This is a genomic window from Pseudomonas sp. GW823-FHT06B06, assembly GCF_058795195.1.
In genome coordinates this window covers 1-48,504 of the sequence record NZ_JBXAHO010000046.1, presented here as the reverse complement: position 1 = coordinate 48,504, position 48,504 = coordinate 1, and the positions used below count along the sequence as shown (strand labels likewise).

The window sequence follows — 48,504 nt, the reverse complement described above, 5'->3', positions numbered from 1 at the left end:
CGTCAACAGTCAGAATCGAGCCTTGTCCCTCCTCCTCCCTTCAAGTCCTACCATACAAGCGAGCCTGCTCGCGAAGATGGCATGACAGGCACTACAAAAACTACAGGCAAACAAAAAGGCCCCGAGATCGCATCTCGGGGCCTTTTGTATTTCAGCGAAGGCTAATTACGCCGCTTTCGCTTCCGGCTGGCTCAGCGAGCGGTTCAGTGCGCTGAACAGGGCCTTGAAGCTGGCGGTGGTGATGTTTTCATCGATACCCACGCCGTGCACCGCACGCTCACCATTCACTCGCAGTTCAATGTAGGCCGCCGCCTTGGCATTGGTGCCCGCGCCGATGGCGTGTTCGTTGTAGTCCATGATTTCCACCGGGATCGGCAGGCCGGCCACCAGTGCTTCCAGGGCGCCGTTGCCCTTGCCGCGCCAGTGCAGGTTGGTTTCGCCCTGGCCTTTGCTGGCCACTTCCACTTCGACGGCGCTGTGGCCGTTTTCTTCCTGCAGGCGATGACTGACCAGCGCATACGGGGTGTTGGCCTGCAAGTACTCGCTGTGCAGCAGCGCGTGGATTTGCTGGGCGGTCATTTCCAGGCCCAGGCGATCGGTTTCGCGCTGCACGACCTGGCTGAATTCGATCTGCATGCGACGTGGCAGGCTGATGCCGTATTCCTGCTCCAACAGATAGGCGATGCCGCCCTTGCCCGACTGGCTGTTGACGCGGATGACCGCCTCGTAGCTGCGGCCGATGTCGGCCGGGTCGATCGGCAGGTACGGCACTTCCCACAGGGCGTCCGGTTTCTGCTGGGCGAAACCCTTGCGAATTGCGTCCTGGTGCGAGCCGGAGAATGCGGTGTGCACCAGGTCGCCAACGTACGGGTGACGCGGGTGAACCTGGATCTGGTTGCACTCTTCGACGACCTTGCGCACGCCGTCGATGTCGGAGAAGTCCAGCTCAGGGTTCAGGCCCTGGGTGTACATGTTCAGGGCCACGGTCACCAGGTCGACGTTACCGGTACGCTCGCCGTTGCCGAACAGGCAGCCTTCGACGCGGTCGGCGCCAGCCATCAGGCCCAGCTCGGTGGCGGCAACGCCAGTGCCACGGTCGTTGTGGGTGTGCAGGCTGATGATCACGCTGTCACGACGGTTGATGTGACGGCCGAACCATTCGATCTGGTCGGCATAGATGTTCGGGGTAGCGCATTCGACGGTGGCCGGCAGGTTGAGGATGATCTTGCGCTCGGGCGTCGGGTTCCAGACTTCGATCACCGCGTCGCAGACTTCCTTGGCGAACTCCAGTTCTGTGGCGCTGAAGGTTTCCGGGGAGTACTGGAAGGTCCACTCGGTTTCCGGCTGCTGGGCGGCATATTTGACGAACAGCTTGGCCGCGTTTACGGCGATTTCCTTGACCCCTTCCAAGTCCTGGTTGAAGACAATGCGGCGGAAAGAAGGAGACGTGGCGTTGTACAGGTGAACGATGGCTTTTTTCGCGCCACGCAGGGATTCGAAAGTACGCGCGATCAAATCTTCACGTGCCTGGGTCAATACCTGGATGGTGGTGTCGTCCGGGATATGACCGTCTTCGATCAGGGTGCGTACGAAGTCGAAATCGGTCTGCGAGGCGGACGGGAACGACGCTTCGATTTCCTTCACGCCGACCTGCACCAGGGTTTTCCAGAAGCGCAGCTTCTTGACGGCGTCCATCGGTTCGATCAGCGACTGGTTACCATCGCGCAGGTCGGAGCTGCACCAGATTGGCGCGGCGGTGATGGTCTTCGACGGCCAGGTGCGGTCCGGCAGATCGATGGTCGGGAACGCGCGGTATTTCGAAGACGGGTCTTTGAGCATGCTCATCGGGAAATCCTTATTGTGTTGGCCGAAAAAAGGCGGCCTGCCGGTGGATCAAAATGTTCTTGGAGTAACGCTTGGGACGAGGCGCCGCGATTCAGCCCGGCAGTCGTGCGCTGACAAGGCACAAACTGCGGTGCTGACGAAGCTGAATGAGGGTGTGAGAGGTTTTCATGCCTTCAACCCTAACCGCGGGGGGGAAGGATGGCAAGCGGTGGGAAAAAATTGAGAGGAATCCTCTTTAGGGCTTGTTTGGCGAGATTTTATTGCTCTGGAGTACGGTGATCTTCAGGTTGTTTGCGCAAGGTTTGAGCTGTGCGCAATCGATGATGCTGGCGTCTTATTCTGGTGGCGAAGCTATTCTTAAGTCTTGGAGGCCCAGCAGGAGTCGGTGATGAACGAGTCTGATTGGAAGCAATACTGCGTGTTGCGTCCGATAGCCCATGAGCGGATGTGTGAGCGGATTCTATCGGATGTCGAAAAGACGCTATTGGACAAGAGTATCGCGCCGTACGAGCGGATAGATCGCAGCGAGGAATTGCTCAAGGCTGGGCAAAAGGAGCTGTACTGGGCGTTTGGCGTGTTCAGGTTCTCGCGGCATGAAGCCCGTTCGCATTTGCTCGGGCTGTGTGCGCGGGAATTGATTACGGCGCAGGAGTTGAGCTGGTTTTCAGTGGAGACTCAGGAGTGGGTCAGGCATTGCCTGGCGGACCGGGAAGTCCATGGCATTGAGGATCTGGATGCGGAGTAGTGGCCTTGAAAGATCGCAGCCTGCGGCAGCTCCTACAGGGTTCAGCGATACGACACGAACCTTGTAGGAGCTGCCGCAGGCTGCGATCTTTTGATCTTGCTTAAGGTTGAAACGCCCCGATAAAGATAGCCGGATCCACCCGCGCATCATTCAGGCTGACATTCCAGTGCATATGCGGCCCGGTTGCCCGACCGGTCGCCCCGACTTTTCCGACCACACCGCCACGAGCCATCTGCTGGCCGACCTTCACGTCGATTTTCGACATGTGGCAGAACATGCTGATGAACCCCTGGCCATGGTCGACAAACACCGTATTGCCGTTGAAGAAGTAGTTGCCGATCAAGATCACCTTGCCTGCGGCTGGAGTCTTGATCGGCGTACCGGCAGGCACGGCGAAATCCAGGCCTGAGTGAGGATTACGCTCCTCACCGTTGAAGAACCGGCGTACGCCGAACTTGCTCGACAGCGGTCCGTTTACCGGTTTGTCCAGCAGCACGTTACTTGGCGAATTCGGGCTGAACGTACGGTAGGCAGCGATCTGCTCGGCCAGTTCGCGCTCGATGCGCTTGAGATTGTCCGGGTCTGGATTGACCTGTTGGGTGTTTTTCAGGGTGATTCGCTGCTCCGGATATTTCTTGTTGCCGACGGTGAAACCAAGGCTGCGCCCACCGCTGCTGATGGCCTGTGCGCCCGGCTTGACCGTCAACGGCACGCCGACAATCGCCAGCCAGTTGTTCTGTTCCTTGATCACCAGGACGGGTTTGCCCTGATAACTGGCTTTCGGCGCTTGCGCGGCAGCTCCCAGGTCGACCACCGCCACGCCGCCCGGCACCGGTTTGTTCAACTGGCGGGTGATGTAGCTGTCGGCGTGGGCGTTGAAGGTCAGGCAAAGCAACAGCAGCGGAGCTAAAAAACGCGGCATGGATCAGTCCAGTAAAGAAAGGGTGACGGGCGTCAGGTGATTGTCTTCGACCCGCACGTGCAGTTCGCCTTCACCCAGCTTGGCCTTCAGGCGCTGGCCGGTGTGGGTCTGTGCGGCGCTGCGGATCGCATTGCCACGCTCGTCGAGCAAAATGCTGTAGCCACGGCCAAGAGTCGCCAGGGGGCTGACCACGTGCAGTGTTTGCATCTGGCTCTGCAGCTGCAGGCGACGGTTTTTCAGGCCCTCGCGGATGGCGCGGGGCAAGCGTTCGGCGAGGCTGTCGAGACGTTGGCGCAGCATCGCCAATTGACGTCCCGGATGCTGCCCGGCCAGGCGGGTTTCCAGGCGGATCAGCCGTTCGCGACGGGTGTTGAGGCTGCGTTCGAAGGCCCGACGCATGCGCATGTCCAGATCATCCAGGCGTTGCGCTTGCTGGCGCAGGCGTTCGCCGGGATGGCGCAGGCGCCGAGAGATGCCTTCCAGGCGCAGCCGGTCACGCATCAAGCGATCACGCATGCGCATCACCAGGCGCCGATGCAGGCTCTCGACCCGGCGGACCAGATCGCTGGAATCCGGTGCCAGCAGCTCGGCGGCGGCCGATGGCGTGGGCGCGCGGACGTCGGCGACGAAGTCACTGATCGATACATCGGTTTCGTGGCCGACGGCGCTGACGATCGGCGTCACGCAGGCATCCACCGCGCGCGCTACGGCTTCTTCGTTGAAGCACCAGAGGTCTTCCAGCGAACCGCCACCGCGGGCCAGGATCAGCGCGTCGAAACCACGGGCATCCGCCAGTTTTAACGCGCGGACAATCTGCGCGGTGGCTTCGCGGCCTTGCACGGCGGTGGGGATCAGGGTCAATTGCACTTGCGGCGCGCGGCGGCGGAACACGCTGATGATGTCGCGGATGACCGCGCCGGTGGGCGAACTGATGATGCCGATGCGTTGTGGATGCGCCGGCAGCGGTACTTTGCGCTCGGCGCTGAACAGGCCTTCGGCGCTGAGTTTTTCCTTCAAGGCATCGAACGCCAGGCGCAATGCTCCATCACCGGCCGGCTCCACGGTATCGAGGATCAGTTGGTAATCGCCGCGTCCCTCGAACAACGAGACTTTGCCGCGTACCTTGACGGCCAGGCCATCCTTCAGCGCTTGACGCACACGCGCGGCGTTTTGCCGGAACAGCGCGCAACGCACCTGGGCGCCGCTGTCCTTGAGGGTGAAATACACGTGGCCCGACGCCGGCCGGGCGAGGTTGGAGATTTCGCCTTCGACCCAGATATTGCTGAAAACGTCTTCAAGCAACACCCGCGCGCGGCCGTTGAGCTGGCTGACGGTCAGGACTTCGCGGTCCAGGCCGAGTCTTGCAAAGGGATCTTTAATCATGGGGCGCAGTTTAAAGGCATTCTCCAACCGAATGCACGATCCCCTGTAGGCGCGAGCACGCTCGCGATGGAGGTCAACGATGACGCGGGGAGCCTGACACCCCGCGGTGTCCTCAGGTTTTTCGCGAGCATGCTCGCTCCTACAGGGGTAGAGTCTGCTTCGCGATTCATGGATGACTGGGGATGAATGTGTTTGAGCTGATGAACCAATGGCCCTTCGGCGCCACGGACTGGCTGGTAATCGCGCTGGGCATCGCCCTGGCCTATATCGTGTTCGGCATTGCCGGTTTCGGCACGGCGCTGGTCGCCGGGCCGATCCTGATCCTGTTCCTGCCGCTGTCGAAGATCGTACCGTTGCTGGTGTTGCTTGATTTTGTCGCGGCATTCGGCAACCTGCTGCCCTCGCGGCGGGATGTCGCCAGGCCTGAGCTGCTGCGATTGTTGCCCTGCATGGCGGTGGGTTGCACGCTGGGCGTGATCTTCCTGTTGAACCTCAAGTCCGACCTGTTGCTGCTGTTGATGGGGCTGTTTATCAGTGCCTACGCCATCTACAGCCTGTGGATTAAAACCCGTCCGGCGCAATTGTCTGCCGCCTGGGCATTGCCGATGGGCACCGTGGGCGGGATGTTTGGGGCGTTGTTTGGCAGTGGCGGCTTTCTGTACGCGATCTATTTGAACAGCCGCTTGCCCAAGGAGGCGGCTCGAGCGACCCAGAGTGCGTTGATCAGTTGCAGCACGGTGGTGCGCCTGAGCCTGTTCATTGTCGCCGGCGTCTATGCCGAGCTACCCTTGTTGGTGCTGGCGTTGTGTTTGCTGCCGGCCATGGCGCTGGGCCTGTGGATCGGTCGACGGCTGACCCTGAAATTGTCACGTGAGGCGTTCGTCCGCCTGGTGACCTGGCTGGTCCTGGCCAGCGGTATCGCCCTGATCGGGCGTTACTTGAGTACTTGACCTCTGAAGCCTTGGGCTTAAGCTGCCGGGCTTCCTTCAAAGCGTTACAGCAGGTCGCCCCATGAATTCCCAAAGCATCATTGTCCCGAAAATTTCCACACTGCCGGTGCATGAGCCACGGGCCCGGGCGATCGTGCGTTGGCTGGTGCGCAAGAACATCATCAACGAAGAGTTGACCACCTGTGGCCGCACCGGCAATCGCATGGCCCACGCCATCGCCGAGGGTGCCAGGGAAGTGGTTCTGCACCCGCAAGCCCTGCCGTTCGGCGAGCCGATCAATGGCCTGGAGATCGTCACCAAACGCTGCATCTATACGCCGGCCAAAGGGTTTCTTGGCGAGGCCGGTTGTGCCGAGTGCCGCAAGGAAGTCGGTGAAGCACTGTTTGAAAGCCTCGAAGACTGGATGCCCGGGCGTACCGATAACTTCACCTGCCCCGAATGCGGGCATGAAGACGACATCAACGGTTTCCTGTTCCTGCAGGAGTGCGGCTTTTCCAACCTGGGCTTCATTTTCAACAACTGGGCCGAGGCGGGGTTCAAGCAGAGCTTTCTCGACGAATTTGCCGATTGGCTGGATCAACCCGTTAGTTGGGTGAAAGTAGAGCTCTGATCGTTGCATCCTCCTGTAGGAGCTGCCGCAGGCTGCGATCTTTTGATCTTGCTTTTGAAGATCAATGTCAAAAGATCGCAGCCTTCGACAGCTCCTACAGGGGGCGATATGTTCCGTATATCCATAAGGTCGATAATAGACAGAGTTTTACATTGAACCCGAGGGGGTGTCTGACTATAATGGCGCGCTTCCATTTTCCCGCTCGGGAGCCCCCGCGATGCTGCGTATCAGCCAAGAAGCTCTGACATTCGACGACATTCTCCTAGTGCCTGGTTATTCCGAGGTGCTTCCTAACGAAGTCAGTCTCAAGACCCGCCTTACCCGTGGCATCGAGCTGAATATTCCACTGGTCTCCGCCGCCATGGACACCGTCACTGAAGCCCGTCTGGCAATTGCCATGGCTCAGGAAGGTGGTATCGGTATCATCCACAAGAACATGACCATCGAGCAGCAAGCTGCCGAAGTGCGCAAGGTCAAGCGTTACGAAGCCGGTGTGGTCAAGGATCCGATCACCATCGAGGCTGACGCTACCGTGCGCGAACTGTTCGAATTGACCCGCATGAACAACATCTCCGGCGTTCCGGTGCTGCACAATGGCGACCTGGTCGGCATTGTCACTTCCCGTGACGTGCGTTTCGAGAACCGTCTGGAAGCCACTGTCCGTGAAGTGATGACGCCTAAAGAGCGCCTGGTCACGGTCAAGGAAGGCGCCGACAAGAACGACGTTCGCGAGTTGCTGCACAAGCACCGCATCGAACGCGTACTGATCGTCGACGACAAGTTCGCCCTCAAGGGCATGATGACCGTCAACGACATCGAAAAAGCCAAGGCTTACCCGCTGGCCAGCAAGGACGATCAAGGTCGTCTGCGCGTGGGCGCCGCGGTCGGTACCGGTAAAGACACCGGTGACCGTGTTGCTGCCCTGGTCAACGCCGGCGTTGACGTGGTGGTGGTCGACACCGCCCACGGTCACTCCAAAGGCGTGATCGACCGCGTTCGCTGGGTTAAACAAAACTTCCCTGAAGTGCAGGTGATCGGCGGCAACATCGCCACCGGCGCTGCCGCCAAGGCCCTGGCCGAAGCGGGCGCTGACGCAGTCAAGGTCGGTATCGGCCCTGGCTCGATCTGCACCACCCGTATCGTCGCTGGTGTCGGCGTGCCGCAAATCAGTGCCATCGCCAACGTCGCCGCTGCCCTCGAAGGCACTGGCGTTCCGTTGATCGCCGACGGCGGCATCCGTTTCTCCGGTGACCTGTCCAAGGCCATCGTGGCCGGTGCTTCCTGCGTGATGATGGGCTCGATGTTCGCCGGTACCGAAGAAGCGCCAGGCGAGATCGAACTGTTCCAGGGCCGTTCGTACAAGGCTTATCGCGGCATGGGTTCGCTGGGCGCCATGTCCCAGGCCCAGGGTTCCTCCGACCGTTACTTCCAGGACTCCTCCGCGGGTGCCGAGAAGCTGGTTCCGGAAGGTATCGAAGGGCGTGTGCCGTACAAGGGCACCCTGAGCGCCATCATCCATCAACTGATGGGCGGCCTGCGTTCCTCGATGGGTTACACCGGCAGTGCCGACATCGAAGAAATGCGCACCAAGCCTGAGTTCGTGCGGATCACCGGTGCTGGCATGGCCGAGTCCCACGTCCACGACGTACAGATCACCAAAGAAGCGCCAAACTACCGCGTAGGTTGAGGCTTCAAGCAAATCGTTAAGCAACCGGGGCTGTTCTATTCAGCCCCGAGTTGTTTCTGAATCACGACTGTTTCTGAATTACTTAGACGAGACTGAATCATGGCCCTCGACATTCACGCTCACCGCATCCTGATCCTCGATTTCGGTTCCCAGTACACCCAACTGATTGCCCGCCGCGTGCGTGAAATCGGCGTTTACTGCGAACTGCATCCGTTCGACATGGACGAGGAAGCCATTCGCGAATTCGCTCCAAAAGGCGTGATCCTCGCCGGCGGCCCCGAGTCCGTGCACGAAGCCGACAGCCCTCGCTGTCCGCAAGCAGTGTTCGACCTGGGCGTGCCAGTCTTCGGTATCTGCTACGGCATGCAGACCATGGCCGAGCAACTGGGCGGCAAGGTTGAAGGTTCCGACCTGCGTGAGTTCGGCTATGCCCGCGTAGACGTGGTCGGCAAGAGCCGCCTGCTCGACGGCATCGAAGACCACATCGACGCCGATGGCCTGTTTGGCCTCGACGTATGGATGAGCCACGGTGACAAGGTCACCAGGATGCCGGAAGATTTCCACATCCTGGCCAGCACCCCGAGCTGCCCTATCGCTGGCATGTTCAGCGACGAGCGTCGTTACTACGGCGTGCAGTTCCACCCGGAAGTGACCCACACCAAGCAGGGCGGTCGCATCCTGTCGCGCTTCATCCTCGACATCTGCGAGTGCGAAGCGCTGTGGACCCCATCGAAGATCGCTGAAGACGCCATCGCCCAGGTTCGCGCCCAGGTCGGCACCGACAACGTCCTGCTGGGCCTGTCCGGCGGCGTGGACTCGTCCGTGGTTGCCGCACTGCTGCACAAGGCCATCGGCGACCAACTGACCTGCGTCTTCGTCGACAACGGCCTGCTGCGCCTGCACGAAGGCGAGCAAGTAATGGCCATGTTCGCCGAGAACATGGGCGTCAAGGTGATCCGCGCCAACGCCGAGGACCAGTTCCTCGACAACCTGGCCGGCGAAGCCGACCCAGAGAAGAAGCGCAAGATCATCGGCCGTACCTTCATCGACGTGTTCGATGCCGAATCCTGCAAGCTGGACAACATCAAGTACCTGGCCCAAGGCACCATCTACCCGGACGTGATCGAGTCGGCTGGCGCGAAAAGCGGCAAGGCCCACGTGATCAAGTCGCACCACAACGTGGGCGGCTTGCCGGAAGAAATGAACCTCAAGCTGGTCGAGCCGCTACGTGAGCTGTTCAAGGACGAAGTCCGTCGTCTGGGCCTGGAGCTGGGCCTGCCGTACGACATGGTCTACCGTCACCCGTTCCCGGGCCCGGGCCTGGGTGTGCGCATCCTCGGCGAAGTGAAGAAGGAATACGCCGACCTGCTGCGTCGTGCCGACCACATCTTCATCGAAGAACTGCGCAAGGCCGACTGGTACCACAAGGTCAGCCAGGCGTTCGTGGTGTTCCAGCCGGTGAAATCGGTTGGCGTTGTAGGCGATGGCCGTCGTTACGCCTGGGTCGTGGCCCTGCGTGCGGTGGAAACCATCGACTTCATGACCGCGCGTTGGGCACACCTGCCTTACGAACTGCTGGAAACCGTCAGCGGCCGCATCATCAATGAAATCGAAGGCATCTCCCGCGTCACCTACGACGTGTCGAGCAAGCCGCCAGCGACGATTGAGTGGGAATGATCCCGCACCAGCCCTGAGGGGTTGATCGCAGGATAAAAAAGCCGTGTGAACGTGAGTTCACGCGGCTTTTTGCATTGATGCCGGCCCTGCCTGCGGCTCGTCGTCACGTCCGCTTTGCTGTTTCTTTCGCAACTGCGGGTGTATCGTATTCGCCTTTTGCGGGTCTTGGGCCTGCCGCTTTCGTGTGAGGTAGTTGAGTTCATGTCCTTTACCCGTCGCCAAATCCTCGGTGGCCTGGCCGGTCTTGTTGTCGTTGGTGTCGGGGCGGGGGGCGCGTCGCGGTACTGGCTGGGCAAGATGGCCGACGCTGAGGCGGGCCATGACTATGAGCTGATCGCCGCGCCGCTGGACGTCGAGTTGGTGGCGGGGCACAAGACCGAAGCCTGGGCGTTCGGTCCCTCGGCACCGGGCACCGAATTGCGCGTGCGTCAGGGCGAATGGCTGCGAGTGCGGTTCATCAACCACCTGCCAGTGGCGACGACCATCCACTGGCATGGCATCCGCCTGCCGCTGGAGATGGACGGTGTGCCGTACGTGTCGCAGTTGCCGGTGTTGCCCGGTGAATACTTCGACTACAAATTCCGCGTGCCCGATGCCGGCAGCTACTGGTATCACCCCCACGTGAGCAGCAGCGAAGAGCTCGGGCGCGGGTTGGTTGGCCCGCTGATCGTCGAGGAGCGCGAGCCGACCGGTTTCAAGTACGAGAAAACCTTGAGCTTGAAGAGCTGGCATGTCGATGAGCAGGGCGCTTTTGTCGACTTCAGCATTCCTCGCGAAGCCGCCCGAGGCGGTACGGCGGGGCGCCTGTCGACCATCAACGGTGTCCCGCAGGCGATCATCGACTTGCCTGCCGGGCAGATCACCCGGGTGCGGGTGCTTAACCTCGATAACACATTGACCTACCGCCTCAATATCCCGGGCGTCGAAGCGCAGATCTATGCGCTGGACGGCAATCCCGTCGAACCGCGCCCGCTGGGCAAGGAATACTGGCTGGGCCCAGGCATGCGTATATGCCTGGCGATCAAAGCGCCGCCAGCGGGTGAAGAGTTGTCCCTGCGCAACGGCCCGGTTCGCTTGGGCACGTTGCGCTCCGTGGCCAACACCGACGCGCCGACTGCATGGCCTGCGGCACTGCCCGCCAACCCTGTGGCGGAACCGGACCTGGCCAATGCCGAGAAACTCAACTTCAATTTCGAATGGGTGGGGTCAGTGTCGGTGAATGTCGACAACGGCAAGCCGCCAAGCCTGTGGCAGATCAATGGCAAAGCCTGGGACATTACGGATAAAACCTGCGCCGACCGCCCGATCGCCAAGCTGGAAAAGGGCAAAAGCTACATTTTTGAATTGAAAAACATGACTCAATATCAGCATCCGATTCACCTGCATGGCATGAGCTTCAAGGTCATCGCCTCGAATCGGCACAAGGTCATCCCGTATTTCACCGACACGTATTTGTTGGGCAAGAACGAGCGTGCGCAAGTGGCGCTGGTGGCGGATAACCCCGGGGTGTGGATGTTCCATTGCCATGTGATCGATCACATGGAAACCGGCCTGATGGCCGCGATCGAGGTGGCGTAATGCGTCAGATACGTCCCGCTGCGATCATCGACCGCAGCCGTGATCGCGACTTCATGCGCGAAGCCCTTGCCCTCGCCGCTCAAGGTGCCGCGTTGGGCGAAGTGCCCGTGGGTGCGGTACTGGTGCAGGACGGTGAAATCATCGGTCGCGGCTTCAACTGCCCCATCAGTGGCAACGATCCGAGTGCCCATGCCGAGATGGTCGCGATCCGCGCCGCCGCGCTAGCCGTCAGCAACTATCGCCTGCCGGGCAGCACGCTGTATGTGACGCTGGAACCGTGCAGCATGTGCGCCGGGCTGATCGTGCATTCGCGGATTGCACGGGTGGTGTATGGCGCGCTGGAACCCAAGGCCGGGATTGTGCAGAGCCAGGGGCAGTTTTTTACCCAGGGCTTTTTGAACCACCGGGTGCTGTATGAAGGTGGGGTGTTGGCCGAGGAATGCGGGGCGGTGCTCAGCGAGTTCTTCAAGGTCCGTAGAGCCAAACCTTCAGACTGAACACTAAACCCTGTGGGAGCGGGCTTGCTCGCGAATGCGATTTAACATTCAACAGAGATGTTGGCTGACTCAACGCATTCGCGAGCAAGCCCGCTCCCACATTTGATCTTCATCGGCAGGGGCGGCGGGGGGGTTATTTGCGGGCGACGATGACAGCCCGCATCGGCGCCGGCAGCCCTTCGATGGTCTTGCTGTGGTCTTCGGGATCGAGGAAGTCGCTCAGCGACTGATACTTCATCCATTCCGTGCCGCGCTGTTCTTCAACCGTGGTCACACTCACGTCCACGCATTTCACATCAGTGAACCCGGCACGGCGCAACCACAACTCCAGCGCCGACACCGACGGCAGGAACCATACGTTGCGCATCTGCGCGTAACGGTCTTCCGGCACCAGCACTTGATGTTTGTCGCCTTCGACCACCAGCGTCTCCAGCACCAGTTCGCCGCCCTTGACCAGGCAATCCTTCAGCGCCAGCAAGTGCTCGATCGGCGATCGGCGGTGGTAGAAGACACCCATCGAAAACACTGTGTCGAAGCCTTCCAGATTCGGCGGCAGGTCTTCGAAAGGAAATGGCAGGTGCCACGCATTCGGCTCGGACAGGTAACGTTGCACCGCCTGGAACTGGCAGAAGAACAACCAGTTTGGATCGACACCGATTACGCTGTCCGCACCCGCGCCGAGCATGCGCCACATGTAGTAACCATTGCCGCAGCCGACGTCGAGGATGCGCTTGCCCTTGAGGTCCAGGTGCGGGGCGACACGCGACCACTTCCAGTCCGAACGCCATTCGGTGTCGACATGCACGCCAAACAGATCGAAGGGGCCTTTGCGCCACGGCGACAAGCCCATCAGCGCGGTGCGCATTTGCGCACGGGTTTCATCGTCGCAATCGGTGTCCAGCTTCAAGCCGTTCAACAGGTCGATTTCGCTTGGCTGGATCTGAGGCAAGGCATCCAGCGCGCTTTGCCAGCGCTCCAGGTCGCCGTGACCTTTCTCCATTTTCTTGTCGAGTTGCGCCTGCAGTGTGTTGGCCCATTCGGCCAGCGGTGTGCCAGCCAGGCGGCGGGCGAGGGGGGACAGATCAATCATGGCAAGGCAATCAACGAGGCAAAGTTAAGACACTGGAACCACGGCACGACTTTCGAGAACCCGGCAGCCAACAGGCGTTCGCGGTGTTCTTCGAGGCTGTCGGGCTTCATGACGTTTTCGATGGCGCTACGCTTCTGGGCTATTTCCAGTTCGCTATAGCCGTTGGCGCGCTTGAAGGCGACGTGCAGGTCGGTGAGCAACGCATGCTCCTGCTCGTCTTCAAACCGCAGTTTTTCCGAGAGAATCAGTGCACCACCGGGCAACAGGGACTGGTGGATGCGCGACAGCAGCGCGCTTCGCTGATCCGGAGCAATGAATTGCAGGGTGAAGTTCAGCGCCACCACCGAGGCAGGCTGGAATTCGAGGGCGAGGATGTCACCTTCGATCACTTCCACCGGCAGCAACTCCTGGAACATCGAGTCCTGGCCGTTGAGATACTCACGGCATCGCTCGACCATCGCCGCGGAGTTATCCACAGCGATGACACGGCAGCCGTCAGTGCGCACATGTCGACGCAGCGCCTGTGTTACAGCGCCCAGGGACGAGCCAAGATCGTAGAGCACAGTGTTGGGCTGGGCGAATTGTGCGGCGAGCACACCGAGGTTTTCGACAATGGTCGGATAACCCGGCACCGAGCGCTTGATCATGTCCGGGAACACCCGCACCACGTCCTCGTTGAAGGCGAAGTCAGGCACCTGGGCCAAAGGCTGGGCGAAAAGGCGATCGGATTCTTTGCTCACGGCGGTTCCGGCGGTGTCGGTGGAAAGGCCGGCATTTTAGCCAAGTTGGCGCGGGGATGCGCGGGTTGTCTGATAAACCGACGGGACTGACGCTTTGCTCGCTCCCACGCTCACAAAGCGGCTGATACCCATCACGCTATCGGAGCACGCGAACGCCACGGCTCCGTCGGCTACCTGTATTCAAGCTTCCACAGAAAAAGCAAACTTGGCTTCGGATATAAACTCACGGTTTTCTTTGTCCTTGAAGCTAACATTGAATGTGCCGGAGTAGTCTTGCTTGTCAGCGTTAACGACCAGATCCATTGCGCCCTTGAATGCCCAGTAACTGGTGTAAGTCGGGAATTTTTCAGTCAAGGCGATTTCTATCAGTTGATCCGGTGAATTTAATTCGTAGTAACCGGTTTCGATATTTTTAGGGATATAGATATCGAAGGCGCGGTCTTCAGGGGTGTCTTTTTCTCCAGCTTTGAAAACAGCCAATATTTCCCGGGAGCCGACGCTGATGTAAAACTCCTCGGAGTTGAACTCATCGCGATCCTGAAGGGTGGCACTCAGATAGTTTTTCTGACAGCACTGGCGGAATTTCATTTCAACAGGGATGCGACTGTCGACAAAGCTTCTTCGTTGTTGGATATCCATAGGGCCTATCTCTTCAAGGATTGTTGGAATCTTGAATGTACGGCCTGCGAGCGGTCCGGACGACTATTCGAACTAACAGGTTTCAACAGACATTAATGACAATGTATGTATTGGTGTTCGATCGATCGTTCCCACGCTCTGCGTGGGAACGCCGCCCGGGACGCTCCGTGTCCCTTCGCGATCTAACGCGGTTTTTGATCGAACGCCGATGCCGTGATGCCCCATTGCCCCAGCCAATAACTGAGGATGATGACGTACGGCGCCGCCTCAAACGGCACGACAAAGCGGCTGATACCGATCACGCTATCGGAAAACACGAACGCCACGGCTCCGGCTGCCGCAAGCAGCGCCGAACGCTTGGGCACATCGGTGCCCAGACGTGCCAGTGCGCGCCAGAGCATGGCGCTGATCGCCAGGCCATAGACGATCACGGGAATCAGCAAAGGCCCGAGACCGTGGGCAATCAGTACCCCCAGCAGAATCGCGCCGACGCCGAGGGCCAGGACCAGTGGCAACAGGGCCAACCGTCTGCAGTCCGTTAAATAAGCTTTCAGATAAGCCAGGTGGGCGACGAGAAACGCCCCGAGGCCGAACACAAACAAATCCCCCGGCCATGCCAGCAGCACGTCGCCGAGCAGGGAGAAAATCAGTCCAAGACTGATCCAGCGCCGATACTCCCCGGGTGGTGCGTCGTGCAGCCAGCCGAGCAGGGCCAGGACAGGCAGCGGCTTGACCAACAGGCAAAGCAGCGCGGCGTGCACGCTCAGGCCATAGAGGAAAGTCACTGCGCCCATCAGCGCCAGAATCAGCCAGCCCACGGTTAGTTGACCGAAATGGCGCAGTCGAAGGCGTCCACCGGCAGCACTTCCGGTGCCCAAGGTTGTTGCGAGGTCAAGCGTAAGCGTCCAGTGCCGGGGGCGAACGCCTGGAATCGCCAGGTCGAAACACCGGCAGCACCTACGACGCCGGCATCTTCCGGGTTGCTGTAGACCTCAGGGCTGAGCGCGCGCAATACGCCACCGGCCGAGTCCTGGACCGACCAGCGGTAACCCGTAGTCGGATTGCTGGGCAGGGTCAGGATCAGGTTCTGCCCGCTGGTGAGCTTCACCGGGCATTCGCTTTGTTTTTCCACGGTCACGTTATGTTTCGGTTGCGTGGCACAGGCGGCCAGCAAGGCGAGGGCGAGGGGAACAAACAGGCGGGTGGGGGACATGGGGTCAGTGGCTCCGGCATTCACGACGAACGGCGAGCATAACTGAAGATGAGACAAAATGTGACCAGAGCCGGGTCGAGGAATGGCTAACGTACAGGCTCTGGCGCGAGTGGTGCGCATTTAAGCGGATTGAGTATCTACTCGCTAACGTCGAGCTTACATTGAATTGATAGGCCGCCACCAAACAGTAAGTCGAACGATAACTTGTACTGTTTAGTGTGTTTGTTGAGAGTGGCAGTGTATTTTCCGGTAATGGCATAAGCCGATCCGCTATCAGCTTGGTAACTCACTTCCTTTAGCCACGTTGGAGGGTCAAATGTTTGCTCCTCTCCAGGGGTATCGCGATCGATAAGGACAGTCATTATTTTTTGGTTTGGGCCGGCAAAATCGAAATAACCGTTGATTTGTATGTTGGGTCCTTCGTGCCATATATAAATTTGGTCGGTATAAAATTTTTTTCCTTTAATTGTCCATTCGAAATGACCGCTAGACTTCGTCCCGCGCGGAGTTTTATCAGTCGACATATTGTGGTCGTCCCTTGGAGATGTTCGGATAGTCGAGTGACAGGCTAGGACATTAGTAATAGGGTTGATACTGTCATTAATGACAGTTTTTTATATCCGATCGCGATAGCTGTTCAGAAAATCATGTGTGCAGTGGCCAGAGCACGCTCTGGCCACTTCAGTGTGTGACTAGAACAACACCTTCGCCACATCCGCAAATCGCTTGGCAAAGTGCACGGTAATCCCTTCCTTCAGGTAGTCCGGCAGTTCTTCAAAGCTGCCACGGTTGGGCTCCGGCAAGATCAGCTCGAAAATCTTCTGCCGCCGCGCTGCAATCACCTTCTCACGTACTCCGCCAATCGGCAGTACATGCCCGGTCAACGTCAGTTCGCCGGTCATGGCCACGCCTTTTTTCGGCGGCTGGTTGCGTGCCAGCGACAACAGGGCACTGGCCATGGTCACGCCAGCGCTCGGGCCGTCTTTCGGAGTGGCGCCTTCCGGAACATGCAGGTGCACGAAGGCTTCGTCGAAGAATTTCGGATCACCGCCAAACGACTTCAGATTGGAGCTGACGTAGCTGTAGGCAATTTCCGCGGACTCTTTCATCACTTCGCCCAGTTGCCCGGTGAGCTTGAAACCGCGATTGAGGGTATGAATGCGTGTGGCTTCGATCGGCAGGGTTGCACCGCCCATGCTGGTCCAGGCCAGGCCGGTGATTACCCCCGTCCCGGACAGTACTTGTTCATTACGGAACACGGGTTTGCCCAATGAAGCCTCGAGGTCTTTCGGACCAAATTTGATCACCGCTCCTGGATCTTCGAGCAGCTTCACCACGGCTTTGCGCACCAGTTTGCCGAGATTTTTCTCCAGTTGGCGAACGCCGGCTTCACGGGCATAACCGTCGATCAGCGCTCTGAGGGCGCTGTCGCTGATGCTCAGGCTGCCTTTCGAGACTCCGGCCTTCTCAAGCTGTTTGGGCCACAAGTGGCGTTTGGCGATGGCGACTTTTTCTTCGGTGATGTAACCCGACAGGCGGATGACTTCCATCCGGTCCAGCAGGGGGCCGGGAATCGAGTCCAGGGTGTTGGCGGTGCAGACGAACAGCACTTTCGACAGGTCCAGGCGCAGGTCCAGGTAGTGGTCGAGGAATTCGACGTTCTGCTCCGGGTCGAGGGTTTCCAGCAGCGCCGAGGCCGGGTCGCCCTGATAGCTTTGGCCCATCTTGTCGATTTCGTCGAGCATGATCACCGGGTTCATCACTTCGACGTCTTTCAGCGCTTGCACGAGTTTGCCCGGCATCGCACCAATGTAAGTACGGCGGTGGCCCTTGATTTCCGCTTCGTCGCGCATGCCGCCGAGGCTGAAGCGATAGAACGGTCGGCCGAGGGATTCGGCGATGGATTTGCCGACGCTGGTCTTGCCCACGCCCGGCGGCCCCACCAGCAGCACGATGGAGCCGCTGATTTCACCCTTGTAGGCACCGACCGCGAGGAACTCGAGGATGCGGTCCTTGATATCGTCGAGGCCGGCATGGTGGTTGTCCAGGATCTTGCGGGCGTGCTTGAGGTCCAGTTTGTCCTCGCCGTACACACCCCATGGCACCGATGTCGCCCAGTCCAGGTAGTTGCGCGTGACCGCGTACTCCGGTGAGCCGGTTTCGAGGATCGAGAGCTTGTTCATCTCTTCTTCGATGCGCTTCTGCGCCTGCGCGGGCAGCACCTTGCCGGCCAGCCGTTGCTCGAATTGTTCGATGTCGGCGCTGCGATCGTCCTTGGTCAGCCCCAACTCCTGCTGGATGACCTTGAGTTGTTCCTTGAGGAAGAATTCGCGCTGATGCTCACCGATCTTGCGGTTCACTTCGGCGGAAATCTCTTTCTGCAGGCGTGCGACCTCGACTTCCTTGCGTAGCATCGGCAGGACTTTTTCCATGCGCTTGAGCATGGGCACGCAGTCGAGCACTTCCTGCAGTTCGCTGCCGGTCGCCGACGTCAGTGCGGCGGCGAAGTCGGTCAACGGCGATGGATCGTTGGGGCTGAAGCGGTTGAGGTAGTTCTTCAGCTCTTCGCTGTACAGCGGATTGAGGGGCAGCAGCTCCTTGATCGCATTGATCAGCGCCATCCCGTAGGCCTTGACCTCGTCGGTCGGCTCGGTGGGCTGGTGCGGGTATTCGACTTCCACCAGGTACGGCGGGCGATGGTGCTTGAGCCAGGTCTTGAGACGCACACGGGTCAGGCCCTGGGCGACGAATTGCAATTTGCCGTTTTCGCGACTGGCGTGGTGCACCTTGACCAGGGTGCCGTACAGCGGCAGCGCCGAGGTATCAAAATGGCGCGGGTCTTCCTGGGGCGTGTCCATGTAGAACAGGGCCAGGGAGTGATGTTCGGATTTGGCGACCAGGTCGAGGGTTTCCGCCCAGGGTTCTTCATTGACGATGACCGGCAGCACTTGGGCCGGGAAGAAAGGGCGGTTGTGAATCGGAATGATGTAGACCTTGTCCGGCAGGTTCTGGCCGGGCAGGGCGAGGCCCTTGCCGGTGTGGTGGTGTTCGGCGTGTTCCGGGTCGGCGTATTCGCTGGGGTCTTCGGGGAATGCTTGCTGGTCGCTCATGGGGCACCTGCGCAATGGGGTATGGGTCTTAGATGGGGCAGGCCGAGGGTGGTTTCAATGGGGGAGGGGATATTCGGGGAGCGTTCAGGACCTGGACAGGTCCCGGGGATCAGTCTGTTACACGCCTGGCGCGCAGGGCAAAACGGGTAGCGTTCCCATAGTAAGGGAACGCTCATTCGTCAAATCAAGGGCGAATCTCGATCATCGTGCCGTCCGGCACCAGGTTCCAGATTTCACGCATGTCCATGTTGCGCATGGCAATGCAACCGTCGGTCCAGTCCAGGGTGTGGAACAGGTGCTCGGGGTTTTCTTCGGTGTCCGGGGTGCCGTGGATCATGATCATGCCGCCGGGATCGACGCCTTCACGCCGTGAGCGGGCGGAATCGCTGATGTTCGGGTAGGAAATGTGCATCGCCAGGTTGAAGCGGTCGCTGACCTTGCGCCAGTCGATCCAGTAGAAACCTTCTGGTGTGCGTTTGTCGCCTTCCATCAGCTTGGGGCCCTTGGGCCGTTTACCCAGGGAAATTCGATAGGTCTTGAATGGCTTGCCGTCATTGATCAACTGCAATTGATGAGCCGACTTGAGAACCAGGATTTTCTCGATGACCTTGCCGTCCAGGGGCTCCATGGCAGTAGCCTGGGACACCGTGATGAACGACAAGCAGAACAGGGCAAGCAACCAGCGCATTGAAACGATTCCCCAAGAGGTGTCGCGACCATATATCTATTTATAGGTGTTTTTGCAGGCGCTGCCGAAGGTCCGGGCCGAGTTCGGACGATCTGTATGCGCCTGGCGATGATACCAAGATGACATCAAGTGATGACAGACTGAACCAGCGGCGGGATCGATTCGGACCGCACAGGATAGACTTCGGTTTTCCGGTCAGCGAAGAAGCATTCTAAGGTACGGCCCACCGTGCGGAAAGCCAGCTCGTCCCAAGGGATGTCGGCTTCGTCGAATAGTTGCACCTCAAGGCTCTCTATACCGGCGGCAAAATCGAGGTCCGCCAACTCGGCGCGGAAGAACACGTGCACCTGGCTGATGTGCGGCACATCGATCAGCGTATAGATGCTCAGGTTGCGCACACGGGCGCAGGCTTCCTCGGCCGTCTCGCGAATGGCCGCCTGCTCGATGGTCTCACCGTTTTCCATGAAGCCGGCGGGCAGGGTCCAATAGCCCCGGCGCGGCTCGATGGCACGACGGCACAACAGGACCTGGGTGCCCCAGGTCGCGACACAACCGGCGACGATGTTGGGGTTCTGGTAGTGAATGGCGTGACAGCTGTCGCAGACAAAACGCAGGCGTGAATCGCCCTCGGGAATGCGTTGGGTCACCGGGTTGCCGCACTGACTGCAAAATTTCATGCTTGGGTTCCTGAATGCTGCGCCTATCTTGGCGTGCGGCGGTGGCTGTCGGCAAGTTGTCGTTTCGCGACATGCCACTGTCCGGGGGGTTGGGCGACCGAAGCGATTGGTGCATGATGCAGGGTAAGGCACTGATCGAGAACACTCATGCTGGACGAGCTACTGCATCGGGTAAGTCACCACACACCGCGTACGTTGGAGACCGACCGACGTTTCCCAGAGGCCGCCGTCCTGGTGCCGATCACCCGCAGTGACGAGCCGGAACTGGTATTGACCCTGCGCGCCAGCGGGCTGTCGACCCATGGTGGCGAAGTCGCATTTCCCGGTGGTCGCCGCGACCCTGAAGACCCCGACCTGGTTTTTACCGCGCTGCGCGAAGCCGAAGAAGAAATCGGTCTGCCTCCGGGCCTGGTCGAAGTGATCGGCCCGCTGAGCCCGCTGATCTCCCTGCACGGCATCAAGGTCACACCTTATGTCGGGGTGATTCCGGATTTTGTCGAGTACCGGGCCAACGATGCCGAGATCGCCGCCGTGTTCAGTGTGCCCTTGGAGTTCTTTCGCGAAGACCCGCGCGAGCACACCCATCGCATCGATTACCAGGGACGAAGTTGGTACGTGCCGAGTTATCGCTATGGTGAATTCAAGATCTGGGGCCTGACGGCGATCATGATTGTCGAGTTGATCAATCTGCTCTATGACGCGAAGATCAGCCTGCACCTACCGCCTAAAAGTTTTATCAATACCTGAAGCCATCACTCGAATGGCTTGAACACGCCGCTGCCTGAGCCTTGAGGACAACAAGATGAAATACCGCCTGGGCGACGCCCGTGTCGAGACCCATCCACAGAGCTGGGTCGCTCCCAATGCCGTGCTGGTGGGCAAGGTCAAACTGGAAGAGGGCGCCAATGTCTGGTTCAACGCCGTGCTGCGGGGCGACAACGAGTTGATCCTGATCGGCAAGAACAGCAACGTCCAGGATGGCACCGTGATGCATACCGACATGGGGTACCCGCTGACCATCGGTACCGGCGTGACCATCGGCCACAACGCCATGCTGCACGGCTGCACCGTGGGCGACTACAGCCTGATCGGTATCAACGCGGTGATCCTCAACGGCGCGAAAATTGGCAAGAACTGCATCATCGGCGCCAATTCGCTGATCGGCGAAGGCAAGGAAATTCCGGATGGCTCGCTGGTCATGGGTTCACCCGGCAAGGTCGTACGCGAGCTGACCGAACAGCAGAAAAAGATGCTGGAAGCCAGTGCCGCCCACTACGTGCATAACTCACAGCGGTATGCCCGCGATCTGGCTGAGCAGGAAGAATGAGCACTCCCGAACGCCCGGTTGCATCGCCTTGTGTGAATATTTGCGCACTGGACGACGATGACATTTGCACGGGCTGTCAGCGCACGGTAGAGGAAATCACCCGCTGGAGCCGCATGAGCAACGACGAGCGCCGCACGGTGTTGGGGTTGTGCCATGAGCGGGCCAAGGCCAGTGGGTTGGTGTGGATGATCGGCAAGACACCCGGCCGATAAGATCAAAAAATCGCAGCCTGCGGCAGCTCCTACATTTGATCCCCTGTAGGAGCTGCCGCAGGCTGCGATCTTTTGATTTGGCGTTTGGTTGAAGTACCCTGTGCGCCAAATTGACAGGTGCCTCCATGTTCTTCCTGATCGCCTATATCAGCAGCGTCGTGCTGATCAACTACGCCTTTTCCACCGCCCCGCACCTGGACATCATCTGGTCGGCCTGGGGCGGCCTGGTGTTCGTGTTGCGCGACATGGTGCAAATCCGCTTCGGTCACGGCGCAATCGCGGCGATGCTGGCGGCGCTGGTGTTGTCCTACATCACCTCCGATCCCTCCATTGCCCTGGCCAGCGCCACGGCATTTGCCGTGTCGGAGTGCATTGACTGGCTGGTGTTCAGCATCACCCGGCGCCCGTTGCACGACCGGCTGTGGATAAGTTCAGCCCTGAGCATTCCGCTCGATACGTTTATTTTCTTCGGCATGATCGACGCGCTGACTCCGGGCGTGATTCTCACCGCGCTGGGGTCCAAGTTCGCCGGCGTTACGGCGGTATGGCTGATCATGGCCTGGCGCTTGCGCAAGCAGGCGCTCGTCAGCTGAAGCCAAACCCTGCGGTTCATGTAAAATGCCGCGCTTTCTCCCCATGGGAAGCGCGCCAGGCGCCGCATCCCTCGATGATCCGCTTCTTGAGGACTTGAGATGACCCGTATCGGAACTCCATTGTCGCCCACCGCGACCCGCGTATTGATGTGTGGCTGTGGCGAACTGGGCAAGGAAGTGGTGATCGAGCTGCAGCGCCTGGGCGTTGAAGTGATTGCCGTGGATCGCTACGCCAATGCGCCGGCCATGCAGGTGGCGCATCGCAGCCACGTGATCAACATGCTCGATGGCGCGGCACTGCGCGCGGTCATCGAAGCCGAGCAGCCGCACTTCATCGTGCCGGAAATCGAAGCCATTGCCACCGCGACCCTGGTGGAGCTGGAGTCCGAAGGCTTCACCGTGATCCCCACTGCGCGGGCTGCACAGCTGACCATGAACCGCGAAGGCATCCGTCGCCTGGCCGCCGAAGACCTGGACCTGCCGACCTCGCCTTACCACTTCGCCGACACCTTCGAGGATTACAGCAAGGCCGTCGAGGATCTCGGTTTCCCGTGCGTGGTCAAGCCGGTCATGAGCTCGTCGGGCAAGGGCCAGAGCCTGCTGCGCAGCGTCGATGACGTGAAGACAGCGTGGGATTACGCACAGGAAGGCGGACGTGCCGGTAAAGGCCGGGTGATCATCGAAGGTTTCATCGATTTCGATTATGAGATTACCTTGCTGACCGTGCGTCACGTCGGCGGCACTACCTTTTGCGCGCCGGTCGGGCATCGCCAGGAGAAGGGCGATTACCAGGAAAGCTGGCAGCCTCAAGCCATGAGTCCAGTGGCGCTGGCGGAATCCGAGCGCGTGGCCAAGGCGGTGACCGAGGCATTGGGTGGTCGTGGCCTGTTTGGCGTCGAGCTGTTCATCAAGGGTGATCAGGTGTGGTTCAGCGAAGTATCGCCGCGTCCGCACGACACCGGTCTGGTGACGTTGATTTCACAGGACCTGTCGCAATTCGCCCTGCATGCACGGGCGATCCTGGGGCTGCCGATTCCGCTGATCCGTCAGTTCGGCCCGTCGGCTTCGTCGGTGATCCTGGTGGAAGGGCAGTCGACCCAGACCGCGTTTGCCAACCTGGGTGCAGCGTTGAGCGAGCCGGATACGGCATTGCGTCTGTTTGGCAAGCCTGAAGTGAATGGCCAGCGCCGGATGGGTGTGGCGCTGGCGCGGGATGAGTCGATCGAGGCGGCTCGTGCCAAGGCGACCCGCGCATCCCAGGCTGTTGTTGTAGAGCTGTAACCGCGGCGCGGCATTCGCGAGCAGGCTTCTGATCGTCCCACGCTCTGCGTGGGAATGCCTCACCGGACGCTCCGCGTCCGCTTTGGGACGCAGAGCGTCCCTGGCTGCATTCCCACGCAGAGCGTGGGAACGATCTTATGAGACTCGATTCAGGTCGTTATTGCGTGTTTCCTTCAGGCACAGCACAGCAATCAAACTCAGCACCGCCGCCCCCGACACATACCCGCCGACGTAACTCAGTCCGCCCATTGCCACCAGTTTCTGCGCAAAGAACGGTGCCGCCGAAGCGCCGACGATCCCGCCCAGGTTGTACGCTGCCGAGGCGCCGGTGTATCGCACGTGGGTCGGGAACAGCTCTGGCAGCAGTGCGCCCATCGGCGCGAAGGTCACACCCATCAGAAACAGTTCGATGCACAGGAACAGCGCCACGCTCCAGGTCGAACCTTGCGTCAGCAGCGGTTCCATCAGGAAGCCCGACAGGATTGCCAACACGCCGCCGATGATCAGCACGGGTTTGCGTCCGAAACGGTCGCTGGCCAAGGCTGAGAGCGGCGTGGCCGCGGCCATGAACAGCACCGCGAAGCACAGCAGGCCGAGGAAGGTTTCGCGACTGTAGCCGAGCGTCGCCACACCGTAACTCAACGAGAAAACGGTCGAGATGTAGAACAGCGCATAGCACACCACCATCGAACCGGCCCCCAGCAATACCGGTACCCAGTATTGGCTGAACAGTTCCACCAGCGGGATCTTCACCCGTTCCTGGCGCGCCATGGCGTTGGCGAACACCGGTGTTTCGTGGAGTTTGAGGCGCACATACAAACCGACCATCACCAGCGCCGCGCTGAGCAGGAAAGGAATCCGCCAGCCCCAGGAGCGGAACTGTTGATCATCCAGCGTCATGGCCAAGGTCAGGAACAGGCCGTTGGCCGCGAGGAAGCCGATGGAGGGGCCCAATTGAGGGAACATGCCGAACCAGGCGCGCTTGCCCTTAGGGGCATTTTCCGTGGCGAGCAAGGCGGCACCGCCCCATTCGCCGCCCAGTCCCAGGCCCTGGCCGAAGCGCAGCACGCACAGCAGGATCGGTGCCCAGGCCCCAATGCTGTCGTAACCCGGGAGCACGCCGATCAGCGTGGTGCACACACCCATCAACAATAGGGACGCGACCAAGGTCGATTTGCGGCCGATGCGATCGCCAAAGTGCCCGAACAGCGCTGAACCCAGTGGTCGTGCCAGGAATGCGATGCCGAATGTGAGGAAGGCCGAGAGCATCTGGGCCGTGCCGGAGGTCTGCGGAAAGAACACCGGGCCAATCACCAGCGCGGCTGCGGTGGCATATACGTAGAAGTCGTAGAACTCGATGGCCGTGCCGATGAAGCTCGCGGTGGCCACGCGGGTAGCGGAGTTCACCGGTTGTGCGGGTGTGGCGTCGTTGTAGGTCGTGCTGGTTGTCATGCGGTAATCCCTGACTGTCATGTGCCCCAGTGGAGCGAATTATTATGGTCGATTACCCAGGGATGTGGGTGCAGGCGCGAGTCGCCGTTCCAGGTGGGAGCAGGCGTCGGTTTGTAGCGGGCGTGTCTGATGGTCAGGCCGGAACTTGCGGTGTGCAGGGTAAGCACGGGACGGCGAGGCTCGGGTAAGCCGCTCGATTATAGGAAGGTGGCTAACGATTCAACAAGTGCAAAAAAGATCGTCCGAACGCGGCCCGAGCCTTCGGACGATCTTTTACCGGTCTATTGGACTGATGCAACTGCCGGTACAGAACTGTTGTGCCAGATCAGCACCCGCGTGACACGGTTATCCTCGGTCTCGAGAATTTCCAGTCGATAGCGGCCGATTTTCAGGCATACCGGGCAGTCCGGGATGGTTTCCAGCGCTTCGGTCACCAGGCCGTTCAGGGTTTTCGGGCCGTCGCTGGGCAGGTGCCAGCCGAGGCTCTTGTTCAGGTCGCGGATCGAGGCGGCACCGTCGATCACCAGGCGGCCATCGGCCTGTGGATGGATGTGCGGGTTGTCCTGGCTTTGCTGGCTTTCGAATTCACCGACGATTTCTTCGAGAATATCTTCGAGGGTGACGATACCCAGGACTTCGCCGTATTCGTCGACCACCATGCCCAAACGCCGCTGTTGCTTGTGGAAGTTCAGCAGTTGCAATTGCAGCGGGGTGCTTTCAGGGACGAAATAGGGTTCGCGACAGGCCGCCAGCAAGGCTTCCAGGGTCAGGCTGCCGTCGGGAAGCAAATGGCCGATTTGCCGGGTATTGAGCACCGCTTCCACTTGGTTGATGTCGCTGTGGAACACCGGCAGGCGGGTACGCTGGTTATGGCGCAGTTGCTCGATGATCTCTTCGATCGGGTCGTCGAGGTTGATCCCGTCGACCTCGCTGCGCGGTACCAGGATGTCGTTGACCGTGATGTTATCCAGTGCATGGATGCCCGGCAGCGCGTGCGTGCGGCTGACAGCATGCTCTTGATGGCCGTGAGGGTCGTGCCGCAGCGGTATGGGCTCGTCTTCGCTCTGTTGCACGACATTGGCTTTGCGAGCGAACGGGCGCAACAGAAACTGGCTGATGGCGTTGAGCAGCCAAGCTGCCGGATATACAAGCTTCAGGGGGATGGCCAGCAAGTTGTTGCCCAGGGCCAGGATCGCATCCGGATGACGGGTGGCGAGGGCTCGCGGCAGGTAGTCGGCCAGGATCAAGAGAAGGGCACCGGCGCCTGCACATGCCAGCCACGGGCCGTTTTCAGCCCAGGTGAAAATCGCCAGCAAGGTACAGATGACCATTACCAGGGCGCGGCACAGGGTATTGCAGAAAATCAGGCTGACGAGGGGGAAGCTCAACCTGGCCAGCGGTTTGTCGCTGGCGCGCGAGGCATTGCGCTGGGCCAGCAAGTGCTGCTGCGCGGCTTCTATGGCAGTAAACAGGCCCGACCACAATATCAGCAAGGCCACTACTGCAAGCATCGGCCCTATGGGCAAGTCGTCCATTATTGCCGCCCGTCAGATGTGCAGGATGTATTCACGAACCAGCTTGCTGCCGAAATACGCCAGCATCAACAGGCAGAAACCGGCCAGGGTCCAGCGGATGGCCTTGTGACCTCGCCAGCCAAGGCGGTTACGGCCCCAGAGCAGCACGCTGAAGACGATCCAGGCCAGGCAGGCCAGCAAGGTCTTGTGCACCAGGTGCTGGGCGAACAGGTTGTCGACAAACAGCCAGCCGGAGATCAGCGACAGCGACAACAGTGTCCAGCCGGCCCAAAGGAAGCCGAACAGCAGGCTTTCCATGGTTTGCAGCGGCGGGAAGTTCTTGATCAGCCCGGACGGGTGCTTGTGCTTGAGTTGATGATCCTGGAGCAGCAGCAGTAGCGACTGGAACACTGCAATGGTGAACATGCCATAGGCGAGGATAGACAACAGGATGTGGGCGAGAATGCCTGGCTCCTCGTCGATGATTTGCACAGTACCGGCGGGGGCGAACTGCGCCAGCAGCACGGTCAATGCACCCAGGGGGAACAGCAGCAACAGCAGGTTTTCCACCGGAATCCGTGAGCAGGCCAGCAGCGTCAGGGCGATGACCGCGACGGCAATCAGGCTGGCGGCGCTGAAAAAATCCAGGCCCAGGCCAATCGGGGTCAGCAGGTGGGTCACCAGGCTGGCGCTGTGGGCCAGCACCGCAAGCACGCCGAGCGTAACCAGCAGGCGCTTGTTGGCCTTGGCTCCGGTGGCCAGGCGAGTGCCTTGATAGAAGGTCGCAGCGGCGTATAGGCAGGCGGCGGCGAGGGTAGCAAGCAAACTGGGTGACAAGGGGAGCATAAGTCCTGTTAGGCAAGCCCGAAAGGCGCTGAGTTTGGCATAGAACCCACGCGACACGAAAGTGCGAGGTGTCCGCCAGACGCAGTCTTCGCTATAATCCGCGACCTGCCCACGCCGCAGGCTCGCCGAGCACACGTTTAGTCCGGTCTGGGCCGCCATTATCCCGGTCTACACAGGGCCTGAAAGGATCGCGCAATGTTTGAAAACTTAACCGACCGTCTCTCGCAGACGCTGCGCCATGTCACCGGCAAGGCCAAGCTGACCGAAGACAACATCAAAGACACCCTGCGCGAAGTGCGCATGGCGTTGCTCGAAGCCGACGTCGCCCTGCCGGTGGTCAAGGACTTCGTCAATTCGGTCAAGGAACGCGCTGTCGGCACCGAGGTGTCGCGCAGCCTTACGCCGGGCCAGGCCTTCGTGAAGATCGTCCAGGCCGAGCTCGAAAGCCTGATGGGCGCGGCCAACGAAGACCTGAACCTGAGCGCCGTGCCGCCAGCGGTCATCCTGATGGCCGGTTTGCAAGGTGCTGGTAAAACCACCACCGCCGGCAAACTTGCGCGCTTCCTTAAAGAGCGCAAGAAAAAGTCGGTCATGGTTGTGTCCGCGGACGTTTATCGCCCAGCGGCGATCAAGCAGCTGGAAATGCTCGCGGGTGAAGTTGGCGTTACCTTCTTCCCGTCCGACCTGAGCCAGAAGCCGGTCGCGATCGCGCAAGCGGCTATCAAGGAAGCAAAACTCAAATTCATCGACGTGGTCATCGTCGATACCGCCGGTCGCCTGCACATCGATGAAGAGATGATGGGCGAGATCAAGGCGTTGCACGCCGCGATCAATCCGGTCGAAACATTGTTCGTGGTCGATGCCATGACCGGCCAGGACGCCGCCAACACGGCCAAGGCCTTCGGCGATGCGCTGCCATTGACCGGCGTGATCCTGACCAAGGTAGACGGCGACGCCCGTGGCGGTGCCGCCCTGTCGGTGCGTGCCATCACCGGCAAGCCGATCAAGTTCATCGGTATGGGCGAGAAGAGCGAAGCGCTCGACCCGTTCCACCCAGAGCGTATTGCCTCGCGCATCCTCGGCATGGGCGACGTGCTCAGCCTCATCGAGCAGGCGGAAGCGACCCTCGACAAGGACAAGGCCGACAAGCTGGCCAAGAAGCTGAAGAAGGGCAAGGGCTTCGACCTCGAAGACTTCCGTGACCAGCTGCAACAGATGAAGAACATGGGCGGCCTCGGCGGCCTCATGGACAAACTGCCGAACATGGGCGGTGTGAACCTGGCGCAGATGGGCAATGCCCAGAGCGCGGCAGAGAAACAGTTCAAGCAAATGGAAGCCATCATCAACTCCATGACCCCGGCCGAGCGCCGTGACCCTGAGCTGATCAGTGGTTCGCGCAAGCGTCGTATCGCCATGGGTTCCGGCACCCAGGTGCAGGACATCGGTCGCTTGATCAAGCAGCACAAGCAGATGCAGAAGATGATGAAGAAATTCACCGCGAAAGGCGGAATGGCCAAGATGATGCGCGGCATGGGCGGTATGTTGCCCGGCGGCGGCATGCCAAAAATGTAAAGAATTCGCGCAAGGGCTTGCTCTTGCGCAGCCCACACGGACGTGGGATTCACAGCAAACCCGCACTTGGCGGGAGCTGACCGGCCGTTTTTACCGACGGCTCTATAGCAAATCTTGATGGCGGCCGAAAGGCAGTCGGAAAAAGTCATTTGCAAAAGTCCGGATATTCCTTAGAATATGCGGCCTTTCGGGCACCCATGCCCGCTGTGCCTTTAGATTTGCAGCACCGACTACAGGAACGATGTTCACATGCTAACAATCCGTCTTGCCCTTGGCGGCTCCAAAAAGCGCCCGTTTTACCACTTGACCGTAACCGACAGCCGCAACCCGCGCGACGGTTCGCACAAGGAACAGGTTGGTTTCTTCAACCCTGTTGCTCGTGGTCAAGAAGTTCGTCTGTCCGTGAACCAAGAGCGCGTAGCCTACTGGCTGAGCGTTGGTGCACAACCTTCTGAGCGCGTTGCTCAGTTGTTGAAGGAATCTGCTAAGGCTGCGGCCTGAGCAATATGAACGCGACGCCAGCTGCTGCTGATGATTTGATCGTTATCGGCAAGATTTACTCGGTTCACGGCGTTCGCGGCGAAGTGAAGGTGTATTCCTTTACTGATCCGATTAAGAACCTGCTGGATTACAAAACCTGGACGCTTAAGCGTGACGGCAATGTAAAGCAGGTAGAGCTGGTCAGCGGACGCGGGAACGACAAGTTCCTGGTCGCAAAGCTCAAGGGTCTTGATGATCGTGAAGAAGCGCGTCTTCTGGCCGGTTATGAGATCTGCGTGCCGCGCAACCTGTTCCCTGAATTGACCGACGGCGAGTACTACTGGTACCAGCTGGAAGGTCTGAAGGTCATCGATACTCACGGGCAACTGTTCGGGAAAATCGATCATCTTCTGGAAACCGGCGCCAATGATGTAATGGTGGTCAAGCCTTGCGCTGGCAGCCTGGATGATCGCGAACGCCTGTTGCCCTATACCGAGCAATGCGTGTTGGCCGTCGACCTGGCCGCGGGTGAGATGAAGGTGGATTGGGATGCGGATTTCTAAGCGTGGCTAACTTGCGCGTAGAAGTGATCAGTTTGTTTCCCGAGATGTTCTCCGCCATCAGCGAGTACGGCATCACCAGTCGGGCGGTGAAACAGGGGCTGTTGCAGCTCACCTGTTGGAACCCGCGAGACTACACGACGGATCGACATCACACTGTGGATGATCGCCCTTTTGGCGGTGGTCCGGGCATGGTGATGAAGATCAAGCCCCTGGAAGATGCTCTGGTCGAGGCCAAGGCAGTCGCCGGGGAGGGAGCGAAGGTGATTTACCTGTCCCCCCAAGGCCGTCAACTGACTCAGTCGGCGGTACGCGAGTTGGCGAATCTGGATGCACTGATCCTGATTGCCGGTCGTTATGAAGGCATTGACGAGCGTTTTATTGATGCTCATGTCGATGAAGAGTGGTCGATTGGCGACTATGTACTGTCTGGCGGCGAGCTGCCGGCGATGGTCCTGATCGATGCGGTTACACGACTGCTGCCTGGAGCTTTAGGGCATGCGGACTCCGCCGAGGAAGATTCCTTTACGGATGGTTTGCTGGATTGCCCGCACTACACCCGACCGGAGGTGTATGCGGATCAGCGTGTTCCCGACGTATTGCTAAGTGGCAATCACGCGCACATCCGGCGTTGGCGTTTACAGCAGTCCCTTGGTCGGACCTATGAACGACGCGCCGATCTTCTGGAAAGCCGCTCGCTTTCTGGAGAAGAGAAGAAGCTGCTCGAGGAATACATCCGCGAGCGGGACGATAGTTAACAACGTATCGATGGTAGATCCGACGATTTACCTTAGGAGCACAGCATGACTAACAAAATCATCCTTGCACTCGAAGCAGAGCAGATGACCAAAGAGATCCCTACCTTTGCCCCGGGCGACACCATTGTCGTTCAGGTGAAAGTGAAGGAAGGCGACCGTTCGCGTCTGCAAGCGTTCGAAGGCGTTGTAATCGCCAAGCGTAACCGCGGCGTTAACAGTGCATTCACCGTGCGTAAGATCTCCAACGGTGTTGGCGTAGAGCGTACTTTCCAGACCTACTCCCCGCAAATCGACAGCATGGCTGTCAAGCGTCGCGGTGACGTACGTAAAGCCAAGCTGTACTACCTGCGTGACCTGTCGGGTAAAGCAGCTCGCATCAAGGAAAAACTGGCTTAAGTCCAGCTTCCGATGCAGAAAAAAGCAGCCTACGGGCTGCTTTTTTGTTGCCTGCGATTTATCTTCTTTGACCGTGTTGCCGGTCCCGCCTGAGCCTTTATGCCCGCCATCGATCACCCCTTGATAGACCAATTCCTCGACGCTCTCTGGCTGGAAAAAGGCCTGTCCGACAACACCCGCGACGCCTATCGCAGCGACCTGGCACTGTTCAACGGCTGGCTGCAGGAAAAGGGCCTGGAGCTGCTCAACGCCGGACGCGAATTGATCCTTGATCACCTGGCCTGGCGCCTGGAGCAAAACTATAAACCCCGTTCTACGGCAAGATTTCTCTCTGGTGTGCGTGGCTTTTATCGTTACCTGCTGCGGGAAAAGCTGATCGCGGTCGATCCGACATTGCGCATCGATATGCCCCAGCTGGGTCGGCCATTGCCCAAATCCTTGTCGGAAGCTGACGTGGAAGCGCTGCTGAAGGCGCCGGACCTGAGCGAGGCCATCGGCCAGCGCGACCGCGCCATGCTCGAAGTGCTCTATGCCTGTGGCCTGCGAGTGACAGAGCTGATCAGCCTGACGCTGGAGCAGGTCAACCTGCGCCAGGGCGTGTTGCGGGTGATGGGCAAGGGCAGCAAGGAGCGGCTGGTGCCGATGGGCGAGGAGGCGATTGTCTGGGTCGAACGATATCTGCGCGATGGTCGTGGTGAGTTGCTCGGCGGGCGGCCCAGCGATGTGTTGTTCCCCAGCCAGCGCGGCGAGCAGATGACCCGCCAGACGTTCTGGCACCGGATCAAGCACCAGGCCAAGGTAGCCGGGATCGGCAAGTCGCTGTCGCCGCACACCTTGCGCCATGCGTTCGCCACGCACTTGCTCAATCACGGTGCGGACCTGCGGGTGGTGCAGATGCTGCTCGGCCACAGCGACCTGTCGACCACGCAGATCTATACCCACGTCGCCCGGGCGCGGTTGCAGGACCTGCACGCCAAACACCATCCTCGAGGCTAATGTTGTCCCCTGTGGGAGCGAGCCTGCTCGCGAATGCGGTGGACCAGCTGCACCATCTTTGGCTGCCACACTGCTTTCGCGAGCAGGCTCGCTCCCACAGAAAAACGGTCTGCGATGCCTTGTATCACCGGGAGTCGGCCACGCGAGCCTTATGTGGTAGGCTTTGCCGGTTTGCACGATGGGCGTTTATGACCCGGTGTTTCGGCACGGGCGTTCCGAGCGTCTCATTTGTCCGCCTTCAGGAGTTCTCATGCGTCTGACCCAGATTTTCGCCGCCGCCGCCATTGCGTTGGTCAGCACCTTTGCCGTCGCCGATGACGCGGCCGATAAAGCCATTCGTAAAAGCCTGGAAAACCTCCAGCTCGAAGTTCCGGTAGAAAGTATCTCCGCCAGCCCGCTGCCGGGCCTGTATGAAGTCAAGCTCCAGGGCAGCCGCGTGCTGTACGCCAGTGCCGACGGCCAGTACGTCGTCCAGGGCTACATGTTCCAGCTCAAGGACGGCAAGCCGGTCAACCTGACCGAGAAGACCGAACGCCTGGGCGTTTCCAAGCTGGTCAACGCAATCCCTGTCGCGGAAACCGTGGTGTACCCGGCCATTGGTGAAACCAAGTCGCACATCACCGTGTTCACCGACACCACCTGCCCGTACTGCCATAAACTGCACGCCGAAGTGCCTGAACTGAACAAGCGCGGCATCGAAGTGCGCTATGTTGCGTTTCCGCGCCAGGGCCTGGGTTCGCCGGGTGACGAGCAGTTGCAGGCGGTCTGGTGCTCCAAAGACAAGAAAGCGGCCATGGACAAGATGGTCGACGGCAAGGAAATCAAGGCCGCCAAGTGCGATAACCCGGTGTCCAAGCAGTTCGCCCTCGGCCAGTCGATTGGTGTGAACGGCACACCGGCCATCGTTTTGGCGGACGGTCAGGTCATTCCGGGCTACCAGCCAGCGCCACAAGTCGCCAAACTGGCGCTGGGCGCCAAGTAATTCGAGTCAGCCTTTGACGCGTGTGGTCCGACGGCAGCTCAGTCGGGCCATCAATAGTGAGCCGCGAGCATGCGGCTGTTTTCACGGCCGGCCTCGAGTCGGCCGTTTTATGGGGAGTTCACAGTGAAACCGGTCAAAGTAGGCATCTGTGGGTTAGGGACCGTCGGTGGCGGTACCTTCAACGTACTTCAGCGCAACGCCGAGGAAATTGCTCGTCGTGCCGGGCGTGGAATCGAAGTGGCACAAATTGCCACGCGCACGCCAAAGCCTCAGTTCCAAACGACCGGTATTGCGATTACCACCGATGTCTTCGAAGTGGCCACGAACCCTGAGATCGACATCGTCATAGAGCTGGTGGGCGGCTACACCGTTGCCCGCGAGCTGGTACTCAAGGCCATCGAGAATGGCAAGCATGTGGTCACCGCGAACAAGGCGCTTATCGCCGTTCACGGTAATGAAATTTTCGCCAAGGCACGCGAGAAGGGCGTGATCGTTGCGTTCGAAGCAGCCGTGGCTGGTGGCATCCCGGTGATCAAGGCGATCCGTGAAGGCCTGTCCGCCAACCGCATCAACTGGGTGGCTGGCATCATCAACGGCACCGGCAACTTCATTCTCACCGAGATGCGCGAGAAAGGCCGTACCTTCGAAGACGTGTTGGCCGAAGCGCAAGCCCTGGGCTACGCCGAAGCCGACCCGACCTTCGACGTCGAAGGCATCGATGCGGCGCACAAGCTGACGATCCTGGCGTCCATTGCCTTCGGCATCCCGTTGCAGTTCGACAAGGCCTACACCGAAGGCATCACCAAGCTGACCACCGCTGACGTGAACTACGCCGAAGCGTTGGGCTACCGCATCAAGCACCTGGGCGTGGCGCGCAGCACCGCGGCCGGTATCGAGCTGCGCGTGCACCCGACGCTGATCCCGGCCGATCGCCTGATCGCCAACGTCAACGGCGTGATGAACGCGGTGATGGTCAACGGCGACGCCGCCGGTTCGACCCTGTTCTACGGTGCGGGTGCCGGCATGGAACCGACCGCTTCGTCGGTGATTGCCGACCTGGTGGACGTGGTTCGCGCCATGACCTCGGACCCGGAAAACCGCGTACCGCACCTGGCCTTCCAGCCGGATTCGCTGTCGGCGCACCCGATCCTGCCAATCGATGCCTGCGAAAGCGCGTACTACCTGCGGATCCAGGCCAAGGATCATCCGGGCGTCCTCGCCCAGGTTGGCAGCATCCTGTCCGAGCGTGGCATCAACATCGAATCGATCATGCAGAAGGAAGCCGAGGAGCACGATGGCCTGGTACCGATGATCCTGCTGACCCACCGTGTGGTGGAACAGCGTATCAACGACGCCATCAAGGCACTGGAAGCGCTCCAGGGCGTGGTTGGCCCGGTCGTGCGGATTCGCGTCGAGCACCTGAACTAAGCCGTTATCGATTACCGGGCGCCGTGACCGGCGCCCGGCATTGCGAACACTGTCCCAATGGAGTCAGTCATGCGTTACATCAGTACCCGCGGCCAGGCACCGGCCCTGAGTTTCGAAGACGTCCTGCTGGCAGGCCTTGCCACCGACGGCGGTCTGTACGTCCCGGAAAACCTGCCACGTTTCACCCAGGAAGAAATCGCTTCCTGGGCCGGCCTGCCGTATCACGAGCTGGCCTTCCGCGTTATGCGTCCGTTCGTCACCGGCAGCATCCCGGATGCCGATTTCAAGAAGATCCTTGAAGAAACCTACGGTGTGTTTGCCCACAGCGCCGTCGCGCCGCTGCGTCAGCTGAACGGCAACGAATGGGTGCTGGAGCTGTTCCACGGCCCGACCCTGGCGTTCAAGGACTTCGCCCTGCAACTGCTCGGTCGCCTGCTCGACTACGTGCTGGAAAAACGCGGCGAGCGCGTGGTGATCGTTGGCGCCACTTCCGGCGATACCGGCTCGGCGGCCATCGAAGGTTGCAAGCACTGCGAAAACGTCGACATCTTCATCCTGCACCCACACAACCGTGTGTCCGAAGTGCAGCGTCGGCAGATGACAACCATTTTCGGCGAGAACATCCACAACATCGCCATCGAAGGCAACTTCGATGACTGCCAGGAAATGGTCAAGGCGAGCTTCGCCGACCAGGGCTTCCTCAAGGGCACGCGCCTGGTGGCGGTAAACTCGATCAACTGGGCGCGGATCATGGCCCAGATCGTCTACTACTTCCACGCAGCCCTGCAACTGGGCGGTCCGGCGCGCTCGGTGGCGTTCTCGGTGCCAACCGGTAACTTCGGCGACATCTTCGCCGGTTACCTGGCACGCAACATGGGCCTGCCGATCAACCAGTTGATCGTCGCCACCAACCGCAACGACATCCTGCACCGCTTCATGAGCGGCAACCAGTACGTCAAGGAAACCCTGCACGCGACCCTGTCGCCGTCGATGGACATCATGGTGTCCTCGAACTTCGAACGCCTGCTGTTCGACCTGCACGGTCGCAATGGCGCGGCGATTGCCGGGCTGATGGACAGCTTCAAGCAGGGCGGCGGTTTCAGCGTCGAGCAGGAGCGCTGGACTGAAGCGCGCAAACTGTTCGACTCACTGGCCGTTGACGATGAGCAAACCTGCGAAACCATCGCCGAGGTCTTTGAACAGACCGGTGAAGTGCTGGACCCGCACACCGCGATCGGCGTCAAGGCCGCCCGCGAATGCCGTCGCAGCCTGGATATCCCGATGGTGATCCTGGGCACGGCCCATCCGGTCAAATTCCCGGACGCCGTGGAGAAAGCCGGTGTAGGAAAAGCCCTCGAGCTGCCTGCACATCTTTCTGATTTGTTTGAAAGAGACGAGCGCTGCACCGTATTGCCGAATGACCTGAAGGCCGTGCAGGCCTTTGTCAGCCAGCACGGTAACCGCGGTAAGCCTTTGTAACGGGCAAACCCTGTCACACAACAAAGCCCGTCTACTGACGGGCTTTGTTGTTTTTGCATGCCACACTTGCCAACAGGATTCGTCCACGGAGAGGGACGAACGGATCTGCAAGGATGTGGCAATGCCGGTTTACAGACGATCCAGGCCAGCGGCGTGCTGGCTGCTATTGCTCAGTGTCCTGTTCATCTTGGCCCAGTGGGCAATCGCCGCGCCTGATCCGGCTCGTGAACCGGCAAAGGCGGGCGCCGGTGTCCGGATCGCGCTGGATGCCCGGGAACTTGAATGGATTGCCGGGCACCCGCCCGTCAAGGTAGCGTCGCTGGAATACCCGCGCTACCTGTTCAAGAATGAACATGGCCAGTGGAGCGGCCTTAACAGGGACATGCTCGATCGCATCAGCGCCATGACGGGGCTGCGTTTTGTCCATGTCGAGTCATTCTCCATCGAGCATATGCTTCAAAGCCTGGAGCGCGCAGAAGCGGACATGAGCACCACGCTGGCAATGAATGACGAGCGCAAGGTGTTCCTGGATTTCAGCCATTCCTATGGCGGCTCTGGCTGGGTGTTTGTCGGGCGGGCCGGGGCACCGCAGGTCGAGTCACTGCAGCAGTTGGCCAAGCACGTGTTGGTACTGCCGACCCGGCATGTGCTGGAAGCGGTGATTCGTCGTGACCACCCCACCATCGATTTGCGTTCGGTCAAGACCTACGCGCAAGCCCGCGCGCTGGTGGAAAGCGGGGAGGCCCATGCCACCATCGAAAGCGAAACAGGCGCACGACTCTTACCCTTGGGCCAGCTTCAGGTGGGGCAAATCGTGGAAGGCCAGTGGGACCCGGACTACCTGACGGTGCGCAAAGGCCAATCGCAACTGCTCTGTATCCTCAACAAGGCCCTCGAGGCTTTTCCTCCCGCTGAACTACGTGCCTTGCGTTCGAAGTGGCTCGATGGCGATCCACTCCCGACAGCCTGGCAACAATTTGCCCCATGGGCTGGCTGGGGCCTTTTGGCCGCCAGCCTGTCTGGCTTGCTCTCGCTACTCTGGAGGTGCCGTTTGGCCGGACAGGCGTGAGGCTGATGTTTTTTCCCTGTCATCTTCGCCGTGCATGCTCTATCGACCGCAGGCGCAGGCTCACCTGCACGCGGTTTTCAGAACTTTCTACTCGGCCCAGCGGTCATTTACAGTACACACGCCCCAGGCACTTTGTTTTCGGACTATTGAGTGGTGATCGGATGGAAAGTATCAGTCTATTGCTCGGTGAGGCTCTGAGCCCGTACCAGGTGACGTTAACCCCGTCAGGCATACATGGCGAATGCCGGGTGACCTTGAAGAATGCTATCGGTGCCATAGTGGTCGATCGGGTGTTCAATCAGGCGCAGTTGGCCGACAAGCGTCAGTTGACGGATGTCGTCGACGGCCTGCACCGCGATGTGCTGATTGCTGAAGGACGCCTGGAGCCCTGTGTTATCGCAGCGTTGCGCAATGCGGCACAGGACAAGTTGGTGGCTAGCCGAAATTGAATGGCCGGTTGTGGGAACCTTCCTGCATCCTTATCAGTCAGATTCAGTAACAGCGGGATCAAGCATTGTGCTCCGGTGCTTGCCGCTTGCTGTTACTGGTCTTTGAAAGACCACGTTTAACCCCGAGTCGTCTCCCCACTTCTCGGGGTTTCTTTTTGCCTGGCAATTGTCAGTAGCCGTCCTGATGCTCGAAAAATTCCCGGGCTGCTCGCAGGTAGTCGGTACGGCTTTGCGGGTCGAGCCAGCCGGCATACGCCTCGCTCAAATGGTCTCGGGGCAGGGCACGCAGCAATTGGTTGATCTCGATGATCGCCTGCCGCCCCAGGGGCGTATTGGTGCAGCCGATGTAGCCGGACAGGTATCTGCCGGTGCCACGAACCGGATAGAACTGCAGCTCCTCTTCCGCGATCCCTTGTTGTCGCGCCTGATAGCGAATTTCCGGGCGATAGCCCAACAGCAACTGCAGGCGTCCCAGGCGTTGCATTTGCAGCAGGCTGCCCAAGGCGTCGTTGCCGTAATGAAGCGTCAGCGCCTTGCCCGGCGCCTGTTTGAGCAGGGCGTCAAGGTATTCGCCATAGTTGCGTTCGGCAACAATGCCCAAGGTCACGTTGCCGGTGGCCAACAGGGCCGCCAGGTCCACCTCACCATCCTTGAGGAACGGCGTCAGTACCTCTCGCTCGTTGCTGCGCACGGCCAGGCCATTGCTCATGGCGCGAAATACCGGCAGGGAAAATGCGATCCAGCTTTCGCGTTCCTTGCTCCAGTTCAACGCTGCATCGCAGGTGAGGGACGGTTCGTGAAGCATTTGCAAGCCACGGGCACGATTGACCTTCATCACGCTGTGCCGGTACTGCGGCATGCCGGCGATCAGCTGCCGCAGCAATTGATCGATGATCCCCTGGCCTTTTTCCGGCCCGTTGAAAATGAACAGCGGCGGTAGATCGCGTTTCAGCCAGACCAGGGATTCCTTGGGCTGCGCCGACACCGGCGAGGCCAGCGTAACGATCAGGGCCAGGCTCGCCAACGCGCCCAGGCGCTGCCCGGCCAACAGCAGGCCGGGCTTGATGAGTCGCGCAAACAAACGCTTGAGCTCAGATGGCTCCGTCTTTGCGCAGTTGTGTGATCTGCGACGCGTCATAGCCAAGTTCCTGGAGTACCTGGGCATTGTGCTCACCCAGTTGCGGCCCGACCCATTCACAATCACCGGGTGTCTCTGAGAGTTTCGGCACGATCCCTGGCATCTTGAAGTCCTTGCCATCGGGCAGCTTGGCCTGCAGGAACATTTCCCGGGCGAGGTACTGAGGATCGCTGAACATGTCTTCGGCGCTGAAGATCCGGCTGGCCGGTACGTCGGCTTGGTTCAAGCGCTCGATGACGGTGTCCAGGGGCAGCGAATTGACCCAGCGATCAATGACCCCATAAATTTCGTCGCGACGGCTGTCGCGGCCGTCGTTGCTGGCCAGCAGCGGATCGTTGGCCAGGTCTTCCCGACCAATGAGCAGCATGAAGCGCTTGAAGATCGCATCGCCATTGGCGCCGATCTGCACATGCTTGCCATCGGCACTGGTGTGGATCGATGAAGGCGTAATACCCGGCATGATATTGCCGGTGCGCTCGCGGATGAAACCAAACACGTCGAACTCTGGCACCATGCTTTCCATCATGGCGAAGATCGCCTCGTACAGCGCCACGTCCACTACTTGCCCCTGACCGCCATTGACCTCGCGGTGACGCAGGGCCATGAGGGCACCGATCACGCCCCACAGCGCGGCAATCGAATCACCGATGGAAATCCCGGTGCGCACCGGCGGCCGATCCTCGAACCCTGTGATGTAGCGCAGGCCGCCCATGGATTCGCCGACCGCGCCAAACCCGGGTTGATCCTTCATCGGGCCGGTCTGGCCGAAGCCCGAGAGCCGCACCATGACCAGCTTTGGATTCAATGCATGCAGGACGTCCCAGCCCAGGCCAAGCTTTTCCAGTACACCGGGGCGGAAGTTCTCGATCAGGATGTCCGCTTCACTGAGCAGTTTCTTCAGGACCGCCAGGCCGTCCGGATGCTTGAGGTTGAGCGTCAGCGATTTTTTATTGCGAGCCTGGACGAACCACCACAGCGAGGTGCCCTCGTACAACTTGCGCCATTTGCGCAATGGATCGCCGCCGTCCGGCGATTCGACCTTGATCACATCGGCACCGAATTCAGCGCAAATGCGCGAGGCGAACGGGCCGGCGATCAAGGTACCCAATTCGATGACTTTCAGACCTGAGAGCGGTTTGGCAGAGGACGGCATGCGGGCTCCTGTTGGACAAAGGTTGAGCGAGTACAGAGTTTTAACATAGCCGACTGTCAGGCGCCCAAGGGAGATCGCCTTCTATTCGTTGATTGGTGGCTGCATCGGTTAGACTTGCCGCCTTTCCACGTATCAAGAAGCCCGTTCATGGCCCAGCCGTCCACGACCTACAAGTTTGAACTGAACCTCACCGACCTCGATCGCAGCGTCTACGAGTCCGTCAAGCAGACCATCGCCCGCCACCCTTCGGAAACCGAAGAGCGCATGACCGTGCGCCTGTTGGCCTACGCCCTCTGGTACAACGAGCAACTGTCGTTTGGCCGTGGCCTGTCGGACGTGGATGAACCGGCCCTGTGGGAAAAGAGCCTGGATGACCGCGTCCTGCACTGGATCGAAGTCGGTCAACCCGACGCCGATCGCCTGACCTGGTGCTCGCGCCGCACCGAGCGCACCAGCCTGCTGGCCTACGGCAGCCTGCGCGTCTGGGAAGGCAAGGTGATCCCGGCGATCAAGAACCTGAAAAACGTTAACATCGCGGCGGTCCCTCAGGAAGTCCTGGAAACCCTGGCCAAAGACATGCCCCGGGTGATCAAGTGGGACGTAATGATCAGCGAAGGGACGATTTTCGTCACCGACGACCGCGGCCAGCATGAAGTCCAGTTGCAGTGGCTGTTGGGCGAACGCGGCTGATCAGTCGCTGCCTCACCGGTTTTATCCTACGTATTGAAGAGAAGCCCCTGTCACCCCATGCGCATCGAACCTCGCCAGCTGCCCGACACCCTGCCATTTCTCGGTGATATTCCACCGCTGCTGACCCGGCTGTACGCAGCGCGGGGCGTGCAATCCGAAGCCGAACTGGACAAAAGCCTGGCACGGCTGATTCCGTTCCAGCAGCTCAAGGGCATCGAGGCAGCGGTGGATCTGCTGGTGACCGCACTCCAGCAGCGCCAGAGGATTCTGATCGTTGGCGACTTCGATGCCGACGGTGCCACCGCCAGTACCGTGGGCACCTTGGGCTTGCGCCTGTTGGGTGCGGCGCATGTCGACTATCTGGTGCCCAACCGATTCGACTACGGCTACGGCCTGACCCCGGAGATCGTTGCGGTGGCCCTGGAGCGTCAGCCGCAGTTGCTGATTACCGTGGACAATGGCATTTCCAGTGTCGAAGGCGTGGCCGCGGCGAAAAAGGCCGGGCTCAACGTGTTGGTCACTGACCACCATTTGCCGGGCGATGACCTGCCGCTGGCCGATGCCATCGTCAATCCGAACCAGCCCGGTTGCACATTCCCGAGCAAGGCGCTGGCCGGCGTCGGGGTGATTTTCTATGTGCTGATGGCCTTGCGCGCGCGTTTGCGCGAACTCGGCTGGTACGCCAGCAAGCCGCAGCCGAACATCGGCGAATTGCTCGACCTGGTGGCGCTGGGCAGCGTGGCCGACGTGGTGCCGCTGGATGCCAATAACCGCATCCTGGTGCATCAAGGCCTGGAACGCATACGCGCCGGACGTGCCCGGCCGGGGATCAAGGCGATTCTCGAAGTGGCCAAGCGTGATCATGCGCGCATCACCTCCACCGACCTGGGGTTTATCGTCGGTCCACGCCTCAATGCCGCCGGGCGACTGGATGACATGAGCCTGGGCATCGAATGCCTGCTGACCGAAGACGTGGCGCTGGCGCGGGAAATGGCGGCGCAACTGGACGGAATGAACCAGGACCGTAAATCCATCGAGCAGGGCATGCAGCGTGAAGCGTTGGCCCAGCTCAAGGATTTGCCGGTGGAATCGATGCCATTCGGTTTGTGCCTGTTCGATCCCGAATGGCATCAGGGCGTCATCGGCATCCTGGCCTCGCGCATGAAAGAACGTTATTTCCGTCCGACCATCGCCTTCGCCGATGCCGGCGACGGGTTGCTCAAGGGCTCGGGGCGTTCGGTACAGGGCTTTCATATTCGCGATGCCCTGAGCGTGGTGGCGGCGCAGCATCCGAACCTGATCACCAAGTACGGTGGTCATGCCATGGCCGCTGGCCTGACGCTGCCAGAAGCAAATTTTCCGTTGTTCGCCGAAGCTTTCGACGCCGAAGTGCGTCGGCAACTGCGCGACGAAGACCTGACCGGGCGCTTGCTGTCGGACGGGGTTCTGGCGGTCGAAGAATTCCACCTCGAACTGGCCCGTGCATTACGCCACGCCGGGCCTTGGGGCCAGCACTTCCCGGAGCCACTGTTTCATGGCGTGTTTCAGTTGGTCGAGCAGCGTGTCGTCGGTGAACGCCACCTCAAGGTGGTGCTCAGGAGCGAGTGCGGCTCGGTCAAGCTCGATGGCATTGCCTTCGGGATCGACCGTGAGGTCTGGCCAAACCCGACCATCAAGTGGGTGGAGCTGGCTTACAAACTCGACGTCAACGAGTTTCGCGGCAATGAGACCGTGCAACTGATGATCGCCCACATTGAACCGCGTTGAACCCGCCCTGTAGGAGCGAGCATGCTCGCGATGGTCGTGAACGATAACGCGGGGTACCTGATACCCCGCGGTGTCCTGTAGTCCATCGCGAGCATGCTCGCTCCTACAGGGAGGGGCGACATCCCCCGATGTCGACTAGGCTCTAAAGCACTGCTTGATTATCCTTGTGACGTCTTGTCAATCTTTTGCCCGCGGGGGCGGGTGCTGCATCCCTTTCATGTCACTCGTCGACTATTCAAACAGAACCCTGGAGCCTGCCCACTGATTTGAGAGGTGCCCCATGAGTCTGCTGCTTGAACCCTACACTCTTCGTCAATTGACCCTGCTCAACCGCATTGCGGTATCGCCAATGTGCCAGTATTCGAGCGTCGATGGCCTGGCCAATGACTGGCACCTGGTCCACCTCGGTAGTCGCGCCGTCGGCGGCGCCGGACTGGTCTTTACGGAAGCCACGGCAGTCACGGCCGACGGGCGAATCACCGCCCAGGACCTTGGCCTGTGGAACGATGAACAAATCGAACCCTTGCAACGCATCACCCGTTTCATTGCCGCTCAAGGCGCCGTTGCTGGCATCCAGCTGGCCCACGCAGGGCGTAAGGCCAGTACCTATCGACCCTGGCTTGGCAAGCATGGCAGCGTAAAGATTGACGAGGGCGGCTGGTTGCCGGTTGGCCCGTCGCCAATCGCCTTTGATCCGCAACACACACAACCCAAGCAGCTGGACGAAGGCGAGATCGCTGACGTCATCCAGGCCTTTGTCGACTCGGCGAAGCGCGCGTTGACCGCCGGTTTCAAGGTGGTCGAAGTGCATGCGGCTCATGGCTATCTGCTGCACCAGTTTCTTTCGCCCCTGAGTAATCAGCGGCGTGACCAGTACGGCGGTTCATTCGAAAACCGCATTCGCCTGGTCTTGCAGGTCACCGAAGCGGTGCGCAAGGTCTGGCCCGAAGAATTACCGCTGTTCGTGCGGGTGTCCGCCACCGACTGGGTGGAGGATGGCTGGAACCCGGATGAAACCGTCGAGCTGGCGCGACGCCTTAAGGACTTGGGTGTGGACCTCATCGACGTGTCGTCAGGCGGTACGGCCGTCAACGCGGAAATCCCCACGGGTCCGGGTTATCAGACCCGCTTCGCCGAACGTGTGCGCAAGGAGTCAGGCATCGCTACCGGTACGGTAGGAATGATCACTGAGCCTGCACAGGCCGAACATATCCTGCGCACCTGCCAGGCCGACATCATCTTCCTCGCTCGTGAGCTGTTGCGTGATCCTTATTGGGCATTGCATGCCGACGATGACCTGGGTGGGCGCAAAGCCATTTGGCCGGCGCAATATCACCGCGCGACCCATCGTGACCAACCCATTCATGAGTCGGATTTGCGGGATTGAGTGAGGTCGCAAACCAAAAGCCCCGGTCGATTTGACCGGGGCTTTGTTTTCTCCGTCAGCTGTACTTGCGCTTGTCCGGTGCTGGCGGGAAGTACTGGTACAACCAGGTTTCACTCAGCGTCCGGTCATTGGTGCGAATGAACAGGCGCAGCTCCACCGGCTCGACACTGTCGTTGGTCGGATACCAGTCAAAGGTGATGCGGTAGCCCTTGATGTCATCGAGCACCAGCACGTTGAAGTCCTTCACCTCGCCGTTGGAACAGGTGACCACCGGTTCGATGCCCGTGCCTGGCGGCAGGCGATCCAGGCCGCCACCGTTGAAATCCACGGCGAAGCGTCGGGCCCAGACCTTCGGGTAGTGTTCGCCCGGCGCCCAGCCTTCAGTGAAACCGCCCATGCCTGAGCGGGTTGCGTTGACCCGTGCCAAGGGCGTGCCGACAGGCGGTAGGGCGCTCCAGTAGAGTTTGTAGCCGTAGTTCAGTGAATCGCCGGCGGCGACCGGTTTTTTCGGGGTCCAGAAGGCAACGATGTTATCGAGTGTCTCGCCGGTGGTAGGAATTTCCAGCAGATCGATAGAGCCTTCGCCCCACGCGGTCGTCGGTTCTACCCACAGGCTCGGGCGTCTGCTGTACCAATCGACGGTGTCCTGATAGCTGGCGAATTCATGATCGGTCTGCACCAGGCCGAAACCTTTCGGGTCCTTGTCGGTGAAGGCGTTGAATTGCAGGGTGGCCGGATTGTTCAGCGGGCGGCAGATCCACTCGCCATTGCCGCGCCACATCGCCAGGCGATCGGAGTCGTGGATTTGCGGGTGAATGGTGTCGCACATACGGCGCTCGTGGGTACCGCAGCTGAACATGCTGGTCATCGGCGCGATGCCCAGTTGTTCGATGGCGGTGCGCGCGTTGACATGGGCGTCGACCTCCATCACCACGCGTTCGGCCTGGCAATCGATGTCAAAACGGTAGGCGCCGGTCGCGCTCGGAGAATCGAGCAAGGCGTAGACCACGAAGCGCGTGCTGTCCTTGTCTGGCGTCTCGAACCAGAACTTGGTGAAGTCGGGGAATTCTTCGCGCTTCTTCGCATAGGTGTCGATTGCCAGCCCGCGGGCCGACAAGCCGTACTGGCCAGTGGCGTCTACCGCTCGGAAATAGCTGGCGCCGAGGAAAGACACCACGTCGTGTTTGTCCAGTTCCGGCGCCTTGAACAGCTTGAACCCGGAAAAGCCCAGGTCGCCCTTGAGCTGCTGGGTGTCGACGGACGTATTCTCATAGTTGAACAACGAAGGGCGGAAATGCACTTCGCGGGCCATGTGGGTCTTGGGATCGACGCTGTACATGCGCACCGGCTGGCGGAAACCCATGCCGACATGGAAAAACTGCACATCCAGCTGGCCATTCAAGTCATTCCACAACGAATGCTTGCCGTCATAGCGAATGGCATTGAAATTCTGCGGGGTCATGGTCGCCAGGGTGGGCGGCAGCACCTGCTTGGTATCCTGGTAGCGGTTGCTGGCCAGTTGCTTGGCCTGGACCTTCAGCGCTTCGAAGTCGAACGCTTGAGCCTCGCCATCCGCGGTGCCATTGCCTGCCCAGGCACGGGCAGCGAGCAGGCCGGTGGCCGATAATCCGGTGTAGGCCGCGATGGCCATGGAGGCTTTGAGCAAATTCCTGCGATGCATAAATACAACCTGTCGTGAACGATCCCGCGCCGTTCCTGGCACTGCTGGATCAAAAATATCGGTTCGGACATGCCTTCGGCCAAACGCAACTGCCTTTAAAACATATAACGAATAGCTTAAACCGTTCGGTTGCGCAGCAAAAATGATTGATGGCGTGACGATAGCGCGGCAATGAAACAAGAGATGTCGGTTAACGTTTCCGACAGTAAGTTCTGATTTAAAGGGCATTTCTGTTTTTTTCGACTAATTACTCTAAAAAGTACTTTTCAGCGCCCGGATAGTTTCTATTCTATGGGCATGACCGGTTTCTGCCCTTCGGGCCGGTGGCTTCAGTGGGCACAGGGTGGCTACTGAAAAGGGTAGGGCGATGCAATATCTGAAGTTTTCTTTGACGTAGAGAAGGACATCGTCCATGTCGAAAGTACAAGGCATCACCGAAATCCTGGGAATCTTTGCGTGCCTATCTACTGGCCGGCGGAGACGTCGGCTCAATAACGAGGAGATGAAGTTGGTGGAGCGCTATCGCGAGTTGTCGGAGAGTGATCGCATTGCGATGCGTTATCTGGTGGATGCGATGCGCAGTGTTTCGCGGTTTTGAAGAAATGGAACATCCAGTCGCGGCAATCCTGTCGCGGCTGGACGTTCTCCCTTTACCAATCCTGAGAACGTTCAGAACGCTGATGCAGCACCCTCAACACCTGTACCTGGCCATTGGCAAATCGATACGGCGCAATGAAGGGATAACGACCAAGTACCAATTCTCGTACATCAGGCATGATAGAAGGCCTGCCTGAGCCGGGGAACTGTTCCAACTGCCGGAAACATTGCAGCATGGTGGAAATGATCTCGATGGCAGTACCCGCGCCTACGACCTCTCGGTAATGTTCATGGATGGCGTCCAGGTCGCTTTCGGCTTTCTCAGTCAGTACTACGCTCGGCACGTTTTTCCCACTTAGCCTTCACGGCGTCCAGGTCGGTCAGTTTTCCAGCATCGGCATCGGATATGCCGTCGCTTATGGCTTGCAGATGCCATGACTCGGCTTCTACATATCGAACCAATGCACGCTTGAGGTGGTACTGACGGTCGCGGTCGGTGGCAGCCGCTAGCTGATCCAGTTGTTGGGCCAGGAGTTCTTCGACACGAAACGACAAAACGGGCGAGGCCATGGTGGCTCTCCTAAAGATGTATACGCTGTAAACGACGTAAACACCCTAGGCCTTGCAGCGATTATCGTCAACCAGTACCACTTGCGTGGTAGGGAAACTCTAGCTGGGGATACATCCACGGGATGCCAGGAACTGTTTCGAAATGCTTGACCGCTAAAAGCGTTTGGTTGCCCCGGTGTCTTTTGGCACCGGGGCAATTTCCATTAGCGACTAACCTTCCACGCATCCCCCGCTGGCGCTGTGCCGTGGTCATACGGCTTGGCGATCCACATGTAGAGCAACCCCAGGCCAATGACGATGGTGGTGCTCAAGACCATGGCGTAGTTGATGTACCACGCCGCATCCGGCGTCCGTGGCCAGGCCATGTTGACGATTGCGCCGACGCCATAGACCAGCGCGCAGATGTTCACCGGCCAGCCCCAGGCGCCGAGGGTGAATTGGCCGCTGGGCTTCCAGCCTTTGAGGCGGGCATACAGCGCCGCAAGCACGATCATCTGGAAGGCCAGGTAGATGCCGATGGCGGCGAAGCTGACGATGGTGGCGACTGCATCCTGCAGGAAGAAGCCGAGGATGATGATCAGCGCTGGCAGGACGCCGGACACGAACAGCGCCGCAACTGGAACCTGGGTTGTAGGAGAGATCTTCTTCAGCAGTCGGCTGCCGATAACCATTTCATCCCGGGCGTAGGAGTACAGCAGGCGACTGGCCGCCGCTTGCAGGCTGATGACGCAGGAGATGAAGGAAATCATCACCACGCCCATCACCATTTTCGAACCGATTGGGCCGAAGGCGTTGTTGAGGATGGTGCCGACCGGGTCCTTGTCGGTGCCGTCGATCACCGCTTGCATGTCTGGCACGGCGAGGATCAGTGCCAGGCAGGCGAACATTGCCGCAATGCCGCCGATGTAGATGGTCATGCGCATGGCCACCGGGATCTTCTTGCTCGGGTTCGGGGTTTCTTCGGCCACGTCGCCGCAGGCCTCGAAGCCGTAGTAGAGGAACATACCCGCCAGCGAGGCGGTGAGGAAGGCCGGCAGGTATGAACCATCGACGCTGATGTCGAAGGTGTTGAACAGCACGCCAATTGATTGATGGCGCTCGAAGACCAGCAGGTAAACGCCGACGATCACTGCACCCACCAGTTCACAGAGGAAGCCGAACATGGCAATGCGCGCCAGTACCTTGGTGCCGCTGAGGTTGATCAGGGTGGCAAACAGCGTCAGCACCAGGGCAATGACGATATTGGTGTTGTTGCTCGGTTCAAAACCGAGCATGGCAGCCAGGTACGGGCCGGCGCCGACGGCTACGGCGGCAATCGTGACGCACAGGGCGATGGAGTAGATCCAGCCGACCATCCACGCCCAGCGCTTGCCCACCAGGCGACGCGCCCACGGGTACACGCCACCGGAAATCGGGAACTGCGACACCACTTCACCAAAGATCAGGCACACCAGCAACTGGCCGCAACCGACCAGCAGATAGGCCCAGAACATCGGCGGCCCGCCAGCGGCGAGGCACAGGCCGAAGAGGGTATAAACCCCTACGACCGGCGAGAGATAAGTGAAGCCCAGGGCGAAGTTTTCCCACAAGCTCATGCTGCGATTGAAGTTGGAGGTGTAACCCAGTTTTCGCAGTTGCTCGGCGTCGCTGTCGACGACGGCGGTAGAGAGATCGGGTGATGCAGTCATGTGTGTTTCTCCGGAAAATCGGCAGATTTCGGATGTCCGAAGCCGTGGCAGGGCCGTGGAGGCGCTGCCCGGATCGGTGGTTATTGTTGTGTTTGAAACCAGTGGTGCGTAATGCCGGTTTCGACCTTGAAACCGTGGTGAAATCATCGCTGTACTGTAGGAGCGAGCATGCTCGCGAGAAACCGGAGGGCACCGCGGGGCGTCAGGTTCCCCGCGTTATCGTTGACCTCCATCGTCGGAAACCCGCCCGGAGCATGCTCGCTCCTACAAGGGGTTAGTGTTTGAACATCACATGCCGCACGACGGTGTAGTCCTCCAGCCCATACATCGACATGTCCTTGCCATACCCCGACAACTTCTGCCCGCCATGGGGCATTTCGCTGACCAG

General features: G+C 59.8%; 47 protein-coding genes and 1 pseudogene. 27 read left to right on the top strand and 21 right to left on the bottom strand.

Features of this window, described 5'->3' with window-relative positions; translation table 11 throughout:
• Positions 1 to 165: 165 nt before the first annotated feature.
• Complete coding sequence (gene leuA / locus AC1Q8Q_RS28330) at positions 166 to 1,845, bottom strand: 2-isopropylmalate synthase (RefSeq protein ID WP_020795615.1); 1,680 nt, start codon at positions 1,843 to 1,845, stop codon at positions 166 to 168.
• Positions 1,846 to 2,233: 388 nt separating this feature from the next.
• Between leuA and AC1Q8Q_RS28325 the strand changes: the two genes are divergently transcribed.
• Positions 2,234 to 2,590, top strand: a complete 357-nt coding sequence (locus tag AC1Q8Q_RS28325) for a hypothetical protein (protein WP_020795616.1) — start codon at positions 2,234 to 2,236, stop codon at positions 2,588 to 2,590.
• A 100-nt stretch (positions 2,591 to 2,690) separates the two neighbouring features.
• On the opposite strand, the gene AC1Q8Q_RS28320 is transcribed toward AC1Q8Q_RS28325, so the two are convergent.
• Positions 2,691 to 3,512: a M23 family metallopeptidase gene (locus tag AC1Q8Q_RS28320; protein WP_083348290.1), complete on the bottom strand. Its 822-nt coding sequence runs from the start codon at positions 3,510 to 3,512 to the stop codon at positions 2,691 to 2,693.
• 3 nt (positions 3,513 to 3,515) lie between these two features.
• Positions 3,516 to 4,895, bottom strand: a complete 1,380-nt coding sequence (xseA, locus tag AC1Q8Q_RS28315; RefSeq protein ID WP_020795618.1) for an exodeoxyribonuclease VII large subunit — start codon at positions 4,893 to 4,895, stop codon at positions 3,516 to 3,518.
• Positions 4,896 to 5,077: 182 nt separating this feature from the next.
• Between xseA and AC1Q8Q_RS28310 the strand changes: the two genes are divergently transcribed.
• From AC1Q8Q_RS28310 to tadA, 6 genes are all read left to right on the top strand, one after another.
• Positions 5,078 to 5,845: a sulfite exporter TauE/SafE family protein gene (locus AC1Q8Q_RS28310; RefSeq protein WP_083348291.1), complete on the top strand. Its 768-nt coding sequence runs from the start codon at positions 5,078 to 5,080 to the stop codon at positions 5,843 to 5,845.
• A 61-nt stretch (positions 5,846 to 5,906) separates the two neighbouring features.
• Positions 5,907 to 6,455, top strand: coding sequence for a hypothetical protein (locus tag AC1Q8Q_RS28305; protein WP_033042611.1), 549 nt, complete (start codon positions 5,907 to 5,909; stop codon positions 6,453 to 6,455).
• 217 nt (positions 6,456 to 6,672) lie between these two features.
• Entirely contained in the window at positions 6,673 to 8,142 is a 1,470-nt protein-coding gene (gene guaB / locus AC1Q8Q_RS28300) for an IMP dehydrogenase (protein ID WP_492615784.1), read from the top strand.
• 99 nt (positions 8,143 to 8,241) lie between these two features.
• Positions 8,242 to 9,819: a glutamine-hydrolyzing GMP synthase gene (gene guaA, locus AC1Q8Q_RS28295; protein WP_083348292.1), complete on the top strand. Its 1,578-nt coding sequence runs from the start codon at positions 8,242 to 8,244 to the stop codon at positions 9,817 to 9,819.
• Between the two features lie 201 nt (positions 9,820 to 10,020).
• On the top strand, positions 10,021 to 11,397 hold the full coding sequence (locus tag AC1Q8Q_RS28290) for a multicopper oxidase family protein (RefSeq protein ID WP_042955222.1): 1,377 nt from the start codon (positions 10,021 to 10,023) through the stop codon (positions 11,395 to 11,397).
• Positions 11,397 to 11,894: a tRNA adenosine(34) deaminase TadA gene (gene tadA, locus AC1Q8Q_RS28285; RefSeq protein WP_492615783.1), complete on the top strand. Its 498-nt coding sequence runs from the start codon at positions 11,397 to 11,399 to the stop codon at positions 11,892 to 11,894. The genes AC1Q8Q_RS28290 and tadA overlap by 1 nt, the downstream gene beginning before the upstream one ends.
• A gap of 133 nt (positions 11,895 to 12,027) precedes the next feature.
• Here the strand turns inward: tadA and cmoB are convergent, their stop codons facing one another.
• The 9 genes from cmoB to AC1Q8Q_RS28240 form a co-directional block, all read right to left on the bottom strand.
• A complete protein-coding gene (gene cmoB / locus AC1Q8Q_RS28280; protein WP_033044405.1) occupies positions 12,028 to 12,984 on the bottom strand; it encodes a tRNA 5-methoxyuridine(34)/uridine 5-oxyacetic acid(34) synthase CmoB in 957 nt (318 codons plus the stop codon).
• On the bottom strand, positions 12,981 to 13,724 hold the full coding sequence (gene cmoA, locus AC1Q8Q_RS28275; protein WP_020795627.1) for a carboxy-S-adenosyl-L-methionine synthase CmoA: 744 nt from the start codon (positions 13,722 to 13,724) through the stop codon (positions 12,981 to 12,983). Before cmoA ends, cmoB begins: the two co-directional genes overlap by 4 nt.
• Positions 13,725 to 13,904: 180 nt before the next feature.
• Positions 13,905 to 14,363 carry a hypothetical protein gene (locus AC1Q8Q_RS28270; protein WP_083348296.1) on the bottom strand — a complete coding sequence of 153 codons (459 nt, stop codon included), beginning with the start codon at positions 14,361 to 14,363 and terminating at the stop codon, positions 13,905 to 13,907.
• Positions 14,364 to 14,545: 182 nt separating this feature from the next.
• Positions 14,546 to 15,181 carry a lysoplasmalogenase gene (locus AC1Q8Q_RS28265; RefSeq protein WP_020795629.1) on the bottom strand — a complete coding sequence of 212 codons (636 nt, stop codon included), beginning with the start codon at positions 15,179 to 15,181 and terminating at the stop codon, positions 14,546 to 14,548.
• A 2-nt stretch (positions 15,182 to 15,183) separates the two neighbouring features.
• Entirely contained in the window at positions 15,184 to 15,576 is a 393-nt protein-coding gene (locus AC1Q8Q_RS28260) for a protease inhibitor I42 family protein (RefSeq protein WP_033041515.1), read from the bottom strand.
• A 137-nt stretch (positions 15,577 to 15,713) separates the two neighbouring features.
• A complete protein-coding gene (locus tag AC1Q8Q_RS28255) occupies positions 15,714 to 16,100 on the bottom strand; it encodes a hypothetical protein (protein ID WP_454866594.1) in 387 nt (128 codons plus the stop codon).
• A gap of 168 nt (positions 16,101 to 16,268) precedes the next feature.
• On the bottom strand, positions 16,269 to 18,686 hold the full coding sequence (gene lon, locus AC1Q8Q_RS28250) for an endopeptidase La (protein ID WP_151140570.1): 2,418 nt from the start codon (positions 18,684 to 18,686) through the stop codon (positions 16,269 to 16,271).
• 184 nt (positions 18,687 to 18,870) lie between these two features.
• Positions 18,871 to 19,374 (bottom strand): L,D-transpeptidase family protein, encoded by a 504-nt coding sequence (locus AC1Q8Q_RS28245; protein WP_020795632.1) that lies wholly within the window; start codon positions 19,372 to 19,374, stop codon positions 18,871 to 18,873.
• A gap of 125 nt (positions 19,375 to 19,499) precedes the next feature.
• A complete protein-coding gene (locus AC1Q8Q_RS28240) occupies positions 19,500 to 20,051 on the bottom strand; it encodes an NUDIX hydrolase (RefSeq protein WP_020795633.1) in 552 nt (183 codons plus the stop codon).
• 147 nt (positions 20,052 to 20,198) lie between these two features.
• Between AC1Q8Q_RS28240 and AC1Q8Q_RS28235 the strand changes: the two genes are divergently transcribed.
• From AC1Q8Q_RS28235 to purT, 5 genes are all read left to right on the top strand, one after another.
• Positions 20,199 to 20,798, top strand: coding sequence for a CoA pyrophosphatase (locus tag AC1Q8Q_RS28235; protein ID WP_110755146.1), 600 nt, complete (start codon positions 20,199 to 20,201; stop codon positions 20,796 to 20,798).
• Positions 20,799 to 20,853: 55 nt separating this feature from the next.
• Entirely contained in the window at positions 20,854 to 21,378 is a 525-nt protein-coding gene (locus AC1Q8Q_RS28230; RefSeq protein ID WP_150701971.1) for a gamma carbonic anhydrase family protein, read from the top strand.
• A complete protein-coding gene (locus AC1Q8Q_RS28225) occupies positions 21,375 to 21,590 on the top strand; it encodes a DUF1289 domain-containing protein (protein ID WP_020795636.1) in 216 nt (71 codons plus the stop codon). The genes AC1Q8Q_RS28230 and AC1Q8Q_RS28225 overlap by 4 nt, the downstream gene beginning before the upstream one ends.
• A 125-nt stretch (positions 21,591 to 21,715) precedes the next feature.
• Positions 21,716 to 22,183: a preQ0 transporter gene (locus AC1Q8Q_RS28220; RefSeq protein WP_110755143.1), complete on the top strand. Its 468-nt coding sequence runs from the start codon at positions 21,716 to 21,718 to the stop codon at positions 22,181 to 22,183.
• A gap of 99 nt (positions 22,184 to 22,282) precedes the next feature.
• Positions 22,283 to 23,464, top strand: a complete 1,182-nt coding sequence (gene purT, locus AC1Q8Q_RS28215) for a formate-dependent phosphoribosylglycinamide formyltransferase (RefSeq protein WP_020795638.1) — start codon at positions 22,283 to 22,285, stop codon at positions 23,462 to 23,464.
• A 135-nt stretch (positions 23,465 to 23,599) separates the two neighbouring features.
• On the opposite strand, the gene AC1Q8Q_RS28210 is transcribed toward purT, so the two are convergent.
• The 3 genes from AC1Q8Q_RS28210 to AC1Q8Q_RS28200 form a co-directional block, all read right to left on the bottom strand.
• Complete coding sequence (locus tag AC1Q8Q_RS28210) at positions 23,600 to 24,916, bottom strand: MFS transporter (protein WP_020795639.1); 1,317 nt, start codon at positions 24,914 to 24,916, stop codon at positions 23,600 to 23,602.
• Between the two features lie 281 nt (positions 24,917 to 25,197).
• Positions 25,198 to 26,451: an HlyC/CorC family transporter gene (locus tag AC1Q8Q_RS28205; protein WP_033042711.1), complete on the bottom strand. Its 1,254-nt coding sequence runs from the start codon at positions 26,449 to 26,451 to the stop codon at positions 25,198 to 25,200.
• Positions 26,452 to 26,463: 12 nt separating this feature from the next.
• Positions 26,464 to 27,276 (bottom strand): cytochrome C assembly family protein, encoded by an 813-nt coding sequence (locus AC1Q8Q_RS28200; RefSeq protein ID WP_020795641.1) that lies wholly within the window; start codon positions 27,274 to 27,276, stop codon positions 26,464 to 26,466.
• A gap of 195 nt (positions 27,277 to 27,471) precedes the next feature.
• Here AC1Q8Q_RS28200 and ffh point away from each other — a divergent pair, with 195 nt between their 5' ends.
• From ffh to AC1Q8Q_RS28145, 11 genes and pseudogenes are all read left to right on the top strand, one after another.
• Positions 27,472 to 28,848, top strand: coding sequence for a signal recognition particle protein (gene ffh / locus AC1Q8Q_RS28195; protein WP_020795642.1), 1,377 nt, complete (start codon positions 27,472 to 27,474; stop codon positions 28,846 to 28,848).
• A 249-nt stretch (positions 28,849 to 29,097) separates the two neighbouring features.
• Positions 29,098 to 29,349, top strand: a complete 252-nt coding sequence (rpsP, locus tag AC1Q8Q_RS28190) for a 30S ribosomal protein S16 (RefSeq protein ID WP_003198088.1) — start codon at positions 29,098 to 29,100, stop codon at positions 29,347 to 29,349.
• 5 nt (positions 29,350 to 29,354) lie between these two features.
• Complete coding sequence (gene rimM / locus AC1Q8Q_RS28185; protein ID WP_020795643.1) at positions 29,355 to 29,891, top strand: ribosome maturation factor RimM; 537 nt, start codon at positions 29,355 to 29,357, stop codon at positions 29,889 to 29,891.
• 2 nt (positions 29,892 to 29,893) lie between these two features.
• A complete protein-coding gene (gene trmD, locus AC1Q8Q_RS28180) occupies positions 29,894 to 30,646 on the top strand; it encodes a tRNA (guanosine(37)-N1)-methyltransferase TrmD (RefSeq protein ID WP_020795644.1) in 753 nt (250 codons plus the stop codon).
• A gap of 45 nt (positions 30,647 to 30,691) precedes the next feature.
• A complete protein-coding gene (rplS, locus tag AC1Q8Q_RS28175) occupies positions 30,692 to 31,042 on the top strand; it encodes a 50S ribosomal protein L19 (RefSeq protein ID WP_003175895.1) in 351 nt (116 codons plus the stop codon).
• 99 nt (positions 31,043 to 31,141) lie between these two features.
• Positions 31,142 to 32,038 (top strand): site-specific tyrosine recombinase XerD, encoded by an 897-nt coding sequence (gene xerD, locus AC1Q8Q_RS28170; RefSeq protein WP_168757294.1) that lies wholly within the window; start codon positions 31,142 to 31,144, stop codon positions 32,036 to 32,038.
• Between the two features lie 250 nt (positions 32,039 to 32,288).
• A complete protein-coding gene (gene dsbC, locus AC1Q8Q_RS28165; RefSeq protein WP_034149004.1) occupies positions 32,289 to 33,020 on the top strand; it encodes a bifunctional protein-disulfide isomerase/oxidoreductase DsbC in 732 nt (243 codons plus the stop codon).
• 123 nt (positions 33,021 to 33,143) lie between these two features.
• The gene (locus tag AC1Q8Q_RS28160; RefSeq protein WP_033041889.1) at positions 33,144 to 34,448 is read left to right on the top strand and encodes a homoserine dehydrogenase; all 1,305 of its coding nucleotides are present in this window, start codon (positions 33,144 to 33,146) and stop codon (positions 34,446 to 34,448) included.
• A gap of 69 nt (positions 34,449 to 34,517) precedes the next feature.
• Positions 34,518 to 35,927, top strand: coding sequence for a threonine synthase (gene thrC / locus AC1Q8Q_RS28155; RefSeq protein ID WP_492615782.1), 1,410 nt, complete (start codon positions 34,518 to 34,520; stop codon positions 35,925 to 35,927).
• A gap of 121 nt (positions 35,928 to 36,048) precedes the next feature.
• Positions 36,049 to 36,984 (top strand): annotated as a pseudogene (locus AC1Q8Q_RS28150) (transporter substrate-binding domain-containing protein); the annotation flags it as partial.
• A gap of 173 nt (positions 36,985 to 37,157) precedes the next feature.
• Complete coding sequence (locus AC1Q8Q_RS28145) at positions 37,158 to 37,445, top strand: DUF3509 domain-containing protein (RefSeq protein ID WP_020795651.1); 288 nt, start codon at positions 37,158 to 37,160, stop codon at positions 37,443 to 37,445.
• Between the two features lie 169 nt (positions 37,446 to 37,614).
• Here AC1Q8Q_RS28145 and AC1Q8Q_RS28140 read toward each other — a convergent pair whose 3' ends face one another.
• Both AC1Q8Q_RS28140 and AC1Q8Q_RS28135 read right to left on the bottom strand, forming a co-directional pair.
• Positions 37,615 to 38,583 carry a TIGR02285 family protein gene (locus AC1Q8Q_RS28140; protein WP_033041883.1) on the bottom strand — a complete coding sequence of 323 codons (969 nt, stop codon included), beginning with the start codon at positions 38,581 to 38,583 and terminating at the stop codon, positions 37,615 to 37,617.
• Positions 38,537 to 39,736, bottom strand: a complete 1,200-nt coding sequence (locus AC1Q8Q_RS28135; RefSeq protein WP_492615781.1) for a CaiB/BaiF CoA transferase family protein — start codon at positions 39,734 to 39,736, stop codon at positions 38,537 to 38,539. The genes AC1Q8Q_RS28140 and AC1Q8Q_RS28135 overlap by 47 nt, the downstream gene beginning before the upstream one ends.
• A gap of 147 nt (positions 39,737 to 39,883) precedes the next feature.
• On the opposite strand from AC1Q8Q_RS28135, the gene AC1Q8Q_RS28130 reads away from it, so the two are divergent.
• The 3 genes from AC1Q8Q_RS28130 to AC1Q8Q_RS28120 all read left to right on the top strand — a co-directional run bounded on the left by AC1Q8Q_RS28130 (position 39,884) and on the right by AC1Q8Q_RS28120 (position 43,580).
• Positions 39,884 to 40,426 (top strand): YaeQ family protein, encoded by a 543-nt coding sequence (locus AC1Q8Q_RS28130; protein WP_008057823.1) that lies wholly within the window; start codon positions 39,884 to 39,886, stop codon positions 40,424 to 40,426.
• 57 nt (positions 40,427 to 40,483) lie between these two features.
• Positions 40,484 to 42,193 carry a single-stranded-DNA-specific exonuclease RecJ gene (recJ, locus tag AC1Q8Q_RS28125; RefSeq protein WP_020795654.1) on the top strand — a complete coding sequence of 570 codons (1,710 nt, stop codon included), beginning with the start codon at positions 40,484 to 40,486 and terminating at the stop codon, positions 42,191 to 42,193.
• A 280-nt stretch (positions 42,194 to 42,473) separates the two neighbouring features.
• Entirely contained in the window at positions 42,474 to 43,580 is a 1,107-nt protein-coding gene (locus AC1Q8Q_RS28120) for an NADH:flavin oxidoreductase/NADH oxidase (protein WP_020795655.1), read from the top strand.
• 55 nt (positions 43,581 to 43,635) lie between these two features.
• On the opposite strand, the gene AC1Q8Q_RS28115 is transcribed toward AC1Q8Q_RS28120, so the two are convergent.
• Complete coding sequence (locus AC1Q8Q_RS28115; RefSeq protein WP_489327500.1) at positions 43,636 to 45,261, bottom strand: glucan biosynthesis protein D; 1,626 nt, start codon at positions 45,259 to 45,261, stop codon at positions 43,636 to 43,638.
• Positions 45,262 to 45,673: 412 nt separating this feature from the next.
• On the opposite strand from AC1Q8Q_RS28115, the gene AC1Q8Q_RS28110 reads away from it, so the two are divergent.
• Positions 45,674 to 45,859 (top strand): hypothetical protein, encoded by a 186-nt coding sequence (locus AC1Q8Q_RS28110; protein ID WP_020795658.1) that lies wholly within the window; start codon positions 45,674 to 45,676, stop codon positions 45,857 to 45,859.
• Between the two features lie 52 nt (positions 45,860 to 45,911).
• Here the strand turns inward: AC1Q8Q_RS28110 and AC1Q8Q_RS28105 are convergent, their stop codons facing one another.
• The 3 genes from AC1Q8Q_RS28105 to AC1Q8Q_RS28095 all read right to left on the bottom strand — a co-directional run bounded on the left by AC1Q8Q_RS28105 (position 45,912) and on the right by AC1Q8Q_RS28095 (position 48,116).
• Positions 45,912 to 46,202 carry a type II toxin-antitoxin system RelE/ParE family toxin gene (locus AC1Q8Q_RS28105; RefSeq protein ID WP_020795659.1) on the bottom strand — a complete coding sequence of 97 codons (291 nt, stop codon included), beginning with the start codon at positions 46,200 to 46,202 and terminating at the stop codon, positions 45,912 to 45,914.
• Positions 46,180 to 46,428, bottom strand: a complete 249-nt coding sequence (locus AC1Q8Q_RS28100; RefSeq protein WP_020795660.1) for a CopG family ribbon-helix-helix protein — start codon at positions 46,426 to 46,428, stop codon at positions 46,180 to 46,182. Before AC1Q8Q_RS28100 ends, AC1Q8Q_RS28105 begins: the two co-directional genes overlap by 23 nt.
• 203 nt (positions 46,429 to 46,631) lie before the next feature.
• Positions 46,632 to 48,116 (bottom strand): APC family permease, encoded by a 1,485-nt coding sequence (locus AC1Q8Q_RS28095; protein ID WP_083348303.1) that lies wholly within the window; start codon positions 48,114 to 48,116, stop codon positions 46,632 to 46,634.
• Between the last annotated feature and the right edge of the window lie 388 nt (positions 48,117 to 48,504).

Excerpts from the sequence above, each read along its gene's own strand:
- leuA (WP_020795615.1), bottom strand. The coding sequence starts at position 1,845 with ATGAGCATGCTCAAAGACCCGTCTTCGAAATACCGCGCGTTCCCGACC.
- AC1Q8Q_RS28325 (WP_020795616.1), top strand. The coding sequence starts at position 2,234 with ATGAACGAGTCTGATTGGAAGCAATACTGCGTGTTGCGTCCGATAGCC.
- AC1Q8Q_RS28320 (WP_083348290.1), bottom strand. The coding sequence starts at position 3,512 with ATGCCGCGTTTTTTAGCTCCGCTGCTGTTGCTTTGCCTGACCTTCAAC.
- xseA (WP_020795618.1), bottom strand. The coding sequence starts at position 4,895 with ATGATTAAAGATCCCTTTGCAAGACTCGGCCTGGACCGCGAAGTCCTG.
- AC1Q8Q_RS28310 (WP_083348291.1), top strand. The coding sequence starts at position 5,078 with ATGAATGTGTTTGAGCTGATGAACCAATGGCCCTTCGGCGCCACGGAC.
- AC1Q8Q_RS28305 (WP_033042611.1), top strand. The coding sequence starts at position 5,907 with ATGAATTCCCAAAGCATCATTGTCCCGAAAATTTCCACACTGCCGGTG.
- guaB (WP_492615784.1), top strand. The coding sequence starts at position 6,673 with ATGCTGCGTATCAGCCAAGAAGCTCTGACATTCGACGACATTCTCCTA.
- guaA (WP_083348292.1), top strand. The coding sequence starts at position 8,242 with ATGGCCCTCGACATTCACGCTCACCGCATCCTGATCCTCGATTTCGGT.
- AC1Q8Q_RS28290 (WP_042955222.1), top strand. The coding sequence starts at position 10,021 with ATGTCCTTTACCCGTCGCCAAATCCTCGGTGGCCTGGCCGGTCTTGTT.
- tadA (WP_492615783.1), top strand. The coding sequence starts at position 11,397 with ATGCGTCAGATACGTCCCGCTGCGATCATCGACCGCAGCCGTGATCGC.
- cmoB (WP_033044405.1), bottom strand. The coding sequence starts at position 12,984 with ATGATTGATCTGTCCCCCCTCGCCCGCCGCCTGGCTGGCACACCGCTG.
- AC1Q8Q_RS28270 (WP_083348296.1), bottom strand. The coding sequence starts at position 14,363 with ATGGATATCCAACAACGAAGAAGCTTTGTCGACAGTCGCATCCCTGTT.
- AC1Q8Q_RS28260 (WP_033041515.1), bottom strand. The coding sequence starts at position 15,576 with ATGTCCCCCACCCGCCTGTTTGTTCCCCTCGCCCTCGCCTTGCTGGCC.
- AC1Q8Q_RS28255 (WP_454866594.1), bottom strand. The coding sequence starts at position 16,100 with ATGTCGACTGATAAAACTCCGCGCGGGACGAAGTCTAGCGGTCATTTC.
- lon (WP_151140570.1), bottom strand. The coding sequence starts at position 18,686 with ATGAGCGACCAGCAAGCATTCCCCGAAGACCCCAGCGAATACGCCGAC.
- AC1Q8Q_RS28245 (WP_020795632.1), bottom strand. The coding sequence starts at position 19,374 with ATGCGCTGGTTGCTTGCCCTGTTCTGCTTGTCGTTCATCACGGTGTCC.
- AC1Q8Q_RS28240 (WP_020795633.1), bottom strand. The coding sequence starts at position 20,051 with ATGAAATTTTGCAGTCAGTGCGGCAACCCGGTGACCCAACGCATTCCC.
- AC1Q8Q_RS28235 (WP_110755146.1), top strand. The coding sequence starts at position 20,199 with ATGCTGGACGAGCTACTGCATCGGGTAAGTCACCACACACCGCGTACG.
- AC1Q8Q_RS28230 (WP_150701971.1), top strand. The coding sequence starts at position 20,854 with ATGAAATACCGCCTGGGCGACGCCCGTGTCGAGACCCATCCACAGAGC.
- AC1Q8Q_RS28225 (WP_020795636.1), top strand. The coding sequence starts at position 21,375 with ATGAGCACTCCCGAACGCCCGGTTGCATCGCCTTGTGTGAATATTTGC.
- AC1Q8Q_RS28220 (WP_110755143.1), top strand. The coding sequence starts at position 21,716 with ATGTTCTTCCTGATCGCCTATATCAGCAGCGTCGTGCTGATCAACTAC.
- purT (WP_020795638.1), top strand. The coding sequence starts at position 22,283 with ATGACCCGTATCGGAACTCCATTGTCGCCCACCGCGACCCGCGTATTG.
- AC1Q8Q_RS28210 (WP_020795639.1), bottom strand. The coding sequence starts at position 24,916 with ATGACAACCAGCACGACCTACAACGACGCCACACCCGCACAACCGGTG.
- AC1Q8Q_RS28205 (WP_033042711.1), bottom strand. The coding sequence starts at position 26,451 with ATGGACGACTTGCCCATAGGGCCGATGCTTGCAGTAGTGGCCTTGCTG.
- AC1Q8Q_RS28200 (WP_020795641.1), bottom strand. The coding sequence starts at position 27,276 with ATGCTCCCCTTGTCACCCAGTTTGCTTGCTACCCTCGCCGCCGCCTGC.
- ffh (WP_020795642.1), top strand. The coding sequence starts at position 27,472 with ATGTTTGAAAACTTAACCGACCGTCTCTCGCAGACGCTGCGCCATGTC.
- rpsP (WP_003198088.1), top strand. The coding sequence starts at position 29,098 with ATGCTAACAATCCGTCTTGCCCTTGGCGGCTCCAAAAAGCGCCCGTTT.
- rimM (WP_020795643.1), top strand. The coding sequence starts at position 29,355 with ATGAACGCGACGCCAGCTGCTGCTGATGATTTGATCGTTATCGGCAAG.
- rplS (WP_003175895.1), top strand. The coding sequence starts at position 30,692 with ATGACTAACAAAATCATCCTTGCACTCGAAGCAGAGCAGATGACCAAA.
- xerD (WP_168757294.1), top strand. The coding sequence starts at position 31,142 with ATGCCCGCCATCGATCACCCCTTGATAGACCAATTCCTCGACGCTCTC.
- dsbC (WP_034149004.1), top strand. The coding sequence starts at position 32,289 with ATGCGTCTGACCCAGATTTTCGCCGCCGCCGCCATTGCGTTGGTCAGC.
- thrC (WP_492615782.1), top strand. The coding sequence starts at position 34,518 with ATGCGTTACATCAGTACCCGCGGCCAGGCACCGGCCCTGAGTTTCGAA.
- AC1Q8Q_RS28145 (WP_020795651.1), top strand. The coding sequence starts at position 37,158 with ATGGAAAGTATCAGTCTATTGCTCGGTGAGGCTCTGAGCCCGTACCAG.
- AC1Q8Q_RS28140 (WP_033041883.1), bottom strand. The coding sequence starts at position 38,583 with ATGACGCGTCGCAGATCACACAACTGCGCAAAGACGGAGCCATCTGAG.
- AC1Q8Q_RS28135 (WP_492615781.1), bottom strand. The coding sequence starts at position 39,736 with ATGCCGTCCTCTGCCAAACCGCTCTCAGGTCTGAAAGTCATCGAATTG.
- AC1Q8Q_RS28130 (WP_008057823.1), top strand. The coding sequence starts at position 39,884 with ATGGCCCAGCCGTCCACGACCTACAAGTTTGAACTGAACCTCACCGAC.
- recJ (WP_020795654.1), top strand. The coding sequence starts at position 40,484 with ATGCGCATCGAACCTCGCCAGCTGCCCGACACCCTGCCATTTCTCGGT.
- AC1Q8Q_RS28120 (WP_020795655.1), top strand. The coding sequence starts at position 42,474 with ATGAGTCTGCTGCTTGAACCCTACACTCTTCGTCAATTGACCCTGCTC.
- AC1Q8Q_RS28115 (WP_489327500.1), bottom strand. The coding sequence starts at position 45,261 with ATGCATCGCAGGAATTTGCTCAAAGCCTCCATGGCCATCGCGGCCTAC.
- AC1Q8Q_RS28110 (WP_020795658.1), top strand. The coding sequence starts at position 45,674 with ATGTCGAAAGTACAAGGCATCACCGAAATCCTGGGAATCTTTGCGTGC.
- AC1Q8Q_RS28100 (WP_020795660.1), bottom strand. The coding sequence starts at position 46,428 with ATGGCCTCGCCCGTTTTGTCGTTTCGTGTCGAAGAACTCCTGGCCCAA.
- AC1Q8Q_RS28095 (WP_083348303.1), bottom strand. The coding sequence starts at position 48,116 with ATGACTGCATCACCCGATCTCTCTACCGCCGTCGTCGACAGCGACGCC.